The sequence below is a fragment of the Acidithiobacillus sp. HP-2 genome (genome assembly GCF_015100155.1).
Lineage (GTDB): Bacteria > Pseudomonadota > Gammaproteobacteria > Acidithiobacillales > Acidithiobacillaceae > Acidithiobacillus.
The window spans coordinates 115,053-172,723 of sequence record NZ_JACKZA010000004.1 but is presented as its reverse complement, the minus strand read 5'-3'; the positions used below and the strand labels follow the sequence as shown (position 1 = coordinate 172,723).

The 57,671-nt window shown below is 53.8% G+C and carries 49 protein-coding genes, 2 tRNA genes and 2 pseudogenes (2 of these 53 cut by a window edge); 34 read left to right on the top strand and 19 right to left on the bottom strand.

Annotated elements, in window-relative coordinates:
- A protein-coding gene (locus tag H7F11_RS04650; RefSeq protein WP_193650772.1) for a tetratricopeptide repeat protein crosses the window boundary here: on the bottom strand, positions 1 to 197 show its start. 610 nt of this gene lie to the left of the window's left edge; only the first 197 of its 807 coding nucleotides appear in the window; it begins with the start codon at positions 195 to 197; its stop codon lies beyond the left edge, outside the window.
- Between the two features lie 244 nt (positions 198 to 441).
- On the opposite strand from H7F11_RS04650, the gene H7F11_RS04645 reads away from it, so the two are divergent.
- The 7 genes from H7F11_RS04645 to H7F11_RS04615 all read left to right on the top strand — a co-directional run bounded on the left by H7F11_RS04645 (position 442) and on the right by H7F11_RS04615 (position 11,440).
- Positions 442 to 1,941: an efflux transporter outer membrane subunit gene (locus tag H7F11_RS04645; RefSeq protein ID WP_193650771.1), complete on the top strand. Its 1,500-nt coding sequence runs from the start codon at positions 442 to 444 to the stop codon at positions 1,939 to 1,941.
- 42 nt (positions 1,942 to 1,983) lie between these two features.
- Entirely contained in the window at positions 1,984 to 3,069 is a 1,086-nt protein-coding gene (locus tag H7F11_RS04640) for an efflux RND transporter periplasmic adaptor subunit (RefSeq protein ID WP_193650770.1), read from the top strand.
- Between the two features lie 9 nt (positions 3,070 to 3,078).
- Positions 3,079 to 6,165 (top strand): efflux RND transporter permease subunit, encoded by a 3,087-nt coding sequence (locus H7F11_RS04635; protein ID WP_193650769.1) that lies wholly within the window; start codon positions 3,079 to 3,081, stop codon positions 6,163 to 6,165.
- Between the two features lie 203 nt (positions 6,166 to 6,368).
- Positions 6,369 to 7,235, top strand: coding sequence for a bifunctional methylenetetrahydrofolate dehydrogenase/methenyltetrahydrofolate cyclohydrolase FolD (folD, locus tag H7F11_RS04630; protein WP_193650768.1), 867 nt, complete (start codon positions 6,369 to 6,371; stop codon positions 7,233 to 7,235).
- Positions 7,228 to 9,333 (top strand): polyphosphate kinase 1, encoded by a 2,106-nt coding sequence (gene ppk1, locus H7F11_RS04625; RefSeq protein ID WP_193650767.1) that lies wholly within the window; start codon positions 7,228 to 7,230, stop codon positions 9,331 to 9,333. The genes folD and ppk1 overlap by 8 nt, the downstream gene beginning before the upstream one ends.
- A 15-nt stretch (positions 9,334 to 9,348) precedes the next feature.
- Positions 9,349 to 9,987 carry a ParA family protein gene (locus H7F11_RS04620; RefSeq protein WP_193650766.1) on the top strand — a complete coding sequence of 213 codons (639 nt, stop codon included), beginning with the start codon at positions 9,349 to 9,351 and terminating at the stop codon, positions 9,985 to 9,987.
- Positions 9,965 to 11,440: a CYTH and CHAD domain-containing protein gene (locus H7F11_RS04615; protein ID WP_193650765.1), complete on the top strand. Its 1,476-nt coding sequence runs from the start codon at positions 9,965 to 9,967 to the stop codon at positions 11,438 to 11,440. Before H7F11_RS04620 ends, H7F11_RS04615 begins: the two co-directional genes overlap by 23 nt.
- Here H7F11_RS04615 and pepN read toward each other — a convergent pair.
- The 9 genes from pepN to rpsU all read right to left on the bottom strand — a co-directional run bounded on the left by pepN (position 11,437) and on the right by rpsU (position 22,846).
- Complete coding sequence (gene pepN / locus H7F11_RS04610) at positions 11,437 to 14,064, bottom strand: aminopeptidase N (protein WP_193650764.1); 2,628 nt, start codon at positions 14,062 to 14,064, stop codon at positions 11,437 to 11,439. The genes H7F11_RS04615 and pepN overlap by 4 nt on opposite strands.
- Positions 14,064 to 14,921 (bottom strand): thiol:disulfide interchange protein DsbG, encoded by an 858-nt coding sequence (dsbG, locus tag H7F11_RS04605; RefSeq protein ID WP_193650763.1) that lies wholly within the window; start codon positions 14,919 to 14,921, stop codon positions 14,064 to 14,066. The genes pepN and dsbG overlap by 1 nt, the downstream gene beginning before the upstream one ends.
- 171 nt (positions 14,922 to 15,092) lie before the next feature.
- The gene (lexA, locus tag H7F11_RS04600; RefSeq protein WP_193650762.1) at positions 15,093 to 15,713 is read right to left on the bottom strand and encodes a transcriptional repressor LexA; all 621 of its coding nucleotides are present in this window, start codon (positions 15,711 to 15,713) and stop codon (positions 15,093 to 15,095) included.
- A 244-nt stretch (positions 15,714 to 15,957) separates the two neighbouring features.
- Positions 15,958 to 16,034 (bottom strand) — tRNA-Ile (locus H7F11_RS04595).
- A 54-nt stretch (positions 16,035 to 16,088) separates the two neighbouring features.
- A complete protein-coding gene (gene rpoD, locus H7F11_RS04590; protein WP_193650761.1) occupies positions 16,089 to 17,981 on the bottom strand; it encodes an RNA polymerase sigma factor RpoD in 1,893 nt (630 codons plus the stop codon).
- A 105-nt stretch (positions 17,982 to 18,086) separates the two neighbouring features.
- Positions 18,087 to 19,847, bottom strand: coding sequence for a DNA primase (dnaG, locus tag H7F11_RS04585; RefSeq protein ID WP_193650760.1), 1,761 nt, complete (start codon positions 19,845 to 19,847; stop codon positions 18,087 to 18,089).
- A gap of 3 nt (positions 19,848 to 19,850) precedes the next feature.
- Entirely contained in the window at positions 19,851 to 22,181 is a 2,331-nt protein-coding gene (locus H7F11_RS04580; RefSeq protein ID WP_193650759.1) for an endonuclease MutS2, read from the bottom strand.
- Positions 22,178 to 22,627 carry a GatB/YqeY domain-containing protein gene (locus H7F11_RS04575; RefSeq protein WP_193650758.1) on the bottom strand — a complete coding sequence of 150 codons (450 nt, stop codon included), beginning with the start codon at positions 22,625 to 22,627 and terminating at the stop codon, positions 22,178 to 22,180. The genes H7F11_RS04580 and H7F11_RS04575 overlap by 4 nt, the downstream gene beginning before the upstream one ends.
- Before the next feature lie 3 nt (positions 22,628 to 22,630).
- Positions 22,631 to 22,846 (bottom strand): 30S ribosomal protein S21, encoded by a 216-nt coding sequence (gene rpsU, locus H7F11_RS04570; protein WP_010636820.1) that lies wholly within the window; start codon positions 22,844 to 22,846, stop codon positions 22,631 to 22,633.
- Positions 22,847 to 23,096: 250 nt separating this feature from the next.
- On the opposite strand from rpsU, the gene H7F11_RS04565 reads away from it, so the two are divergent.
- Positions 23,097 to 23,954, top strand: a complete 858-nt coding sequence (locus tag H7F11_RS04565) for an RNA polymerase sigma factor RpoD/SigA (RefSeq protein WP_193650757.1) — start codon at positions 23,097 to 23,099, stop codon at positions 23,952 to 23,954.
- Here H7F11_RS04565 and rdgB read toward each other — a convergent pair.
- Both rdgB and rph read right to left on the bottom strand, forming a co-directional pair.
- Positions 23,921 to 24,544 (bottom strand): RdgB/HAM1 family non-canonical purine NTP pyrophosphatase, encoded by a 624-nt coding sequence (gene rdgB / locus H7F11_RS04560; RefSeq protein ID WP_193650756.1) that lies wholly within the window; start codon positions 24,542 to 24,544, stop codon positions 23,921 to 23,923. The genes H7F11_RS04565 and rdgB overlap by 34 nt on opposite strands.
- Entirely contained in the window at positions 24,541 to 25,269 is a 729-nt protein-coding gene (rph, locus tag H7F11_RS04555; protein WP_142089783.1) for a ribonuclease PH, read from the bottom strand. Before rph ends, rdgB begins: the two co-directional genes overlap by 4 nt.
- 105 nt (positions 25,270 to 25,374) lie before the next feature.
- Between rph and H7F11_RS04550 the strand changes: the two genes are divergently transcribed.
- The gene (locus tag H7F11_RS04550) at positions 25,375 to 25,869 is read left to right on the top strand and encodes a Crp/Fnr family transcriptional regulator (protein WP_193650755.1); all 495 of its coding nucleotides are present in this window, start codon (positions 25,375 to 25,377) and stop codon (positions 25,867 to 25,869) included.
- Here the strand turns inward: H7F11_RS04550 and H7F11_RS04545 are convergent.
- The gene (locus H7F11_RS04545) at positions 25,866 to 26,423 is read right to left on the bottom strand and encodes an LON peptidase substrate-binding domain-containing protein (RefSeq protein WP_193650754.1); all 558 of its coding nucleotides are present in this window, start codon (positions 26,421 to 26,423) and stop codon (positions 25,866 to 25,868) included. The two genes, H7F11_RS04550 and H7F11_RS04545, sit on opposite strands and share 4 nt — an antisense overlap.
- A 25-nt stretch (positions 26,424 to 26,448) precedes the next feature.
- On the opposite strand from H7F11_RS04545, the gene hemW reads away from it, so the two are divergent.
- Positions 26,449 to 27,606: a radical SAM family heme chaperone HemW gene (gene hemW / locus H7F11_RS04540; protein WP_193650753.1), complete on the top strand. Its 1,158-nt coding sequence runs from the start codon at positions 26,449 to 26,451 to the stop codon at positions 27,604 to 27,606.
- 10 nt (positions 27,607 to 27,616) lie between these two features.
- Here hemW and H7F11_RS04535 read toward each other — a convergent pair whose 3' ends face one another.
- The gene (locus H7F11_RS04535) at positions 27,617 to 27,928 is read right to left on the bottom strand and encodes an encapsulin-associated ferritin-like protein (protein WP_010642997.1); all 312 of its coding nucleotides are present in this window, start codon (positions 27,926 to 27,928) and stop codon (positions 27,617 to 27,619) included.
- An 83-nt stretch (positions 27,929 to 28,011) separates the two neighbouring features.
- Between H7F11_RS04535 and H7F11_RS04530 the strand changes: the two genes are divergently transcribed.
- The 3 genes from H7F11_RS04530 (at position 28,012) to H7F11_RS04520 (ending at position 30,689) form a co-directional block, all read left to right on the top strand.
- Positions 28,012 to 28,716, top strand: a complete 705-nt coding sequence (locus tag H7F11_RS04530; protein ID WP_227485243.1) for a pseudouridine synthase — start codon at positions 28,012 to 28,014, stop codon at positions 28,714 to 28,716.
- Positions 28,717 to 28,803: 87 nt separating this feature from the next.
- Complete coding sequence (locus H7F11_RS04525; RefSeq protein WP_193650751.1) at positions 28,804 to 28,956, top strand: hypothetical protein; 153 nt, start codon at positions 28,804 to 28,806, stop codon at positions 28,954 to 28,956.
- A 200-nt stretch (positions 28,957 to 29,156) separates the two neighbouring features.
- Positions 29,157 to 30,689 (top strand): DHA2 family efflux MFS transporter permease subunit, encoded by a 1,533-nt coding sequence (locus H7F11_RS04520; protein ID WP_193650750.1) that lies wholly within the window; start codon positions 29,157 to 29,159, stop codon positions 30,687 to 30,689.
- A 192-nt stretch (positions 30,690 to 30,881) separates the two neighbouring features.
- Here the strand turns inward: H7F11_RS04520 and H7F11_RS04515 are convergent, their stop codons facing one another.
- On the bottom strand, positions 30,882 to 31,829 hold the full coding sequence (locus tag H7F11_RS04515; protein WP_193650749.1) for a D-alanyl-D-alanine carboxypeptidase family protein: 948 nt from the start codon (positions 31,827 to 31,829) through the stop codon (positions 30,882 to 30,884).
- A 163-nt stretch (positions 31,830 to 31,992) separates the two neighbouring features.
- Here H7F11_RS04515 and H7F11_RS04510 point away from each other — a divergent pair, with 163 nt between their 5' ends.
- The 12 genes from H7F11_RS04510 to H7F11_RS04455 all read left to right on the top strand — a co-directional run bounded on the left by H7F11_RS04510 (position 31,993) and on the right by H7F11_RS04455 (position 45,429).
- Positions 31,993 to 32,754 carry a sulfite exporter TauE/SafE family protein gene (locus H7F11_RS04510; RefSeq protein WP_193650748.1) on the top strand — a complete coding sequence of 254 codons (762 nt, stop codon included), beginning with the start codon at positions 31,993 to 31,995 and terminating at the stop codon, positions 32,752 to 32,754.
- 24 nt (positions 32,755 to 32,778) lie between these two features.
- The gene (locus H7F11_RS04505) at positions 32,779 to 33,786 is read left to right on the top strand and encodes a class I SAM-dependent methyltransferase (RefSeq protein ID WP_193650747.1); all 1,008 of its coding nucleotides are present in this window, start codon (positions 32,779 to 32,781) and stop codon (positions 33,784 to 33,786) included.
- Positions 33,787 to 33,868: 82 nt separating this feature from the next.
- A tRNA-Ala gene (locus H7F11_RS04500) sits at positions 33,869 to 33,944 on the top strand.
- A 153-nt stretch (positions 33,945 to 34,097) separates the two neighbouring features.
- A complete protein-coding gene (locus H7F11_RS04495) occupies positions 34,098 to 34,334 on the top strand; it encodes an AbrB/MazE/SpoVT family DNA-binding domain-containing protein (protein ID WP_010636975.1) in 237 nt (78 codons plus the stop codon).
- Between the two features lie 3 nt (positions 34,335 to 34,337).
- Positions 34,338 to 34,757 carry a type II toxin-antitoxin system VapC family toxin gene (locus H7F11_RS04490; RefSeq protein ID WP_193650746.1) on the top strand — a complete coding sequence of 140 codons (420 nt, stop codon included), beginning with the start codon at positions 34,338 to 34,340 and terminating at the stop codon, positions 34,755 to 34,757.
- Positions 34,758 to 34,821: 64 nt separating this feature from the next.
- Entirely contained in the window at positions 34,822 to 36,279 is a 1,458-nt protein-coding gene (locus H7F11_RS04485; protein ID WP_193650745.1) for a DUF3375 domain-containing protein, read from the top strand.
- A gap of 19 nt (positions 36,280 to 36,298) precedes the next feature.
- Positions 36,299 to 36,970, top strand: coding sequence for a DUF4194 domain-containing protein (locus tag H7F11_RS04480; protein WP_193650744.1), 672 nt, complete (start codon positions 36,299 to 36,301; stop codon positions 36,968 to 36,970).
- A complete protein-coding gene (locus H7F11_RS04475; protein WP_193650743.1) occupies positions 36,963 to 40,355 on the top strand; it encodes an ATP-binding protein in 3,393 nt (1,130 codons plus the stop codon). Before H7F11_RS04480 ends, H7F11_RS04475 begins: the two co-directional genes overlap by 8 nt.
- Positions 40,352 to 41,563, top strand: coding sequence for a DUF3322 domain-containing protein (locus H7F11_RS04470; protein ID WP_193650742.1), 1,212 nt, complete (start codon positions 40,352 to 40,354; stop codon positions 41,561 to 41,563). The genes H7F11_RS04475 and H7F11_RS04470 overlap by 4 nt, the downstream gene beginning before the upstream one ends.
- Positions 41,564 to 41,634: 71 nt before the next feature.
- Positions 41,635 to 42,204 carry a phosphoribosyltransferase family protein gene (locus H7F11_RS04465; RefSeq protein ID WP_193650741.1) on the top strand — a complete coding sequence of 190 codons (570 nt, stop codon included), beginning with the start codon at positions 41,635 to 41,637 and terminating at the stop codon, positions 42,202 to 42,204.
- Positions 42,205 to 42,214: 10 nt separating this feature from the next.
- On the top strand, positions 42,215 to 43,870 hold the full coding sequence (gene sat / locus H7F11_RS04460) for a sulfate adenylyltransferase (RefSeq protein WP_193650740.1): 1,656 nt from the start codon (positions 42,215 to 42,217) through the stop codon (positions 43,868 to 43,870).
- Entirely contained in the window at positions 43,810 to 45,429 is a 1,620-nt protein-coding gene (locus H7F11_RS04455; RefSeq protein WP_227485242.1) for an NFACT RNA binding domain-containing protein, read from the top strand. Before sat ends, H7F11_RS04455 begins: the two co-directional genes overlap by 61 nt.
- Before the next feature lie 231 nt (positions 45,430 to 45,660).
- On the opposite strand, the gene H7F11_RS04450 is transcribed toward H7F11_RS04455, so the two are convergent.
- The 4 genes from H7F11_RS04450 to soxA all read right to left on the bottom strand — a co-directional run bounded on the left by H7F11_RS04450 (position 45,661) and on the right by soxA (position 48,873).
- A complete protein-coding gene (locus tag H7F11_RS04450; RefSeq protein WP_193650739.1) occupies positions 45,661 to 46,086 on the bottom strand; it encodes an RrF2 family transcriptional regulator in 426 nt (141 codons plus the stop codon).
- Between the two features lie 118 nt (positions 46,087 to 46,204).
- A complete protein-coding gene (locus H7F11_RS04445; protein WP_193650738.1) occupies positions 46,205 to 46,822 on the bottom strand; it encodes a hypothetical protein in 618 nt (205 codons plus the stop codon).
- Between the two features lie 294 nt (positions 46,823 to 47,116).
- A complete protein-coding gene (gene ccsB / locus H7F11_RS04440; protein WP_193650737.1) occupies positions 47,117 to 48,298 on the bottom strand; it encodes a c-type cytochrome biogenesis protein CcsB in 1,182 nt (393 codons plus the stop codon).
- Positions 48,299 to 48,366: 68 nt separating this feature from the next.
- A complete protein-coding gene (gene soxA / locus H7F11_RS04435) occupies positions 48,367 to 48,873 on the bottom strand; it encodes a sulfur oxidation c-type cytochrome SoxA (protein WP_227485241.1) in 507 nt (168 codons plus the stop codon).
- A 112-nt stretch (positions 48,874 to 48,985) separates the two neighbouring features.
- Between soxA and tnpA the strand changes: the two are divergent.
- From tnpA to H7F11_RS04390, 9 genes and pseudogenes are all read left to right on the top strand, one after another.
- Positions 48,986 to 49,417 (top strand): annotated as a pseudogene (gene tnpA / locus H7F11_RS04430) (IS200/IS605 family transposase).
- Between the two features lie 109 nt (positions 49,418 to 49,526).
- Positions 49,527 to 50,432 (top strand): annotated as a pseudogene (locus tag H7F11_RS04425) (cytochrome ubiquinol oxidase subunit I); the annotation flags it as partial.
- 11 nt (positions 50,433 to 50,443) lie between these two features.
- Positions 50,444 to 51,523, top strand: coding sequence for a cytochrome d ubiquinol oxidase subunit II (locus H7F11_RS04420; RefSeq protein ID WP_193649979.1), 1,080 nt, complete (start codon positions 50,444 to 50,446; stop codon positions 51,521 to 51,523).
- 148 nt (positions 51,524 to 51,671) lie between these two features.
- Complete coding sequence (gene ppk2 / locus H7F11_RS04415; RefSeq protein WP_193649978.1) at positions 51,672 to 52,499, top strand: polyphosphate kinase 2; 828 nt, start codon at positions 51,672 to 51,674, stop codon at positions 52,497 to 52,499.
- 52 nt (positions 52,500 to 52,551) lie between these two features.
- Positions 52,552 to 52,896 carry a hypothetical protein gene (locus H7F11_RS04410; protein ID WP_193649977.1) on the top strand — a complete coding sequence of 115 codons (345 nt, stop codon included), beginning with the start codon at positions 52,552 to 52,554 and terminating at the stop codon, positions 52,894 to 52,896.
- Between the two features lie 96 nt (positions 52,897 to 52,992).
- Positions 52,993 to 53,913, top strand: coding sequence for an aldolase (locus H7F11_RS04405; protein ID WP_193649976.1), 921 nt, complete (start codon positions 52,993 to 52,995; stop codon positions 53,911 to 53,913).
- Between the two features lie 89 nt (positions 53,914 to 54,002).
- On the top strand, positions 54,003 to 56,528 hold the full coding sequence (glgP, locus tag H7F11_RS04400) for an alpha-glucan family phosphorylase (protein WP_193649975.1): 2,526 nt from the start codon (positions 54,003 to 54,005) through the stop codon (positions 56,526 to 56,528).
- A gap of 12 nt (positions 56,529 to 56,540) precedes the next feature.
- Positions 56,541 to 57,089, top strand: a complete 549-nt coding sequence (locus H7F11_RS04395; RefSeq protein ID WP_193649974.1) for an HdeD family acid-resistance protein — start codon at positions 56,541 to 56,543, stop codon at positions 57,087 to 57,089.
- A 344-nt stretch (positions 57,090 to 57,433) separates the two neighbouring features.
- A protein-coding gene (locus tag H7F11_RS04390) for a GlsB/YeaQ/YmgE family stress response membrane protein (protein WP_010638842.1) crosses the window boundary here: on the top strand, positions 57,434 to 57,671 show its 5' portion. 14 nt of this gene lie beyond the right edge of the window; 238 of the gene's 252 nt are visible here — the first part of the coding sequence; its start codon is at positions 57,434 to 57,436; its stop codon lies beyond the right edge, outside the window.

Here is a 57,671-nt window from a genome sequence, read left to right as displayed (position 1 = left end):
ATTCTCGCCTCCAGGTATTGCGCCTCCGCAGAATTTGGATGTGTACCAAGCACCTCCTGCATCATGCTTTGTGCCTGATCCAGATGACCACTTTGAATGGCTTGAGTCACCTGTGTGACAGAAGGTTCGGCCCACGCTAATGGTGCCGTGACTATACTGACAAGCAGGATGCTTGTTCCCAAAAATTTTTTATTCATTCGCTCCCCCAATAAAAATGTTGCCGAGTTAATATGGGGTGAAATTCTGCAAGAATCAAGCGTTCTGTAGCATTTTGTAACCTTCTATATTCATGCCACAATTTAGCTTGAATGACTGGACAGGGGTGACCGTAGAGGATGCCCGTCATGGTTCTATAGCTTGAACAGGCCTGAGTTTGACAGAATTGCCAATAATAGCCATTATACTGACCGGTCGGTTCAGACCTCTGAGAGGTAATTTTTAGTGCACAAACCACTACCCAAACCCGTTGCGGCCCTCTTGGCCCTAGGTGTTGCCAGCAGCCTGGCAGCCTGTAGCTTTGAACCCAAGCTACGGGTGCCGCCCGCGCCTTCCGACAAAATGGCTTATACGGCGGGCAAAAGTCCGGTAAAAACCGTTACGCCCGGCGGTATGGCCGGAGTAGCACAGGAAATCCAGTATGGCACCGAGCTGCATGAACAATGGTGGAAACTGTTCCACTCCAAAGCTCTGGATACCCTCATCAGCGTGGGTCTGAAAAACAGTCCGACCATTGCGGCAGCCCAGGCACAAATGCGGGAAGCCCAGGCCACCGCGCGCGCCAACGCCAGCATTTTTTATCCGCAGGTTACCGGTACCCTGCAGGCCAATCGCAGCAAAAGCACCGCCGCCACTTTTGGTGGCAGTGGGGGTATCCATTACGCATTGATCAACGGGTCACTGGGGGTGTCTTATTACCCGGACATTTTTGGCGTCAATAAACTGGTGTATCGCAACAGCGAAGAGCTGGTGAAATACCAGCAGTGGCAGTTGGAAGCCGCGAAACTGACTCTTACCGGCAACATTGTCACCACCGCCATTGATGAAGCGGCTACCGCAGAACAAATCCAGGCTACCAGGGCCATCATCGCCCACGAAAAAAAGCTGCTGGAACTGACCGAAAATCAGTATCGTGCCGGTGCCATCGACTACAGCACGGTCATGACCCAAAAAAGTCAGATGGCCAGTGAAGCCGCCACCCTGCCGCCGCTGGAACAGCAATTGGCCGTCTATCGCCATGAACTCGCCATTCTCGTTGGGGCATTTCCTGCGAATGCCAAACGCCAGAATTTTACACTGACCGATCTGAAACTGCCGGGAAAACTGCCCGTCAGCTTACCGTCGCAGCTCCTCCAGCAAAGACCGGATATCCGCGCCGTAATGGCGCAGATGAAAGCGGCAAATGCGCAGATAGGGGAAGCGCGTGCGCAGTTTTATCCGACCGTCAAACTGACCGCCGCATTCGGCAATGCCGCCAGCAATCCCAACATATTTTTTGACCCCGTCAGCAGCATCTGGAGCCTGGTCGGGTCCATGTCCCAGCCTTTGTTTGAAGGTGGCAAACTGGAAGCTCAGAAAGCCGAGGCACATGCTGCCTATGACGCACTCTACGCCAACTACCGCAGCACCGTGCTCAATGCTTTTGATCAGGTGGCCAACGGGTTGCGGGCGGTGGAGCATGATGCCCAGGCCCTCGCCGCCCAGCGTGAGGCGCTGTCCGCTTCCCGGGAAGCACTCAAACTGGCGCAGGCCAGTTACCGCGCCGGTGCCAGTGATTATCTGACCCTGCTGACGGCTGAAGTCCAGTACAACACCGCCAAAATTGCCGAGATCAAGACACAATCCCTGCGTTATCAGGATAGTGCCGCATTACTCGTGGCTTTGGGGGGTGGCTGGTGGAACAAGCCGGATCAGAAGTCAACGACTACGCCTACCCATTCTTAAACCTTTTTATTGATCGCAGCCATCCTCTGCGGAGACTGAAATATGAAAAAAGCATTTGTGATTGTCATTATTGGCCTGCTGATTGTTTTTGGCGGAATTTTTGGGTTTAAAGCCTTCGTCAACAGCAAAATTGCCGAAGCGATGGCGCACATGCCCAAGCCGGTAGTCACCGTGAGTGCCGCAACAGCAGAAATTGCCCACTGGCACCCGCAACTGCGCGCCGTCGCCTCGCTGGCGGCCGTTCAGGGTGTAGATGTTACGCCCCAGATTGCTGGCAATGTGACCGCCATTCATTTTCGCTCCGGCCAGTATGTACAGGCAGGGACGCCGCTGGTGCAGATTGACAACTCTACGCAATTGGCCCAACTGGCCAGTGATCAGGCGCAACTGCGACTGGCTTCCAGCAATTTGCAGCGTACCAAAGAGTTGATCGCCACCAGGGCCGCCAGCCAGGCCCAGCTGGATTCAGCCCAGGCGACCTATCAGACGGATCAGGCTGCCATCAAGGATATTCAGGCGACGCTGAACAAACTGACCATTAGCGCGCCCTTCAGTGGTTATCTCGGCATCCGCCAGGTGAATGTGGGTCAGTATCTGACTCCCGGCACCAAAATAGTGGACCTGCAGTCCTGGAGCCCGCTCTACGCCAACTTCACGTTGCCGCAAAGCGATCTCCAGAATATTCAGGCCGGGACTCCAGTGCAGATCCAAACCGACGCCCTGCCCGGTCAAACCTTTTCCGGAAAAGTGACGGCTCTGGGTTCTGCCGTCAACAGCACTACCCGGCAGATAGAAGTACAAGCCACCATCGATAATCCCAAAAATCAGCTCCGGCCAGGACTGTTCGGGGAGTTGACGGTGGTGCGCGATACCACTGAAAAAGTCCTGGTCATTCCAGTATCTGCCATTTCCTATAACACCTTTGGCGATTATGTTTACGTCATTCATAAAGAGAAAAAGGATGGCAAAACCCAGGAAACCGCCGTGCAACAGGTCATCAAACCCGGCAAGCAGCGCGACGGCATGGTGGAAATACTCTCCGGATTGAAGCAAGGCGACAGAATCGTTACCGCCGGTCAGGTCAAGCTGGTCAATGGCAGCCTTGTTACCATCAGTCACGACGCGTAAGGCTAGCTCATGAAATTTACGGATATTTTTGTTCGTCGCCCGGTACTCGCCACGGCGTTGAGTCTGGTGATTTTCCTGCTGGGTCTCCATGCCTACACCATGATGACCGTCCGGGAATATCCGGCCCTGGTCAACACCGTCGTCACCGTCACCACGGCTTACCCCGGTGCCAGTCCCAGCACCGTGCAGGGCTTTATTACTGCACGTCTTGAAAAGGTCATTGCCAGCGCTCCGGACATCAACTACATGACCTCCAACAGTGCGGAGGGGTCCTCCACCATTACGGTGTACATGAAGCTGAATTACAGCCCCAGTGCCGCAGTGGCCAACATTCAGTCCAAAGTCCAGCAGGTGACTGATCAGTTGCCCACGGGTAGCCAGTTGCCCGTGATCAACGTCACAGTGGGCGACACAACGGATTTGATGTATATCGCTTTTTACGGAGATCAGCTCAGTCAGCAACAAATTACTGATTATTTGCTGCGCGTGGCGCAACCGCGTCTGGCCTCGGTACATGGTGTTGGTGAGGCACAGATTTTGCCCCCTGGTGCTGGCAATGGGAATACCTATGCCATGCGCGTCTGGCTGAACCCGCAGAAAATGGCCGCACTCAATGTGACCGCTGCCCAGGTTTCTCAAGCGTTGACAGCCAATGATTTCATCTCGGCCGTCGGGCGGACCCGGGGTAAAACCGTACAAGACACCATTGTTGCCACTACCAGCCTGCACAATGTCAGTGAATTCCGTGACCTGGTCATCAAACAGTCGGGCAACACTCTGATTCGCCTGAAAGATGTCGCCCATGTTGAACTCGGTGCACAAAATTATGATTCCCAGGCATTTTATGATGGTAAACCGGCAGCGTTCATCGGCATTCAGGAATCCCCCTCTGCCAATTCTCTGGATGTAGCCGCCGGTGTCAAAAGCTCTCTGGCAAAACTCAAAAAAAGTCTGCCACCGGGTATGCACGAAGAAATTCCTTATGACGCCAGTGCATTTATCAAGGCTTCCATCGATGAAGTATTGATGACCATTGGTATCACCCTGGCGGTGGTCGTGCTGGTTATTTTCCTCTTCCTCGGCTCATTCCGGGCAGTGGTTATTCCGGCGGTGGCCATTCCCCTGTCCATTGTTGGCGCGGGCCTGATCATGTGGTCGATGGGCTTCACCATCAATCTGCTGACCCTGCTGGCAGTGGTTCTGGCCATTGGGCTGGTGGTGGATGACGCCATTATCGTTGTAGAAAACGTGCATCGGCATATTGATGAAGGCAAAAGCCCTTTTGATGCCGCCTTGCTGACCGGACGCGAACTGGGTGGTCCGATTATCGTCATGTCCACCACCTTGATTGCGGTGTTTGCGCCGATTGGCTTTATGGGTGGACTGACCGGCAGTCTGTTTGGAGAATTTGCCTTTACCCTGGTAGCAGCGGTGTTGATCTCCATGATTGTGGCTTTGACGCTGTCGCCCATGCTCTCCAGCAAGGTCTTGAAGCCCACCAAGGAACACGGTTTTGAACACTTCATCGATCAGCGCTTTGTAGGTTTAAGACGTTTTTATGATCGTATTCTGCATGGTGTCCTGAATTTTGTGCCCGTAGTCATGCTCTTTGCCATTGTCGTATTCGGCAGCATTTACTTCCTGTTCTCCACTTCCAAATCGGAACTGGCACCACAGGAAGATCAGGGCATTATTTTCAATGCCGGCACTGGTGGTCCGACTATCACCCCGGACCGACTGGCTCATTACGGCAAGCAGATTTTGAAGGTGTTCAATAACTATCCGGAAAAAAAGGCGACCTTCATGGTCACCGGAATTTCCGTCGGCAGTGGTGGTGGAACCAATAGCCTTTTTGCAGGCATGCGTTTGACCAACTGGTCTGATCGTTCGGTTACGGCCATGCAGATTCAGCCCAAATTGCAGCAGCAATTGCAAAGCGTACCTGGGCTGCAGGTGGCTTCTTTCTTACCGCCACCTTTACCAGGATCTGCGGGCGGCCTGCCGGTACAATTTGTTCTGCAGAGCCCCGGCAGCTACGACAAAATGGATCAGGTGGCCGATCAGGTCATAGCCAAGGCTTACCAGAGTGGCATGTTCTTCTATGTGACCAAGGACCTGCGCATTGACAATCCGGAACTGGTGCTGAAAATCCATCGCAATATTGCCGCCAATCTGGGTTTGACCATGGCGGAAATTGCCCAGGATCTGCAACCTTTGCTGGGCGGCAACTATGTCAACCGCTTTGACATGCAGGGACGCAGCTACAAGGTTATTCCCCAGGTGCCGGACAAGTTCCGCACAGACCCGGAGGCCCTCAAGGACTATTATATTGCCACGGCAACGGGTCAAATGGTGCCCCTGTCAACAGTCGTATCCATCGAAACCAAGGTTGAACCCCAGTTTCTGCCGCAGTTTCAACAGCTCAACTCAGTCACCATTCAGGCGGTTCCCAAGCCGGGAGTAACCATGGGGCAGTCCCTGGACTTCTTCCGGAGCACGGCTGAAAAAATCATGCCCAAGGACTTTTCGGTCAATTACGCCAGCCAGTCGCGCGAGTACATGCAGGAAAGTGGTGGATTGCTGACCACTTTTGCACTGGCTATCATACTGATTTACCTATTGTTGGCGGCTCAGTTTGAAAGTTTCCGGGACCCCTTGATTGTGCTGATCACTGTTCCCATGTCCATCAGTGGTGCACTGATATTTGTCAGCCTGGGGCTGGCCTCCATCAATATTTATACGGAGGTGGGGCTGATTACCCTGATCGGTCTGATTGCCAAGCAGGGTATTCTGATTGTGCAGTTTGCCAATGAAATCCAGCGTCACGAGGGCTTGGGCAAACGCGAAGCGGTGGAAAAGGCGTCGAGTATCCGTCTGCGTCCGATTCTGATGACCACCGGAGCCATGGTACTCGGGGTTCTCCCCCTGCTCCTCATGAATGGACCCGGCGCCGTGAGTCGTTTCCAGATGGGCCTGGTCATTTTCACCGGCTTGGGCATTGGCGCGCTATTCTCGCTGTTCGTGGTACCCGCCATGTATATGGTGCTGGCCAAGAATTTGCGGGGGAGCGAAACCCCGGCTGAGCCTGCTTCCTGAAGCGGGTCTTCGGAGGGAGCAGACCGGATACTGGCCCCCTGAACACGGCGGTGGGCCGGGAAGCTTTTTGCTTGACAAAAAATCGAGGGAACAGAAGAATGTTGGGATATTAGAGTATTTAAAACGACGCAGATCATTCATAAGGTTAATTTCATGATAAAGAAGGTTTCCCCAGGCCATTCAGCTTCAGCGCAGGGGAAGCAATGACTGCGCAACGCATTGATGGAAAAGCCATTGCCAAGAAACTGCAGGCAGAAATCGCCGAAAAAAGTCGTGCTTTTCTCAAAAACCATGGTCGGGCTCCTGGCCTGGCAGTGGTTCTGGTAGGCAACAATCCGGCCTCCGAAGTTTATGTCCAGAAAAAACGCGACACCTGCAAAAGCGTGGGGATCCATTCTCTGGCGGTAAATCTCCCGGCTGCAAGCAGTCCTGAACAATTGCTCCAGAAAATAGCCGGGTTAAATGCTGATGACAGCATTGATGGTATTCTCGTGCAATTACCCCTCCCCCCCCAGTTTGATCCTGAAGTCATCATTGAAGCCATAGCCGTCGAAAAAGATGTGGATGGCTTTCATCCCTATAACGTCGGGCGTCTCGCCCTCCGCGCGCCCCTGCTGCGTTCCTGCACACCTGCCGGTATCATGACCCTGCTTGATGAAATTGACCTGGATGTTCGCGGCAAAGAGGCGGTGATTGTTGGTGCGTCCAACATTGTCGGACGACCCATGGCTATGGAGTTATTGCTGGCAGGGGCCACTGTCACGGTCTGTCATCGCTTTACCCGCAACCTTCAGGCCCATGTGGAGCGGGCAGAACTCCTGATTGCTGCCGCTGGCAAGCCGGGTTTGATTCCTGGTCAGTGGATTCGTGAAGGCGCGGTGGTCATTGATGTTGGTATCAATCGTTTGCCTGATGGTCGCCTGACCGGCGATGTAGACTTTGCCGAAGCCGAAAAGCGGGCAGCCTGGATTACACCGGTTCCCGGCGGAGTCGGACCCATGACCGTGGCTACACTCCTGCAAAACACGTTAATAGCCGCCGAGCAGAGGATGCGCCAACGTCATGACTGAAAGCGATCAGTCAGAATCCGCAGAAAACCCGGTATCTCTGGATAATGCAGAGCTCTATTTCAATCGTGATCTGAGTATTCTCGCCTTTAATCAGCGGGTGCTGGCACTGGCTGATGATCCACGCGTACCCTTGCTGGAGCGCTTGCGCTTTCTGACCATTGTTTCCAGCAATCTTGATGAATTTTTTGAAGTACGCATGGCTGGATTACTGCAAAGGCGCAAATTTGGTGCCGGACCCTTGGGGCCTGACATGCTGGGACCAGATCGGGAAATTGCAGCCGTGGCGCAAATGGCCCATGAAATCATCCAGGAACAATATCTCTGCCTGAACCAGCGTCTGCTCCCGGCTCTGGCCAAAGAAGGCATTAGGCTGCTGCGGCGCAAGGAATGGCGAGCTGCACAGAAGCGCTGGATCAGCAATTATTTTCAGACCGAAGTCATGCCCTTGCTGACGCCTCTCAGCCTGGACCCGGCGCACCCCTTTCCTAAAGTGCAAAACAAGGGTCTGAATTTTGCCATTGTGCTGGAAGGACAGGATGCTTACGGACGACGCAGCCCCATTGCCATCGTCCAGGCCCCCAGGATTCTTCCCCGAATCATCCAGATTCCTCCCCACCTGGCGGGTCCCAGTGATTTTGTTTTTCTTTCCTCCATCATTCACGAACACGTCACCGCACTGTTTCCCGGCCTGAAAATTCTCGGTTTTTATCAGTTCAGGGTCACCCGTAACAGCGAACTGTTTGTGGATGAGGAAGAAGTGGATAACCTTCTGGACGCATTGGTGGACGAATTGCCCATGCGTCCTTTCGGGGAAGCTGTACGCCTGGAAGTCGCCAATAACTGCCCCCGCGAAGTCGTCGATTATCTGCTCAAACACTTTGAACTGGTGGATGACAATCTCTATTCACTGGCCGGACCGGTGAACCTGTCCAGGCTGGCGGCCATTATTGACATGGTGCCGCGCCAGGACCTGCTCTTTCCCTCTTTCGTACCGGGGCTTCCCAGCGTCTGTTCCCGGCCGGAAAATATTTTTGCGCGCCTGCGTGAAGCACCCATTTTGCTGCATCACCCCTACCAGAGCTTTAATCCGGTGCTTGATTTTCTGCGTCAGGCGGCTAGTGATCCCCAGGTTATTGCCATCAAGCAGACCCTCTATCGCACCACCCCTGACTCGCCCCTGATTGAGGCGCTGATTGAGGCGGCTCTGGCGGGCAAGCAGGTCACTGCCGTGGTTGAACTCAAAGCCCGCTTTGATGAAGCCAACAACATCCACATGGCCGAGCGTCTGGAAGAAGTAGGCGTACAGGTCGTGTACGGGGTCGTCAACCACAAAGTCCATGCCAAAATGATTCTGGTATTACGCCGTGAGGAAGGAGGTATCCGCCTTTACGGCCATCTCGGCACGGGCAACTACCACCCCCGCAACGCCAGGATTTATACCGACTTGAGCCTGTTGACCGCCGATACGGACATTACCGCCGACATGAATGACCTGTTCATGCACATCACCGGCATGGGCAAGGTGCCTCAGTTGCGGCGCCTGCTGCAAAGCCCTTTTACGCTGTTCAACGCGCTTATTCAGGCCATTGAAGCAGAAACCCGCAGGGGTAGCGAAGGACGTATTCTGGCACGGGTCAACGCACTGGTAGACCCGGAGTTGATTCGTGCCCTGTATCGGGCCTCTCAGGCGGGCGTCGAAATTGATCTGGTAGTGCGCGGTGCCTGCGCCCTGCGTCCCGGCATCCCCGGCGTTTCCGAGCATATTCGGGTGCGCTCCATTGTCGGTCGCTTTCTGGAACACAGCCGGGTTTATTATTTCGGCAATGGACGGCATCCCAAGCTGTGGATTTCCAGCGCAGACTGGATGGGACGCAACCTGTTTAGACGCCTGGAGGTTGCCGTTCCAATACAGGACCCGGACCTCCGCGCCCGGGTTCTCGAGGAAACCCTGCAGCTTTATCTGCAGGATGACTGCAACGCCTGGCTCATGAAGGCGGACGGCAGCTATGAACATTTGCGCCGAAGCCCGGAAGATGACTGTCAATCCGCCCAGGAAACCCTGCTGCGGCATTATGATCGCAGCAGTCATCATGGCTAAAAAGGAGCCATAGCGATGATCAGAATCCTGGTCCTCAACAGCAAGGGGGGTGCAGGCAAAACCACTGTGGCCACCAATCTGGCCAGCCTTCTGGCGCTGCGTGGGACGGTTCTCCTTGCCGATCTGGATACCCAGCAGTCTTCTTCCCACTGGGTCAAACGCCGCTCTCCCCTGCTCCCCAGGCTGAATGTGGTGGAAGATGCCGAACGAGACTTCCGTGATTATCCCGCCAGTGACTATGTGGTCATGGATGCCCCTGCAGGACTCAAAAAGAAACGCCTTGAAGATATGCTGGGTGAGGTAGAGGTTCTGCTGGTACCCATCGGCCCCTCCCTTTTTGATCTGGATGCCAGCCAGCTCTTTTTGCAAAAACTGGAAGAAATCAAGCGTTACCGTAAAGGTAGAGTGCGGATGGGGGTGATTGCCAATCGGGTAAATGCGCGTACCCGGGGTGCCCAGCATCTGCAAAGTGTCCTGAGTGAATGGAACCTGCCCGTGGTGGCGACCTTGCGGGATAGTCAGATTTACGTCCGTGCCGCCCAATGTGGTGCCGGAATTGCCGACATGCGTGCCACAGAAAACCGCAATGAATTGCCGCAATGGGTACGCATACTGAATTTTGTGATGGGAGATGGTGGTGGAAGAGGAACTTAAATTACAGATTATGGACGATACGGCTCCAGTCTGGAAACGTATTGCCGAACATCCTCTACTGGCCATCAGCAAAGAACCTCCACTTCAGTTGCATGCGTTTTATTTTGATAGTCGGGACAGCGCCCTGCAGCGCGCGCGTCTGGCCTACCGTGTGCGCCGCGAAGGAGAGGCCTGGATAGCCACCCTCAAGGCCAGCGGCCAGTCCGCCGGCGGACTGCACCAACGTCCGGAGTGGAATGTACCGGTCGCCAGTAACCAGCCCGACCTGAGCGTCTTCACCGATAGTGAAGCCGCCGCCATGCTTGCACCCTTCACGGAACTGGACTTGCAGGTCATTCTGGAAACCCGTTTCGAACGCCACGAAAGCCGGGTTACCCACACCGATGGCAGTGAAATCATTGTAGCGCTTGATCGCGGAGAAATTCTGGCCAGAGGCCAGAGCGAACCCATCCGCGAGGTGGAGCTGGAACTTGCTCAGGGGAATGCAGCGGCAGTGCTCGAAATGGGCGCAGCCCTCTGTCAGGATCTTCCCCTGATTCCCGACCAGGAAAGCAAATTGTTTCGCGGGTTGCGCCTGGCCGGTCTGATTGCCGATGAAAAACCGCGCGACACGGCATGGCCTCTGCACCGCCGGGAAAATGCTGGCAGTGCTTTCAGCCAGATACTGACCTGGCAACTCCAGCAAATTATTCACGATACACGCAAACACTGGGCCAAAACTTCTGCGGATAGTTTTCATGACCTGCGTAAAAGCGTGCGCAGCCTCAGATCAACCTTGCGCTTTTGCCGCGTGCTCGACCCGGACAATCTATTGCAACCCTACCGCCTCGCGCTTCAGGAATGGTTTCACCAGCAAAACCACAAACGTGATTATGAAGCCCTGCTGGGATACTGGACCGACATTGCCGCGATCATGACCCTGGACCCCGCCCCCTTGCAGGATATTTTATCGGCGCAAGCACCCCAGCAGGCCGAACAATTACCGCAACTGGTCGCCATCCTGCTGAAACTCTGGGCCAGTTTAATGCGACATCCATTGACCCACGCCAAAAATCTGCAGGATTTCAGCGAATCCCAATTACATCGCGAAGACCGCAAACTGATGGCTGCCGGCAAAATGCTGCTGGATCATCCCGAAGCCTTACACAGCCTGCGCATCCGTATCAAAAACATGCGATATGTGATGATCACCCTGGCGCCGTTATGGCCGGGAAAAGATAGCAAGGCCTTACTGAAATTACTGGCGACGTTGCAGGGTATTGCCGGAGAAATCCACGATGCGGACATGGCAGGCCAATATCTGCATCCCCTGGCCAACAATCGCAAAGCCGGCGTGGCTTTTCAGGCGGGTGCGTTATTGGGGTTCCTGCAGGGCCGTGAGGCCCGGCAGCGTAAAAAATTCCAGAAATTCTGGCTGCGACTGGAATCCACGGCCCGCCCCTGGGATAGCTAAGCGGCAGGATATGACCGCTGAATGACCTCGGTCAGGTCGCGGGACAGGTTCGGTTTTGCTGCCAACAGTTGCAGGGCATTCATCATGCCTCGCTGGCGGACCTTGTCATAGCGCTGCCAACGACTGAGAGGTGTGGCCAGACGGGCAGCAGTTTGCGGGTTGATATCATCCAGCCGACGGATTTGCTCGGCAAAAAAAGCATAACCTGAACCATCAGCCGCATGAAATAAGGTCGGATTCATGGAAAAAGCCCCCAACACCGCCCGCACCCGATTGGGCACTTTCCAGTCAAAGGCCGGATGCACCAAAAGATGCTGCATCTGGCGCAAGGTATCGGGGCGCGGTGCCATGGCCTGAATGGCGAACCATTTGTCGATCACCAGCGGATAATCCTGCCATTTCTGGTAAAAATCCAGAAGGATGTCTTCGGCATCATGTTTGGGATGCTGCACCAGCAACTGAAAAGCCGCCAGACGGTCTGTCATGTTATCGGCCTGCACATATTGCTGACGCGCATGCAGGGTCATGTCCTCATGACGACTGTGATCACTATGAATCAGATAACTCAAGGCCATATTCCGAAGACGGCGACGACCAATGGAAGCCCCATCCCGCTCATAAGCGCCCGCAAGATCCTGATACAATCCTAACCATTCATCATGAAAATGTGCGCCAATTTTATCGAGCAGGGTCTCCCGCGCTTGATGAATGGCATCCACCGCAATGACCGCCATCTGTTCACCGATATAATCCTCGCTGGGCAAAGTCAACAACTCCGCGCGAAAAGCCGGGTCCATCTGGCTTTGTTTCAGTGTGGCAGACAGCGCCTGCGCCAAGGCCGCAGGCAACGCCTCGAGTTTCTTATGATTTTCCATCCCTTCCAGCAAAGATTTCAGGGCCAACTCCTGGGTGCTTTCCCAGCGATTGAAAGGATCATCATCCACACCGGCCAAAAAACTGCGAGCCTGATCATCGAGAGCAATATCCAGGCGCACCGGGGCAGAAAAACCCCGCAACAGGGACGGGATCACCGGATCGGGCAAGTCCTCAAAAGTCCAGCTTTGACTGGCCTGCTCCAGTAAAATCACCTTTTCGGTTGCGCCTGTTTTATCCAGAACCGCTTTTTCTCCCTGGGTGTTGAGCAAAGCCATGCGCACCGGAACAGGTACCGGCTCCTTGTTTGACTGTCCGGGCGTGGCGGGGGTGGACTGCTGTAGGGTCAGCGTGTAGGAACAACTCGCGGGATCATAATTTCCTTCTGCCTTTACTTGTGGGGTTCCGGCTTGAGAATACCAGCGCCGAAAACTGGAAAGATCATAGTGGTTGGCATCTTCCATGGCCTCCACAAAATCTTCGATGGTGACCGCATGACCATCATGTCGTTCAAAATACAGATCTGTCCCCCGCCGAAAACCTTCCTTGCCGAGCAGGGTATGGATCATGCGCACCAGTTCCGCACCCTTTTCATACACCGTCGCCGTGTAAAAATTGTTGATTTCCGAATAGGCATCGGGACGCACCGGATGCGCCAGCGGGCCAGCATCTTCAGGAAACTGGGCCGCACGCAGACGTCGCACATCGCCAATCCGTTGCACCCCGCGCGAATTCATAACTGCACTGAATTCCTGATCACGAAATACCGTCAAACCTTCTTTGAGGCTCAGTTGAAACCAGTCCCGCAAGGTCACCCGATTACCCGTCCAGTTATGAAAGTATTCATGAGCAATGACCGATTCAACGCCCTGATAATCCGTATCGGTGGCGGTTTCAGGGCTGGCCAGCACATATTTGGAGTTGAAAATATTGAGGCCCTTGTTTTCCATGGCCCCCATATTGAAGCTGTCGGTCGCCACAATCATGTAACGATCCAGATCATATTCCCGCCCGTAAACCTCTTCATCCCAGCGCATGGCCCGCTTCAGGCTTTCCATGGCCTGGTCGCAGGCTCCCAGGTCCCGTTCAGCCACATAAATTTCCAGCGTCACCGACCGTCCGGATTGTGTAACAAAAACATCGCGCTGTACGGCCAGATCACCGGCCACCATCGCAAATAAGTAAGCGGGCTTGGGATAAGGATCTTCCCAACGCGCCCAATGCCAATCGTTGCCTTCATCCCCCTGGGCAATGCAGTTCCCATTGGCCAGCAACACCGGACAGGTTTTTCGGGAAGCGTGTAAAGTCACCGTAAATTTGGCCAGACAATCCGGACGATCCAGATAATAGGTAATACGCCGGAAACCCTCTGCCTCACATTGCGTCAAAAACTGCCCACCGGCAAAGTACAAACCGGAAAGGGTCGAATTGGCAGCAGGATGAATCCGAACCCGGGTTTCCAATACAAAATCCGGCTCCGGGTTCAACAAGGTCAAACCCGTCGCATCAGCACGAAACAAATTTTCCGCCAAGGGCTGACCATCTCGCAAAACACTCAGCAGTTCCAGGAATTCGCCGTCCAGGTGCAACGCAGATACCGGCTCGGAACCCAGCCGCTGAAAATGCAGACGGGCCTCCACCTCGGTGTTTTCTGGGTCCAGATGAACATTCAGCGCAACATCGGTAATCCGATAAAGGGGCGGCTGATAATCTTCGCGATGAATAACCGCGTTATTATCTTGGGCAATCATCAATGGCAAGCTCCATTTTCCAGGCTGCTGATATGATCAACAAAATCGGCCAGACTTGAACGATCCAACCCATGGGCCAGAACGGCCTGATTACGTGTATTACAATAAATCAGGGTCGGGGTCGCCACTTCTCCGCTTTCACTCAGCAGCTTGGTATTGTCTTCTACTGCAGCCAGTGTCGCCGGATCAGGGGTTTTAGCGGGAGAAATGCCGCCCTCTTCCGTCGCCTCATCAAAGCCTTTTTCATTTTCTGCCATGGCGGCAGCAGGATCACTGGCCCCCAAAATAGCCGCCGCTTTTCCGGCGCTGCTGGGCTTCAGGAAAGCCACGACCACATAGCGGACGCGCAATTTACCTGCAGCAATGAGCGGTTTGGCTTCTTCATAAAACTTGTGACAGTAAATGCAGTTAGGGTCCACAAAAGCCGTGAGCTCCGGTCCTTTGGTTCCCAGCACAAAACTGTCGGCATGCGCGGCTTTTTCAGCCAAAACCGCAGCCGATGCCGGTTTGGGAATGAGCCCCAGCTTGATCATGTCGGCATGGGCGGCATCCTGACCTTGCTGATTGAGCACCGGCCCGGCCACCAGATATTGTCCATCTGACGTCGCATAGGCAATGGTTGGATGACCTTCCATACTGACTTCAATCCCCGTCAAACCTCCAGGGCCAGGAAAAACCTTTTCAGCACTGGCCTGGCCGTGGGTAACATCATTCAGCAGCTTCTTGGCGCCATTCAGACTCAACGGACTGCTGCTCATAGCGGAGTCAGGATTGATGGCAAAGCGTTCGATAACTGCCCCGGTTAAGCCGCCAATAATTAAAAGACCCACTGCCAGAGCGATAGATGATTTGTCCATATATGAAAGTTAATCCTGTAAATTCTGAAAAAAGTGACAAAGGAAGATTGTAAACCGCTGAGAGCATCAAGACCAGAAATGACAAGATCCGTAAAAACCAGAGTTGCGTACACGCGGCAAACTCTTGAGAGAAGACCTTCAACGCCGGTGATGGTTCCCGAAATGGACGTTTTAGAGGCGGTTACCAATGCGCAGCAGACCAACCACCTGCCCTTCAATCTGCAAATCATCACGCGACAAATCTACATCAATAGGAGAAAAATCCGGATTTTCGGGTAACAGGCTGACTTTGCTCTGCTTCCGTTGCCAACGCTTGACCGTAACCTCTCCGTTGACTCGGGCCACTACAATCTGGCCATTTTGCGGCGCAAAACCGGCTTCATGGCGCACCGCCAGAATATCGCCATCGAGAATACCCGCATCGCGCATACTCATACCCTGCACCCGCAACAAATAATCAGCCCCTGGCGAAAATAATTTAGGGTCTACCGGCAACTGCCCTTCGCGAAACTCCTCAGCCAGCATCGGCTGTCCGGCGGCCACCCGACCCACCAAAGGCAAGCCCATGGTCTCGCTCAAATCTTCGTGCAGGCGAATACCCCGTGCGGTACCATTTTGCAACTCCAGATAACCCTTGCGCGCCAACATGCGCAAATGGGTTTCCGCCGCATTGGGTGAACGAAAGTCAAAGGCTTTCATCAATTCCGCACGAGTGGGCGGCAAATTGTCTTCCAGCATCCGGGTGCGAATCCAGGCCAGAATCTCGGCCTGACGCGGCGTCAGTTTATCCATGTCATGCCTCCAGAAATCGGTACGTATGATTCTGTATTTTTATACAGCATGAAGAAAAGCGCAAGACCGCTGCAAACTCGACAAAATGCTGACAGCATCCGAACCACACCCCTCCAAGTTACTGCCGGTTTTTTGACGACCGTAGTCGTAAGACAAGACTTCCCTCCATATTCGGCCCTGTACCAAATTTGCGCCTGAGTAGCAGATGACTGTCAATAAACAATTTATAACTTATTGTTTTATTTGGTGGGCCCGCACGGACTCGAACCGTGGACCAAGGGATTATGAGTCCCCTGCTCTAACCAACTGAGCTACAGGCCCTGAAGAGAGGGCACGAAATTGTTTCCGCGCCCGCATTTTTACCACATTTACCCTTCAGGAAGGAATGGTGACTTCTCCGTCCACAAAACTCTTTAAACGCTCAGAGCGGGAAGGATGGCGCAGCTTCCGCAGCGCCTTGGCTTCAATCTGACGAATACGCTCACGGGTCACATCAAACTGTTTACCCACTTCTTCAAGGGTGTGATCCGTGTTCATGCCGATTCCAAAGCGCATACGCAACACTTTGGCCTCTCGGGCTGTCAGACCATTGTCCAGAAGTTCTTCAACAACTTCGCGAATAGCCGCATTGACTGCTGATTCGGCTGGCGCGGTGACATTACGATCTTCAATAAAGTCACCCAGATGGGAGTCTTCATCGTCGCCAATGGGAGTTTCCATGGAAATCGGTTCCTTGGCAATTTTCAGCACTTTGCGAATCTTGTCTTCGGGCATTTCCATGCGCTCCGCCAGCTCTTCCGGAGTTGGCTCCCGACCCATTTCCTGCAGCATTTGCCGACTGATCCGGTTCAGCTTGTTGATGGTTTCAATCATGTGCACCGGAATACGAATGGTGCGCGCCTGATCGGCAATACTGCGGGTAATGGCCTGTCTAATCCACCAGGTAGCGTAGGTAGAAAACTTGTAGCCACGCCGGTATTCAAACTTGTCCACCGCTTTCATCAAGCCGATATTGCCTTCCTGAATCAAATCCAGAAATTGCAGACCACGATTGGTGTACTTCTTGGCAATGGAAATGACCAGACGCAGATTGGCTTCAACCATTTCCTTTTTGGCCCGCCGGGCTTTTGCTTCACCGATAGACATCAAACGGCTGGCTTCCTTGATTTCCGCGACCGGCAAGCCCGCCCGTTTTTCAATGTCTGCCAAACGCTTCATGATGGCGAGAATATCATCCCGATATTCCACTAACCGTGCGCTATAAGTAAAGCCACCATTAATCTGATGGTCTATCCAGTCCAGATCACTTTCATGACCGGGGTAGCTGCGCACAAATTCCTTCCGGGGGAAACGCGCCCGCTCAATACAAATCTCCATGAGCTCACGTTCACAATGACGTACGCCGTCAGTTAAAGCCCGCAAGGCATCGGCCATCACATCAATCTGGCGACCATTCAGCTTGATTTCCAGAAAGCGTTCTGCCAGCTCGCGTCTTTTTTCCTGATAGCTTTCGTCATGCATTTCACCTTCAGCATGACTGGCAAGCAGATTCAGATAGGCTTCGCGAATGACTGCAAAACGCTCCAGGGCTTCTTCCAGCTGCGGGCCCTTATCCGCTTCAAGAGTGCCTTCTTCGCTTTCTTCATCCGCATCATCCGTGTCTTCAGGCTCTTCGCCCTCCAGCAAAACAGACTCTTCGTCTTCACTGACGGCCTCTGCATCCAAGGCGTTGGGATCAATAAATGCATCCACCACTTCATCCAGGCGCGTTTCTCCGCGCTCAACCCGATCAGCAGCATCCAGCAACAGCGAGATAGTGGTCGGGCAGGTGGAAACCGCACGCAAAACCTGCATCAGACCATCTTCAATGCGGCGGGCTATTTCAATTTCGCCTTCCCGGGTTAAAAGCTCAACCGTGCCCATCTCACGCATGTACATACGCACCGGATCACTGGTACGGCCAATATCCGCTTCGACGACAGCCAGGGCTTCCTCGGCAGCTTCTTCGGCTTCCTGGGCGGCCACGCCGACATTACCTTCACCGTCCAGAAGAGTATCGCCATCCGGTGCTTCTTCAAACACTTCGATGCCCATGTCATTAATCATGGAAATGACATTTTCCATCTGCTCAGGATCAAAAACTTCTTCGGGCAGATGATCATTAATCTCCCCGTAGGTCAGGTATCCCTGCTCTTTCCCGCGCGCGATCAGGCGCTTCAGCTCAGACCGCTGAGACTCATTGTCCACTACACTCTCACCGTCTCTCATAACCATCCTGCACTCGCGGAAAGCCGCATATTATATAAGAAAAACCACCTAGATGAAAAGCTAAATTCATTGACCGCATTCATCCATCCTTTTTGTCTGGACACTTCAGGATTCGGAACGCTTGTGGCGACCACGTCGCGTTGACAACACGATTTCGGTCCGCTCCTGCTCCGTCAGCGCGCCCAATCCCGAACGATCCGCCGCATGGCCCATATATTCCAACCTAGCGGCGCTCAGGCGCCGATTTACCCTGTGCACACATTCTGGTATTTCATTGCGCAACAATGCGCTCTCCTGGCGCTCTTCAGCCTCGGACATGACCAAGGCATAACAAAACTCTGCCAAGTCAGTGCCAGCCAGTCTCGCCAAGAGCTCGTGGGAACTTAAATGGGTCATGTTTACCAAAATATCAAGGGTAGCATCGAGTTTTTTTGCAATGGGGTCAGACGCAAAAGGCAGCAGATCCTTTTCCAGTTGCTGCCAGACAGGGTCATCGGGATGATTCAAGAGCAGGCGCATCGCGTTTTTGAAGAGGGAGGGTCCCTCTTTGCTCCGCGACAGTTGCACTGACGCTGCAACTTGAGCATCCCGACGACGCGTTTTGGAAGGTGTGGCAAAGGCCAGACCACATAACTCCTGGAGTTTATGGAGGTAAACTTCTCGCAAAGTGGTATCCTTTATCCGCTGCAAGAATTCCCGGGCTTCCCGCAGAAACTGGGCTTTTTCGTCTTCTGCGGCAATATTATAGCGGCGCTGCAGTTCATCGAGAAAAAAATCGATGGCCGGCCGGGCCGTCGGGAATAAAGCTTCCAGTGCTGCTGCGCCCTGCTCGCGCACCAGCGAATCCGGGTCCTGCCCATCCGGCAAAAACAGTACCCGCAGCAGACGCCCCTCGCGCAACAACTCAGGCGCCATTTGCACCGCCCGCCAGGCCGCCTTACGGCCGGCAGCATCCCCATCAAAGCACAGCAAAATCTCTGCAGCCGCACGAAACAGCATCTGTAGCTGACTTTCCCCGAGTGCCGTACCACTGGCAGCAACGGCATAATCCAGTCCGGCCTGATGCAGGGTGACGACATCCAGATAGCCTTCCACCAGCACGGCACGATTCACCCGGCGCAGGCCATCCCGCGCCTGATGCAGGCCGTAAAGCACCTGCCCCTTATGGTACAGCGGACCTTCGGGAGAGTTCAGATATTTGGGCTCCCGACCATCGAGACTGCGTCCCCCCAATCCGACCAGATGGCCGCGACCATCCCGAATCGGAAAAATGACCCTGTCCCGAAAACGGTCATAAACCGAATGATCTTCGCGGCTACTCACCAAACCTGCACCAATCAGTGCGCGTCGGGTATTTTCATCCTTACCCAGTTGCTGACTGAGAAAATTCGCGACAGGAGGGGCATAACCCAATTCAAAGCGCGCAATGATTTCCGGATGGAGACCCCGGCTCTGCCAGTACTGCTGGGCCGCCGGATTTTTTACCAGTGCATCACGGTACAGGCTGACCGCCTTATCCAGAATCTGCCGAAAAGGGCGGAGATCTTCCTGGACAGACTGACCAACAGCCTCTTCAGGTAAGGCCACCCCGGCATCTTCCGCCAGCAAGGCTACCGCCTCAGGGAAGGAAAGACGATCATGGGCCATCAGAAACCCAATGGCGTTACCATGGGCATGGCATCCAAAACAATAGTAAATCTGTTTTTCCGGACTCACTGAAAACGAAGGACTTTTTTCCTGATGAAAAGGACAGCAGGCCCAAAAATCCTTGCCTTTTTTCTTCAGGGGAACACGACCCTCCACCAGACGGATCAAATCGGTCCGTTCGAGGAGAGCATCTATGAATGCGGGGGAAAATTTGACCATGTTTCAGCGTAGCTCCAACTCACTGACACCGCCACCCCCCTGCTCGGGACGGGCCATACGCCACTGGATGATGCGCGGATCCTGATGGGCAAATTCCCTGACCATTTCAGCCAGGACGCCATTGCCTTTACCATGCAGCACCTCAATGTGCTGGCGACCGGAAGCCATGGCGCCATCCACATGGCGGCACAAAGCCTGCCAGGCATCTTCGCGCAGCTGACCACGCAGATCGAGACGCCACGGATGGTTTTCTGGTGAAGCATACTGAGCACTCCCCTTTTCCTTGGGTATTTCCAGTGCGGAATCCGCGCGGAACTGCTCCAGGGGAATCCACACCTGCTTGCCGCGCAACTGAATTTGCAGACGTTGCCGGGCAGCATCCACACGGACAATCTGGGTGACCTGGCGGAGGGGCAGAAACAAGCCCTTGCTGCCGACTGCGGGCAAATCCACTGACACGGCTTCGACCATCTGAAAAGGCGTATCCAACTGCTCCAGTGCCGCACTGGCCGCCTGGGTATCCCGTCCAGACTTGAGCGCGGCGATGGTTTTCCGCACTTCACTGCGGGCATTCTGCAGCAATTGCGTCCACTCATTGCGAGCCTGTTCAGCGGCCCGCTCCCGATCCTGACGTGCCGCATCCAGTTCACGCTGCAAACGTTTCGCCGACTTGTCAGCTTCCATCCGCGCCTGCGCCGCTTCATCCATGGCCTGTTGTGCCGCGCGCAACAGGCCTTCCCGTTGTGCTTCCCAGCGTTCCCAGTCCTCACGATCATCCGCGTACAGGGCTTCGGCCCGCAGCACCAGCGCTTCGGGCATGCCAACCCGACGCGCAATGGCCAAACCCTGACTGGCACCACCTACTCCCCATTGCAGACGATAGGTCGGGGCAAGACGTTCTGCGTCAAAGCCCATACCTGCCAAAGCTACGGCAGCGCGGCTGAGCGCATAACGTTTCATGATTTCCTGATGACTGGTGAGCACCGTACAGGCTTGCGCCGACAGAAGCGCCTCAGCCACGGCCTGGGCCAGGGCACCCCCTTCGCGGGGATCCGTTCCATTACCCAGCTCATCCAACAGCACCAGGCTGTGTTGATCAGCCTGCTCCAGCACCCTGCGCAAGCGACTCACCTGTGCCGAAAAAGTAGACAGGTCAGTACGAATATCCTGAGTGTCACCGATAACCGCAAAGCCTTGCCGAAAATATCCCAGACGACCTTCAGCCGCCACCGGCATACCTAAATAGGCCATCAGATGGTTTAACCCCAGAGCCTTGAGCAGTGCCGTTTTGCCACCCGTATTGGGTCCGGTAATCACCAGTTGATGATGGCTTTCGCCCAAAGCCAGAGGATTACCAACCACCTGACCCGGATGCTGCATACACAGCAGGGGATGACGTAAATTGTGCAGATCAAAGGCCGGGCGATTATCCACCTGAACCAGCGTACCCTGATAATCCTTGCCCAGTTCCAGGGCGGCGCGGACTCCATCCAGCCGTCCGATATACTTTAAGGCGCGACGCATGGACGGCACCTGCTGGCATACGGCCGCACTCAAGGCCCGTAGCACCTTTTCCTGCTCCAGACGTTCGGCCTGGCGGTCCTGCACCAACTGGTTATTCAGGTCTACCGCCGTTAGGGGCTCCACAAAAAGGGTTTCACCACTCGCCGAACGATCATGCACAATAACCTTGATACGGCCTTTGTGGCTGGTTTTCAGGGGCAACACATAGCGGTCATTACGCTGGACAATCAGCTGATCCTGCCAGTAATCCTGCCAGTCGGGATTACGTAAAAATCCCTGCAAAAAGCGTTGTATTTCAGCGCGCCCCTGGCGTAACTGCCGGCGAATGGCGCTTAATTCTGCACTGGCAGCATCCAGAAGTTCACCCTCATCATCCAGGGCCTGCTGCAGATGCCGCAGCAGCGGCAGTGAAGGCTCCAGGTCTGTTGCCCATTCCGTCAGCGTATCGTTGACTTCCCGCAAGGCCGAGGCATAGTGCTTCTGGCCATGCAAAACCCCGGTTATCTGCTGCAACTCGCGGCCGCTCAGGATAGCGCCGGGGCGCTCAAGCAGATCCAGCAGGGAACGAATGTCCGGGAGAATGTGGATGGGCAACGAAAAGCCGGCGGCAGATCGTTCCGCCAGCGCAAGCGCCAGATTCTGGCGCTGCTGAATTTCAGCAAGGCTTACCCAGGGGGTGAGGTTTTCTACATAATGCTGCCCATAGTCATGGGCACATCTGACCAGCCAGGCGGCACAAATAGCTTCCAGATCTAGGGCTCTGGAAAAGCTGTCCTGCCGGGGAGCCGCCCCTGCCACAGCGCTTTTCATCCGTTATTCAGGCGCGCCTTTACTTTTTCCGCAACCAGTGCCATGTCAGCCCGGCCCAGCAATTGCGGTTTCAGGCTGTTCAACACCTTACCCATATCTTTGGGACCGCTGGCGGCGGTGTTTGAAACCGCTTCGGCAATCAGGGCATCAATGGCTTCCATACTCAGAGGCTCGGGGAGATAAGCGGAAAGAATGACAATTTCTGCTTCTTCCTTATCGGCAAGATCTGGGCGATTTCCCGCTCTGAACTGACTGGCAGAATCTTTTCTTTGCTTGATCAGTTTTTCGACGATACCCAGAACCTCGGTATCGTCCAACTCGCGGCGATCGTCCACCTCACGTTGCTTGATCGCTGCCTGAAGCATGCGAATAGTGGTAAGACGATCAGACTCACGAGCGCGCATCGCCGCCTTCATGTCCTCCTGAAGACGTTCGCGTAAAGACATGCTTCAGTACATCCGAACCAGACGCATGGACTGACGGCGCATCCGCTTCAAAGCCCGCTTGCGCGCAGCAGCAGCCTTGCGCTTACGCTCTTCGGTGGGCTTTTCATAAAACTCGCGACGACGGACTTCCGTCAGGACTCCGGCCTTTTCACAGGAGCGTTTGAAGCGCCGCAACGCCACTTCGAAAGGTTCATTTTCTTTAACACGAACAGTTGGCATAGAAGGTTTCTGACCTCATCAAAAATAAAAGCTTAGCGAGAAAGGGGCAGAGTATAGGCAGATCAACGGCGCGAGTCAAAAAGAAACCACGCTCAGCAGTCGTTGTAAAAAACACGAAACTATAGTTGCATCTGCTTGACACGGCGATCAAAAAGAATGCTAATATGGGAAATCATAAAAACTCTTTTAGATATAGAATATTAGATTACAATGTTGGAGTGATTGTGGTCTTTGATTTCAGGGGATACCCATGCGAACGGAAGTGAGAGAATTAAACGAAGCATTACCCGATGTCTCGCTGGCTATTGATCCGCCCCCCCTGGCTGATTTTATGGAAGGCGATCAGAGCAGTCCCTTTCTCACTCAGGATCAGGAACTACAACTCATCCGCCGCCTGCGTCAGGGAGACGACTGCGCCAGAGCCACCCTGATTTCTGCGCACATGCCTCTGGTCAGAGCGGTTGCCCGGGCTTACCGAAACAAGGGTCTCAGTCAGGAAGACCTGCTTCAGGAAGGCTACATGGGTTTATTGCGTGCCGCAGACCGCTTCCGGGAAGGTCTTGGTACCCGTTTTTCCAGCTATGCCACCTGGTGGATTCGGGAAGCCATGCAACGTGCTCTCATCCGCTCCCGCTTCATCCGGCTGCCGGACTATCTGGCAAAATCGCTGCACGCCTACCTGCAGCGAGGTGAAGATGAAACCGAATCGACAGAAGACGTCCGGCGCGAGCAACGCCGGGAAGCCCTGGGGGTGCGTGAAAGTACCATGCGCGCTCTGGATTTTGCCGATATTCGTGTCTGCTCGCTGGATGAAGAATTTACCGATGGCCCCAGTCGGGTTGAACAGGTGCCTGGCGATACCGCCAGCCCCGACATGGACTACGACCGTGAGTCCATCTGCAAGGCACTCCGGGAGCATCTGGCGGAACTGAATGAAAAACAACGGGAAGTGATGATCTTCCGCTACGGCATCCATGGAGATGCGCCCATGACGCTGGAAGCCGTGGCTGAACGTATGGGCGTCAGCCGTGAGGCAGTCCGCCAGTTACAGGTCAGAGCCCTGACCCGACTGCGTCAATCACTTTCTGATAGCGGCTGGGGTGCCTGACGTTCCTGCAGCATAGCCAACAGACGCCGCAGAGCATGGGCGCGATGACTCACCTGATTTTTTTCTGCCAATGTCCATTCAGCCGCACTTCGCGCACCGCCTAGTGGCCAGAATAACGGATCGTAACCAAAACCCCCTTCCCCCTGAAGGGTTTTACCAATAGTTCCCATCCAGAATCCCTGAGCCACAATGGGGGCAGGGTCGTCGGCTGACTCCATAAAGACCAGGCAGGCAACATAATAGGCTGCACGCGATGCTCCGTCTAAAGCACGCATCTGTTCAAGTAAGCGCTGATTATTTTCGGCATCCGTCGCGTCGGAACCGGCGTAACGGGCTGAAAACAATCCCGGTGCACCTTGCAAGGCTGGCACACAAAGGCCTGAATCTTCCGCAAGCGCGGCCATCCCTGAGATAGCCGCGGCATGACGGGCCTTCAGCAAGGCATTTTCCACAAATGTGCTACCGTTTTCTTCAGCACCTATAATGCCCTGCTCGTCCTGCCCATGGACGATGTAGCCGTGCGCGTTGAGCAGTGTCCGCATTTCCCGGATTTTGCCGGCATTGCTGCTGGCCAGCAGGATGGGCTTCAAGGCAAAGCCTCAGGAATTTCCTCACGTTGACGAGCAATCAGATCACGAATCCCTTGCCGCGCCAGCGCCAGCATGGCGGCCATTTCCTGATCACTGAAAACCGCGCCTTCAGCAGTACCCTGCACTTCTACAAAAGCGCCGGCACCCGTCATGACCACATTCATGTCCACTTCAGCGTGACTATCTTCAGCATAATCCAAATCCAGTACGGCCTGCCCCTGATACATCCCGACGGAGATGGCGGCTACCCAGTCGCGCAACGGATTACCCTGCACTTTTCCGTTTTGGCGCAGGGTCTGCAGCGCATCGGCCACCGCCAGACAGGCACCCGTGATGCTGGCTGTACGCGTGCCGCCATCCGCCTGCAAAACATCACAATCCACCCAGATGGTGCGCTCACCCAAGGCCTGCAAGTCGACGGCTGCACGCAGGCTGCGCCCGATCAGCCGCTGAATTTCATGCGTCCGACCCGAGATTTTTCCCTTGGCCGATTCACGCTGCATCCGATCCTGAGTCGCTCTGGGCAACATACTGTACTCTGCCGTCACCCACCCCTTCCCCGCCCCACGCAAAAAAGGCGGAACCTTTTCTTCAATACTGGCGGTACACAACACCTTGGTATCCCCGCAGGCCATCAGTACAGAGCCTTCGGCGTGTTTGGTAAAATTGCGGGTAATTTCTATCGGGCGCAGAGCGTCTGCCATTCTTCCACTGGGTCGATTCATTTGCGGATACTCATCATGACGGAGGATGAGCGCATTGTAGACCTGTCCTTCTTTCACCATAACCCCCTATAATGCAGTCGTACCCCCAGGAACGAGGAGCGCCTCATGTCTGCCATCGCGCATGTCGAAATCACCCAATTTCTGAAGCAGCACCATCTGGCTCAGTCACTCACCATTGCTGAAATTCAGACTCTGGCGGAATACGTGACTCATGCCCAGTTTCGCGCCGATCAGGTCATTGCCGAATGGGGCACGTTGGGTGAAGCCCTATTTTTCTGCGTCAAAGGAGAAATGGCCATTATTCACCATACCGCCGACGGCGATGAAATGGAGGTCGTGCGGGTCAAGGAAGGAGAAATGGCAGGAGAAATGTCTTTTTTTGACCGGCAACCACGCAGCGCGCGCATCCTTGCCAAAAGCGAAGACACCCAGGTTCTGGTCCTGACTCGCGCCCGTTATCAGCGACTGAAAGTAGAGAAACCTTACATCACGGTCAACATTCTGGAACAGGCTATCATCAGCCTGGACCACCTGTTTCGGAATCTTTCCCAGAATTATACGGATTTTTCAACTTACATTTACGGCAAGGGCAAGCACTAGGCTCCGCTACGCCGCTGCAACAGGTGATGAATGCGCCGCAAACGTTCGAGGGGGTCCTGCAGCAGAAGCAGATCCTGTTTTTCTTCTGGAGAAGCAGGCAATGCCTGAGCGAGCACCATACCTGCAGTACTGGCATCCAGGTCCCGGGCCGCTTCTTCACCCAGCAATTCCTTCAAAATGGCGCGCAGGGTATCGTCTTCCCGGCGCATGGGCACTACCGGCTCCTCCGGCCAGTAGTGCACCGAGGCCATAGCCAGAGCCCCCGCATAATGCCAGTCCTGAATACTGAAGCGTCGCTGCCCCTCCACCTGAATTTCCAGAACCCCTGGCTCACCACCCCAATCCACTATTCGCGCCAGTGTTCCTACCCGTTCCGGCTCCGCATGACCATCTCCCCGAGAGTGCGTCAAACAGATTCCAAAACCATGATCATTGCGCAGGGAGCTGCTGACCATGTCCAGATAACGGGGTTCAAACACTCTCAATCCGACTAAGGCCTTGGGAAAAAGTACGGTTCGGAGTAAAAATAGGGGTATTGTATGCGTATCCGTCACTATGCTGTTCCTCTCACGAGTATTCATGAATCCCAGCCTGAAACCATCCTCCACGTTCTCACTATATGTACATTTGCCTTGGTGTAAAGCCAAGTGTCCTTATTGTGACTTCAATTCACATGCAGCAGACCATATTCCTGCAGCGCGTTATGCTCGCGCCCTGATTGCTGATCTGGATCGGGAACTGCCACGCATCTGGGGGCGACGTCTGCACAGTATTTTTATCGGCGGGGGCACTCCCAGCCTGTTTCCACCGGAAATCATCAACCAGCTGCTTTCCGACATCCGGGCCCGCCTGCAACCCCTGTCTGCCATGGAGGTGACCCTGGAGGCTAATCCCGGCGCCATTGAAGCCGCAGCATTTGCTGATTTTCGTGCGGCCGGGGTTACCCGTCTGTCTCTGGGGATCCAGTCTTTCAATGATGTGCACCTGCAACGCCTGGGACGCATTCATGATGCTACTGCAGCCCATCGGGCCGTAGAAAAAGCCATTGCTGCGCAATTTGCCAGCTTTAATCTGGATCTCATGTTTGCCCTGCCCGGCCAGAGCACTGCTGAAGCCCTGGCAGACCTGAACGCGGCTTTAAAATATAAGCCTCCCCATTTATCCCTTTACCAGCTTACTCTGGAAGTCGGCACCCCCTTTGCCAGCCATCCTCCGGCCCATCTCCCTGACGAGGATACTGCTGCGGATATGGAAAATATTTTACGCAGTGAACTGGACCATCACGGTTTGGGTCGCTACGAAATCTCCGCGCATGCCCGCCCTGGACAGAAATGTCAGCATAACCGCAATTACTGGCTATATGGAGACTATCTGGGAATTGGCGCCGGGGCTCATGGCAAAATCACCCAGGTGGAAGGCATCTGGCGCAGCCGCAAACCCAGCCGACCCGAGAGTTACATGACCGACGCGCTCAGTGATATGGAAACCCTGGGAGAATACACCCCGGTTCCACCAGCAGAACGCCCCTTTGAATTCATGCTGAATGCCCTGCGGCTGACCGAAGGTTTTTCAAGCCGTCTGTTTACTGAATGCACCGGCCTGGACAGCCTGCTGATTGAGCCACAGATTCGCCGTGCCCGCCGCGAGGGTTTACTGTATGCCGATACCGAAATAATCCGGCCCACCGCCCGGGGAATGAATTTTTACAATGAATTGTGTGCCCGCTTCATTCCCTGAATGGGCAATACTATTCCCGGCCCATCGCCTCAGCTTCATGACCGGTAATGGAACCATCCTTGAACAAATATTCACGCAACTCTTTATCCAAACGCGGCATTTTACGGCGCAACCACTCCAGTACCATGGCCGCGTGCTCAATTTCTTCATCCCGATTGTGTTCCAGCACTTTTTTGAGCTGGAGATCATTGCAGGCATCCGCGCGCTGCTGGTACCAGTCTACCGCCTCAAATTCTTCCATCAGCGAGGATATCGCCCGATGAATATCCAGCGTATCACTGGACAGAGACTCCAAAGGCTCGTGCATTGTTTCATGTGCCATCTTGAGATCCTTTAACGATGAAATATCCTTCCAAGCATAGCCCAAAGCGTTCACTAAACCCAAGTGACACCAGACCGGGAGAAATGCGCCATGAATTGGCAAGACTCCTGTCCAAAGCAGGACTGTGCTCGCGGAGCATGGCCGCCGATTGGATTCGGGCCGGCAAGGTAACCGTCAACGGGCAGATCATTTACGAGCCGGAAGCCCGTTTTTCACTTCGCGATGCCCGGATTTCCGTGGCGGGACAACGCCTGACCGGACAGGCTCGCAAGGTGCTGATGCTGCATAAACCCCGGGGCGTTGTCAGTACCCGCGCCGATGAAAGAGGACGGCCCACCGTTTATGATTTACTGCCCTCCGACCATTGGCTGGCACCCATAGGACGTCTGGATCAGGCCAGCTCCGGGTTATTGTTATTCAGTAACGATCCAGAATGGGCCCAGATTCTGCTGAATCCTGATCAGCACGTCAGCAAAACCTACCACGTGCAAATCCGCCCTCCTCTTCCTGCCGAAGTTTTTCGGCACATTGCCCAGCACTCCAGCCTGGACGGCAAGCCATGCCTACCCATGCAAATTCGTGAGCTGCGCTGCGGAGGAAAAACCCAATGGCTGGAAATTGTCCTTCAGGAAGGGCGTAACCGGCAGATTCGTCGCCTGCTGCAAGGCGCCGATGCGGAAGTGTTACGCCTGATTCGAGTAGCTGTAGGAGATCTGCTTTTGGGCAGTCTGTCCAGTGGACAGTGGCGCTGGCTGAGCCCGGACGAAGAAAGACTTTTGGTACCCTGAGCAGAGTATATTAGATATTTATTATATTGACATAGTCATAATATCCATGTATGTTAGTTATACCTTATTTACTGATGGAGAACGATCATGGAAATGGAACAGGAATTTGAAATGATTGCCTTGGTTTACCAGCTGGAAGAAGCCGGTTACTGCTTTGCAGACGTTTCTGATGAAGATCTATACCAGGCATTTATGAACAATCAGGATCTGCGGGATCTGGCGGTTCCCCGTGCCGCCTGATCATTTTTATCCTCCACAACCGGCCCTTTATGGCCGGTTTTTTTTGGTCTGAACAACGGCGTGCCCGGCGCCGGTTTTGAGGCCTTCCCTGCTGCTTAACCGCTCTATCAGCTGCTCTTGCGAGCAAGCATATTCCTCTCTATACTGACCGAACGGTCGGTATCTGACAGATTATCATTCCCCATCAAGGAGCCCAACTGGTGGCGCAAGAGCAGTCTACATCCCGTCTGGTCATCACCGTGGCGGTCATGCTTGCAGTAGTGATGCAGGTTCTGGATCTCACCATTGTCAATGTGGCACTGACCTATATGCGTGGCTCCCTGCAGGCCAATAGCGATCAGATCACCTGGGTGCTCACCGCTTATATGGTGGCCAACGTCATTGTACTCCCCCTTACCGGCCTTCTGGTGGAACGTTACGGACAACGCAACATCATGCTTTGGAGTGTAGTGGGATTCGTGATTTCTTCGGCTCTATGCGGACAATCCCACAGTCTTACCGAGATTGTCCTCTGGCGCTTTCTTCAGGGCATTTTCGGGGCGTCCCTGGCACCTGTCGGGCAAACCATCATGCTCGGAGCCTATCCGGCCAATAAACGCGGTCAGGCCATGGCGATTCTCGGTATGGGCATCATGCTGGGACCGATTCTGGGACCGACTCTGGGTGGTTATCTGACGGACACGCTCAGTTGGCGCTGGGTGTTTTACGTCAACATTCCCTTTGGGATTCTCGCCTTTTTACTGATGCAAAGCGTGCCGGACGGCGGCAAAAGCGCAAACCCCCGGCCCGTGGACTGGACTGGATTTGCGCTGATGGCCCTGGGTTTGGGGTCTCTGCAAGGCATTCTCAGCCTCGGGGATCAGGATGACTGGTTCAGTTCACAAACCATCATCATCCTGACTTTGATTACCATCCTTGGGCTGCTCTTTTTTGTGTGGCGTTCCCTGAGTGTCAAGCATCCGGTTGTCGACTTGCGGCTCCTCAAAGACCGCAATCTGGCTATTGGCAGCATGGGAATCGGCATATTCGGTCTCGCCCTGTTTGGCACCATGGTGATTTTGCCCATCATGCTGGAGACTTTGATGCACTATGAGGCCTTTACGGCCGGACTGGCTATGGCGCCTCAAGGAATCGGCGCAATGCTGGCGATGATGCTGGCTGGCCGCCTGCTCGGCAAGGGGATCAATCCCCGCGATATTGTGCTGGTCGGTATTGTAATCGGCGCTTTTGGAACCTACCTCACCACCCTTTACAACCTCAATATCAATATACAGTGGGTGATCTGGCCCAGCTTTATTCGCGGCATAGGCTTTGGCCTGGTGACTATTCCCCTGTTTACCCTGGCTTTTACAACCCTCAAGAAATCACAGCAGGCAGAGGGGTCGGGAATTTTCAATTTGATGAGAACCCTCGGTGGCAGTGTCGGCATCGCTATTGTGTCTACCGTCATGAGTCAGGAAACACAAGTGGGCTGGAACCAGATGAGTAAGTTCATCAACCCCTTCAATCCGGCGTTTCACCAATATCTGGCAGCGGCTGGGATGACCCAGAATCCGACTACCTGGCAGATTCTGGGTAATGTTGTTCTGTATAATCAGGCCAACATGCGCGGCACCCTCGATGCATTTGTGCTGGTATTTTACGGTTTTCTGGTGATGATTCCGCTGATTTTATTTCTCAAGAAGCCAGCTCCAGAAAAGGGAGAAAATACTCCGCCACCCGTACAGGAGTAACCCTGAAACGGTGGTGGGCCGGGAAGCTTTTTGCGCCAACGTCCCTTGCCTGCTGTTCCAAGGCTCATCCTGCTGTCAGGAGAGAACTCGCCCTGTGGGCTCAGACAGCTCTCCTGACGGGCGCAGGATTTCACCAAGAACAACAACGGCGCGGGCCAAAGTCGCGGCAAAGCTTCCCGGCCCACCGCCGTTTCAGGGTGCCGAGGTTTTTTCCAGATGGGGTACGGCAGGCAGCCAGAGCGTTCTGGCAAAACCCCAGTCGAGCAATTTGAGACTTTGCCAGGAGGCCTTCCAGAAACCACGGTTTTCATCGGTAAATGAAGGAACCCCCAGAATCACGGCAATGAGTTGCACTCCATTTTGGGTGCCCGTAGCCACCAGGCAATGACCAGCAGCGTCGGTATAACCGCTTTTCATGCCGGTGATGAAAGGCACACGACCTACCAGCAAGTTAGGATTGGGACTGGTAATGCCTGCGTAAGTGAAATTCTCATGATTGAAAAAATGCATATATTGCGGAAAGTCCGTCATGATTCGCCTGGTGAGAATAGCGATATCATAGGGACTGGCGGTGTTATTGGGATGGGGAAGGCCGTCCGGATCAAAATAGGTTGTCGATAACATACCGATTTTACGCGCCGTCTGGTTCATTTCATGCACAAAGGCCGGGACACTGCCAGCCACCAGATGCGCAGCTTCAACGGCAGCGTCGTTTCCTGAAGGAACTGTCATTCCCAAAATCATCTGGGCTACTGAAAAGCGCAATCCGGGATGCATGAACATGCTGGAACCACCGGTTTCCAGTGCTGCCTGACAGGGTACAAACTCCTGGTGCAACTGCAACCCACCAGCGTGAATGTCCTTAAACAGCAGATACAAGGTCATGAGCTTGGTAATGCTGGCAATTGCATAGGGTTGGTAAGCATTTTTAGCGGCGATGATGGCACCGGTTTGGGCATTCATCAAAATATAAGCGCGGGCATCAATGGGCGGCAAACCACTGCTGTTGGTATTGGCGCGGGCAGCAGGAATACCCAAAATGAACGTCCATCCCAATATAAACAGGCCCAGGAACCATAAATGAAGCCGGTAGGAACGATATGTGATCGGTGCAGTATTTGCAGATGGATGCGGCAGCATGGGTTAGCCCTCCCCCTTAACGGGATGCAAGGTTAAAGCAATTTCTCAGGATAGTTTCATATTAGGCTATTTTTTCTGAAATGCCTATATGTGCGCAGTTGCTTGGAAGCGGGGCATTCCCAGCATCTGGAAGACACTCCTCAAAACTTATAGACTGGTCGGTATGAACTTACACGCGTCCCTTTCTTATGCCACCCTCATCCATTCCCCCCTCCTCTGGGCCATCGCCGGATTCATTATTCTCCTGGCTTTTTACGTCCGGGCAGTGATCGGATTTGGTTCCGGGCTAATTTCCGTGGCCTTGCTCACGCTTATATTTCCCATCAAGGAAGTCGTGCCAGTCGTATTGCTTCTGGATCTGCTCGGTTCAGTATTACTGGGTGCCTATGATTTTCGGGAAATGCGCTGGCCGGAGTTACGCTGGCTGATCCCCGGCAGCATCATTGGTCTGGCAATCGGTTCTTTCATACTGGCTGATACCAATGCCCAAAATCTGACCCGATTCCTCGGTGTATTCATTCTCGCCTACGTGGTGTACGCCCTTGCCATGAAGCCCGATCGTCTGCCGCGCATCAGTCTGCCCTGGGGCACACCGCTCGGTATATTTGGGGGAGTCGTGGGCAGCCTCTACGGTGGGGGTGGACCACCTATCGTCGCCTACCTGCAAATGCGGCATCTGGACAAACGCGCTTTTCGCGCCACTTTTCAGGGGATTGCGCTCACAGACAATGTGTTGCGCGGGTTCATGTATGTAGCCCTGGCGCTGTTGACCTGGCAGCTGGCCATAGGTTTTTTAATGTTGATTCCGCCAGTTTTGCTGGGTCTCTGGGCGGGTAATCGTTTACACCTACGTATCAACCAACGCGCTTTTTTATTAGGCACATTGGGATTACTGACCGTAGTCGGCCTGAAATACCTTATTTAACGCATCGAGCGACAAGGAGACCACATGACTTTACGCAGCATGGAAGAACTCAGGCAGCAGGCTCAGGGCGCACAATCCCTGAATATTGCTTTCATAGGTGTCGTCAATGGACTGTTCAGTGCCCTGCACCAACTGCAGAAGGCTGATTCCCGACGTCTCGCTCAGCAAGCGGGCATGGACGAAGGATACGTCACCCGCTGGTGCGATGCTGCTTATGCTTTTGGCTGGCTGGAACTGAATTCCGACGATCAGTGGCAACTCAGCGCAGATGGCGACAGCATGCGCCCCGAGGCTCCGGGTAGCCGCATGGCAACAGCTATTGGTTCGGTCCTGTCGGCACATATGGCTGAACGCGCCGCAGGACTGATGCGCACGGGCGAACGTCCGGGTGAAAAAGTACTGGCGGAACGGGAAACCATTCTGCCCTGGTTTGGGCTGATGCTGGAAAACAATTTCCGCAAGACTTTTGAAGAAAAAATCTGCCCGCAGGTTCCCATATTTGCCGAAGTAGATGCCCGGGGTGGTCTTGCTGTGGATCTCGGTTGCGGAAATGGCTGGTATTTACGGGCACTGGCACAGCGCTGCAACCATTTGCGGGGCCTAGGTTTGGATGGTTTTGCGGAAAATGTGCGACAGGCCCAGGAAACAGCCCAACAGGAGGGTCTGGGTGACCGTCTGCACTTTTCGGAGGGCGACATCCACGCGTTTTCTCTGCCAGAACCGGCAGATCTGATTGCCATGAATCGTGCCCTTCACCATGTCTGGGAAAAACGTGGGGCCATTTTTGACAAACTGCGCAGCAATCTCAAAGCAGAAGGCGCCGTAGTCATTTGGGAACCCGCATGGCCAGATGATCATCGTCGCCTGCGCGAAGCACCCTTGCGGGGCATGGCTTACCAGAATCTCACCGAGCATGTCCAAGGGAATCATTTCCTGCATCCTGAGGAAATCGCCAGCGCCTTAAAAGAAGCCGGACTAAGGCCAGAAATTTTCCCGTTTGGCAGCGATGTAATGGTGGTGGGGCGCTGCTGAGCAGCAAAAACTGACACCTAGCCCTGCCAGCAGTTTACAAGCATTGCATTCCGCGAGGCTTCTCTTTATCCTTTGCGCTCATGGGGCGGTAGCTCAGCTGGGAGAGCGTCGCGTTCGCAATGCGAAGGTCGGGAGTTCGATCCTCCTCCGCTCCACCAACATTCCAAAGCCCGGACATGCTCCGGGTTTTTTTACGCCCGCGAAGGGCCAGCAGTGGCAGGGCTTCACGGGCGCTGCGAATTTTCGGAAATTGCCGTCGTGTCTTGGTAGTATTACAATCGCGGATACCGTAATACGTCAGGAGTCATCAAATGGCAACCACACTCACCAGCAAGGGACAGGTCACCATCCCCAAGCAGATTCGCGACGCACTGAATCTCGCGCCGGGCTGCTCTGTTGATTTCGCGGTCAATCGCGAAGGCGATGTCGTTATTCACAAGGTCGGTGCCCGGCCCAGCCGCAAGCCGGATCGCTTCGAGATAGCCCGTGGCAGGGCCGACGTAAAGTGGCGCACCGATGAATTGATGGCCCTGCTGCGCGGTGAATAACTGATGCTGCTGGTCGATACCAATGTGCTGGTCGACGTTCTGGAGGACGATCCGGAATGGGCGGACTGGTCCATCGGCCAGCTACGGGCGCAGTCCAAAATTCATCGCCTGGTCATCAATCCGATCATCTATGCCGAACTGTCGTTGACGTTCTCGACGGTCGAAGCCCTGGATCGCACTGTCGCTGAACTGGGTCTGACGATGCTCGAGATTCCCCGGCCCGCGCTGTTCCTGGCTGGCAAGGCCTTCGTGCGCTACCGCCGGCAGGGAGGAAAGAAAAACAACGTGCTTGCCGACTTCTTCATCGGCGCCCATGCTGCCGTGGCTGGCTGCCCCGTGCTGACCCGTGACAGGCAGCGATACTCCACATATTTCTCCGGGGTCAGTCTGGTAAGCCCGGCATCCGGAACGGGCAAGCAATGAATTCAAAAAATCATGCTGGAAACTTGCCGACATTGTTTAAGTACGAAAATGAGGTTTGTAATACTTGGTAACTCTCGACTACGCCACCCTTGACGGTCTGCGTAACCATCACCCCGCATGGCGCCTGTTGCGTTCAGATCATGCACCGCTGATAGCAAGCTTTTTGCATCGGGTATTCGTAGTGCCCAATGAGCGGGTGATGGCAGCGGCGGATTTGGCCGAAGCACTGGAAGATGAGTTGTATGCCCTACGCCTGCATATGGGCGAGGCTGCATTCCCCAAACCTGCACTGGAATACCTGAACGACTGGGCAGAACCCGATAAGGGCTGGCTGCGCAAGTTCTACCGCACGGGCACGGACGAGGCGCAGTTTGATCTGACCCCGGCTACCGAAAAGGCTATTGCCTGGTTGACGCAACTCAGTGAACGGCAATTTGTCGGAACCGAATCGCGCTTGCTTACCCTCTTTGACCTGCTCAAGCAGATGAGCGAGGGCAGCGAAGCCGACCCTGCCAAACGCATTGCCGAGTTGCACAAAAAGCGTGACGGCATTGATGCCGAAATTGCAAGGGTGCTGGCGGGCGAGGTATCACTGCTGGATGACACGGCAGTGAAGGACCGTTTTCAGCAATTCATGCAGGGCGCACGCGAGTTACTCACCGATTTTCGTGAGGTGGAGCACAACTTCCGCCAGCTGGACCGCCGCGTGCGTGAACGCATTGCGCTATGGGAGGGCAGCAAAGGGGATTTGCTGGAAGACATCATGGGTGAGCGCGATGCTATTGGTGATTCCGACCAGGGCAAGAGTTTCCGTGCCCTTTGGGATTTTCTGTTATCCAGCCGTCGGCAGGAAGAATTGACCAATCTGCTGGATCAGGTACTGGCACTACCCGCTGTGGCGGAACTGAACCCGGACACCCGGACTCGCCGGGTACACTACGACTGGATGGAAGCTGGTGAACAGACCCAGCGTACCGTCGCCGCCTTGTCCCAGCAATTACGCCGCTTTCTGGATGACCAGGCCTGGCTGGAAAACCGCCGCATCATGGATATTTTGCATGGTATTGAAAGCAAGGCACTGGCGCTCCGCAGCATCGCTCCGACCGGCACGGTGATGGAAATGGCTGCGGCCAGCGCGGATGTTGTGCTGGCGATGGAACGGCCACTGTTCACTCCGGCCAGCAAACCAATGATTACCGAAATCATCCTCCAGGCTGGCGATGAAAACATTGATCCCTCCAGGCTTTTTGAACAGGTCGTCGTTGATAAGGCCCGGCTAACCCGTCATATTCGCAACACTTTGCAAAACCACACCCAGATCAGCTTGCGCGAACTGGTCACTAATCAGCCCTTGCAACAAGGGCTAGCTGAATTAATTGCCTACCTGCAGTTGGGCAGTGAAGTATTCAGCAGCGTAGTGGATGAAGACACGACTGAATCCATCCACTGGCAGACAACAGATATGGAAGGGCAAACACTTATTCGCAGCGCGCGACTACCCCGCGTGATTTTCATGCGCTGAACAAGCATCGAGGCAAGAAATGGAAGTGGAATATTTGAACATAACCCAGGCTACACCGGCTGCTCCGCCTGCTGACTTGTCGGTGCTGTTGATTGGCCTGCTCAAAGGTGTGCTCTATCGTGAAAATGACGAACGCCAATGGGCCGCACTGTTGCAACTGCAAGCGCGGGTGCGTGATTATGTGGGCGTGCTCAATCTCGACCTGGTACTGGATGAGGCTGAAGGCTATGCCTTCCTGAAAAGCCGCCCCGAACCGACTGCGGATGACCCCTCCCCGCGCTTACCCCGTCTGGTGGCCCGTCGGCCATTATCTTTTGCCGTCAGTTTACTGCTTGCCTTGCTGCGCAAAAAACTGGCCGAGTTTGACGCTGGTGGGGGCGACACGCGACTGGTCCTGTCCCGCGATAACATCGTGGATCTGGTGCGGGTATTTCTGCCCGATGGCCCGAATGAAGCCAGGCTGATTGACCAGATTGAAACCACCATCAACAAAGTCGTCGAACTGGGCTTTCTACAAAAACTCAAAACGGCCAGTGGTGCTACCGCTGGACCAGCCAATTATGAAGTGCGACGTATTCTGAAGGCCTTTGTAGACGCTCAATGGCTAGCCGAACTGGATGAACGTCTGGCCAGTTACCAGGAGCAACTGGCTGGCACGACCGGCAGCAGGGAAGAAACTGATCATGAATGAGCCACAATTATTGGACCTCGACTTCTGTGCTGATGACACCCTGTCAGGATTCCGGCTGACCAGGCTGGAAGTGTTTAACTGGGGCACCTTTGACAGCCGGGTCTGGACGCTGCAACTGGATGGCAAAAACGGGCTGCTGACCGGCGATATCGGTTCGGGTAAATCCACCTTGGTGGATGCCATCACTACCCTGCTGGTACCTGCCAACCGGGTTGCCTACAACAAGGCAGCCGGAGCAGACAACAAGGAGCGCACCCTGCGCTCTTATGTGCTTGGGCATTACAAATCCGAGCGCAATGAGATTACCGGAGCAGCCAAACCAGTGAGCCTGCGGGACCAAAATAGCTACTCCGTCATTCTCGGCGTATTCCAGAATGCCGGCTATGCCCAGACGGTGACACTGGCTCAGGTGTTCTGGATGAAAGACTCCCAGGGGCAGCCCGCACGGTTTTTTCTGGGCGCGGAAGGGGCGCTGTCCATTACCGCCGACTTCGCCCAATTCGGATCGGACATCGCTCAATTGCGCAGAAATCTGCGCGCCAAGGGCGCAGAATTACAGGACAGCTTTCCTCCCTATGCGGCATGGTTTCGTCGACGTTTCGGTATTGAAAACGATCAAGCGCTGGAATTGTTCCACCAGACCGTATCGATGAAATCGGTAGGTAACCTGACGGACTTCGTCCGTAGCCATATGCTGGAACCCTTTGCAGTTGACCAGCGCCTGCAAGACTTGATCAGTCACTTTGATGATCTCAACCAGGCCCATCAGGCTGTACTGAAAACCCGCCAACAGGTGGAGCTACTCACGCCGCTGATCGCAGACTGCGTTCGCCACAAGGCCATGCAGGCTGAGGCCGACAGCTTGCGGGCCTGCCGGGAAGGTCTGCGCTCCCATTTTGCTGGCCTGAAACTCGGACTGATCGACAAACGCCTGAGTTCGCTGACAGAAGACTGGGATCGGGTGGATGCCCAGATACAAAAACTGAGCGCGTTACATGAAGCGCACGGTCAGCAAGTGGATGAACTGAAGCAGGCCATCAATGCCAACGGTGGAGATCGACTGGAATGGCTGTCCAGCGAAATCCACAAGAAAGAGAAGTCGCGGGATGTACGCAAAGCCAAGGCTGCCCGTTATGCGGAACTGACCGCCGTACTGGGCGAAGCACCCGCCAACGAGGCCGCCGACTTCGCCGTACAACGGGGCAAGTATCAAAGCTGGCGGGAGGAAACCCGCAACAGCGCTGCCGACCTGCAAAACACCCTCACTGAATATGGCGTAACCATGCGCCAGGGCAAGCAGGAACATGCCCAACAAAGCCTGGAAATCGACAGCCTCAAACGGCGGCGCAGCAACATCGATGATCAACAGATCCAGATTCGTGATGCCCTATGTGCGGCTTTGAATCTGAATGTGGATGACATGCCTTTCATCGGTGAGTTGATCCAGGTGCGTGACGATGAACGCGATTGGGAAGGCGCAGCCGAACGCTTGTTACGCGGCTTCGGTCTGGCGCTGCTGGTGCCGGATGTACATTACAAGGCAGTGGCAGAGTGGGTGGATGCGGCCCATCTGCGTGGCCGCCTGGTGTACTTTCAGGTGCGCGCACGCAAGACCTCTGAACTGCCGGACCTGCACCGGGATTCCCTGGTCCGCAAACTGACCATCAAGCCCGACTCGCCCTATTATGACTGGCTGGAGCGCGAACTGGCCCATCGCTTTGATGTGGCCTGCTGCAGTACGCAAGAGCAGTTTCGCCGTGAAACACGTGCCATCACTCGCGCGGGGCAGATCAAAGACCCAAGTGGCCGGCATGAAAAGGACGACCGTCACCGCATTGATGATCGCAGCCGCTATGTGCTGGGCTGGAGCAATACTGCGAAGATCGCCGCACTGGAAGCCAGACGTCGCCAGCTTGAGGCGCAACTGGCTGAAATTGGCAGTCAGATTGCGTCCATCCAGAAAGAACGTGATGTGCTCAATGATCGTCTTGATGCCCTGACCCGTCTTGAGGAATTCACTGCCTTTGATGAACTGGATTGGGCCAGCGTCGCCACCGAGATCGCCCAGCTGGTGGATGAGCGCCAGCGGCTTGAATCCGCGTCGGATGTGCTCAAACAGCTCAACGACAACCTGCATACCCTGCTGAAAACGCAAAAAGAGACGGGGGAAGCGCTGCAGGCAGCCCGCGAAAAACGTGCCAAAGTAGAGCAGCGGCGCGCCGATGCGCAAGCGTTGCGTCAGCAAACCGAAGCACTGCTGCAGGATATGAGCATCGACGACAGCTTGCAGGCAAAGCTCGAAACCATGCGCTCCGCAGCACTGGGTGAGCACCAACTCAGCATTGAGTCTTGTGATAATCGTGAGCAGGATCTACGCAAATGGCTGCAGGACCGACTCGATGCCGAGCAAAGGCGACTGGCAAATCTTGCTGAGAAAATCATCAAGGCCATGGTTTCCTTCAAAGAGCAGTTCAAACTCGAAACCGCCGAGATCGATGCGAGTCTTGATGCGGCTTTTGAATATGAAAACCTGCTGACCCAGTTGAATCGTGACGACCTGCCGCGTTTTGTGACGCGCTTCAAAGAACTGCTCAATGTCAACACCATCAACGAAATTGCCAATTTCAATGCCCAATTGGCCCGCGAGCGTGAAACCATCAAGGAACGTATTGCCCATATCAACCAATCGCTGGGCGAGATCGACTACAATCCCGGCCGTTACATCGTGCTTGAATCACAGCCCAGTCCCGATGCAGAAATCCGCGATTTCCAGCAGGAATTACGCGCTTGCACCGAGGGTACCGTCACCGGTTCGGACGACAACCAGTATTCCGAGGCCAAGTTCCTGCAGGTCAAAACCATCATCGACCGCTTCCGGGGCCGAGAGGGTTTGTCGGAGCAGGATCGACGCTGGACCAGCAAGGTTACCGATGTACGTAACTGGTTCCTCTTCGCTGCCAGTGAGCGCTGGCGGGAAGATAACAGCGAGCACGAGCATTACTCGGACTCCGGCGGTAAGTCGGGCGGACAAAAGGAGAAACTGGCCTATACCATCCTGGCAGCCAGTTTGGCCTATCAGTTTGGCCTGGAATGGGGCGCAGTGCGTTCCCGTTCTTTCCGTTTTGTGGTCATTGATGAGGCCTTCGGGCGTGGTTCAGATGAATCTGCCCAATATGGCCTGAAATTATTCCAGCAACTCAACCTGCAACTATTGATCGTGACTCCGCTGCAGAAAATCCACATTATCGAACCCTTTGTTTCCAGTGTGGGATTCGTTCATAACGAGGGCGGGCGATCCTCGCAGCTCCGCAATCTCTCCATTGCAGAATATCGGGCGCAGAAAGCCGCCATGACCGCCCAATCTGTGCAGGTGTCAGTGCCGTGACCTGGACTGACCCGCAGCAATTGAAAAAGCAGTTGATGCGGCTCTGGGAACGCGGAGAACTGTTGCGGGACGCAGTGACCGGCAGGGAGCGTTTTCCTTTACGCCTGGCTCTCAAGACCCCCAACTCGGCGGACATCACCAATCATTTTGAGGCAGTGCGCGCCTGGGCCACCGAATTGGCATCGACCAAATTCGTGCGGGTGGAGTGGCAGGCGCTTCGCCATCACGTTCAGGGCACGCAGAACCTGCCAGCTAGCGTGTGGGTCGAGACATTGGAAGATGCCCTGAATTGCCTGGGCAAGCGCAAAGATTGGGACCGCTTTATGGAGCAGGTTTCCGTCACCCGGCAAACCCATCCCGCCTTGCTGCCCTGGCTGGAAAGACGTCCTCTCCAGGCGCTGGCGCTGTCCAGCGATTGGCCCCGACTGTTGGCAGTGCTGACCTGGCTGGTCGAACATCCCCGCCCGGGCATCTACTTGCGGCAGGTGGATTTACCAGGCGTACACAGCAAATTCATCGAAAATCATCGCGGAGTGCTCACCGAGTTACTCGACCTGGCCTTACCGACAAATGTGGTGGACGCCAGCAAAACCGGAATCAGCCAGTTCGCCGCCCGCTATGGCTTCCTGGAAAAACCGACGCGCATTCGCTTTCGCGTGCTGGACCCCAATATTTGTCTTTTGCCCGGTTCGTCATCACCCGATGTGACGCTGGATGCGGACAGCTTCAGTCGCCTGGATCTCGCTGTGCAGCGGGTATTCATTACGGAAAATGAGACCAACTTCCTGGTCTTCCCACCAATGCATCATGCCATCGTGATTTTTGGTGCAGGTTATGGTTGGGATGCACTGGCTCGTAGTCATTGGCTTAACAAATGCAAAATCCATTATTGGGGAGATATTGACACCCATGGTTTTGGCATTCTGGATCAGCTTCGCGGCCACTTTGACCATGTGGATTCTTTCCTGATGGACAGGGCCACGCTGGATGCCCACGCTGCCTTGTGGGGCTGTGAGGACAAGCCCTTGCGGATTGACCTGCACCGACTCACAAGCGCAGAGCAATCCCTCTACGATGACCTGCGCGACGCGCACATTCGCCCTGGACTCAGATTGGAACAGGAACACATCGGTTTCCAGTGGCTGACTGACCACCTTCAACAGCTGGATGACATGACCACGCCCAATCCTGACACTTCCCCCAGTTAATCTTAGCCTGATCATCCTACCAACTACCCACCCCCCTCCCCCTGTGGCAAAATGTCGCAAAAGGAGCATTCATGAACCCCACAGATTCCCATTCCAACAGCCATCTTCTCAATATTAATGGGGTACAGCGTCACCTTCCCCTGTTCAAGGTACAGCCGGATTTAGCCATTGCTGTCCTCAATATTCTTGGTGATACCGAGCTCACCGAAGCTGCGGCTGCCGCCCTTCAACAGCGCATGGCGGATATTGATTTTGATGTGATTGTCACCGCAGAAGCCAAGAGCATTCCACTGGCTTATGCACTGTCCGTGCATAGCGGTCGCCCCTATGTGGTGCTTCGCAAAAATTACAAATCCTACATGGGTGAGGCGTTATCGACCGAGACACTGTCCATTACCACCGGCAAAACCCAGACCCTGTATCTGGATGCCAAGGACCGCGCGGCGATTCAGGGCAGGCAGGTAGCCCTGGTGGATGATGTGGTGAGTACCGGCTCTACTTTGGCGGCCATGCGCACGCTAATGGCTCAGGCTGAAGCCGAAGTCGCTGTCGTCGCCGCCATTTGCACCGAGGGCAATGCAGAGCAATGGGCAGAAGTCATCGCTCTGGCCCACCTGCCCGTTTTTCCACTAAGCGCCTGAACACATTCCCATGAAAAATGATGCCGTACACGTACTGACGCTGCGCCAGCGTTGTGATCTTGAGTTGCTCCTGACGGGAGCTTTTGCACCACTGAAAGGCTTTTTGGATCAGGCCAACTGGCAATCGGTGGTGGAAAATATGCGCCTTCAGGATGGGACACTCTGGCCCATTCCCGTCGTGCTGGATGTAGAGGATGCGCTGGGCACTACTTTGCGCGCGGGTGACCGTTTGCGCCTGGAACGCAGCGACGGCACACCACTCGCCGCCTTGACGGTCTCGGAGTGTTATCAACCAGACAAAAAACTGGAGGCCGAGGCGGTTTACGGCAGCGCGGACAGAAACCATCCCGGGGTAGCAGAACTGTTTGGCCGGGGTTCCTGGTATGTGGGAGGTGCTGTCACACCTTGGGATGCCCAGACGCTCAGCCGTGCTGCAGCGGTAGAATTTCCGCCAGAATATCAGACTCCCGCGCAGTTGCGCGCACAGTGGACGGAACAGCATCCGGTGGTTGCCTTCCAGACCCGCAATCCTCTGCACCATGCCCACATTGCCGTCACCCGGGCCGGTCTTGAACAGGCCGGAACCGGTGCCAAACTCTTGCTGCACCCCGCCATCGGGCCCACCAAACCCGGAGACATAGAGGCCGCCTATCGCATGCGGGTGTATCGCGCCGTTCTGGATCATTATCCGCAGGGGCGGGCACTGCTTTCCCCCCTGCCCTTGGCCATGCGGATGGCTGGGCCTCGGGAAGCTCTGTGGCACGCTCTGATCCGGCGCAATTTTGGTGCGACCCACTTCATTATCGGGCGGGGCCATGCAGACCCTGGCGCGCCGGTTGGTGGCCTGTTTTATCCCACTTTTGCTGCCCAGGAACTGTTTGCCCGGCACGCACAGGAAATGGGTATTTCCGGCATATTCCTTCCGGAATTCGCCTATTCCCCTACCCGGCAGCAATATGTCCCGGTCAGCGAAGCCAATGGCGAAGCCCTGGCAGGCATCTCGGGTACCGAATTACGCCGCAAGCTCGCCAACCGTGAAGAGATTCCCGAATGGTTTTCCCCCCCGGAGGTGATCAGAATTTTGCGTCAGGCTTATCGTGGCGCGGATCGACGCGGGCTGGTCATCTGGTTTACGGGCCTTTCCGCCAGTGGCAAAAGTACGCTGGCGGGGATGTTGGTGCGACAGCTCGAAGCGGAGGATGAACGTGCGGTAACCATGCTCGACGGCGATATTATCCGCCGTTTTCTGTCCAAGGGCTTAAGCTTCAGTCGCGACGATCGCGATGAAAATATCCGCCGTATTGGTTTTGTGGCCAGTCTGGTCGCACGTCACGGCGGCATTGCGGTGGTAGCAGCCATTTCTCCTTATCGACAGGCACGTGCCGAAGCCCGACGCCTGGTGGAAGAAGCGGGCGGACTTTTTCTGGAGGTACATGTAGCGACACCCTTGGCGCTCTGTGCCGAACGCGACCCTAAAGGGCTTTACGCCAAAGCTTTGCGCGGAGAAATCAAAGGATTTACGGGCGTAGATGATCCCTACGAAGAACCCGAACACCCGGATTGCGTAGTGAATCACGCCCAGCAGGAGCCTGCAGCAGCCCTGGCATGCCTGATGGATTTGCTGCACCGCTCGGGAGCCGTAAGCGACCCCGCAGCCGACCGCTGAATTCGCTCTCCATGGATACACTGCAACTGGCCGCCGCTGCGCAATTTTTCCAGCAACAGCTGGCAGGACAAAGCATTCATAAAATCAGTGCGGCAGCAGGTGGCCTCCACTTGCACACGGGCAAGCAGACCTTGGCCTGCATGGTTCAGCGTACACCGCTGGGGCTCTGGCTGGCACCGGAAAGTGCAGCACCAGAGGAACAACAGGGCCATTGGAGCAACCTTCTTCAGCAGCGGCTCAAAAGCTTTCGGATAGAACGGATTGCCGTTCCCTGGGCTGACCGGATTGTGCGCCTGGACTTCAGCCGAATACATATCAGCAAGCGGGTAGATCAGCTCAGTCTCATTGCCGAGTGTTTCGGAGGGCGCGGCAATCTGGCCCTGCTGGATGCCCAGGAACAAATTCGCTGGGCCTGGCGTTGGGATAGTCTTGATGGACCTGCTGTGCCCCGCTTTCTACCGGGAATTGTTTACCATCCACCAGAATCTGCCCGTCCTTTTGAAGAATCCCGGTCTGATCCGACCATCTGGTTACAGTGTATGGCACCGCGCTATCGCCCCGGCAGCCCTGCAACACAAGCATTCATTCAGGAACAATGGGCTGCGCGTTCAGCTACCAGCTCCTGGTGGCAGGCAAAAACCGAAGCGGGGCAAAATCTGCTTTATCCCCTGCGCTTGCCGGACGGGCCGCCCATGCAGGCCTTATCCCCGGATGTTGCCCTGCAACTCCCTGCCTCCCCCCTTACCCAGGCCCCATCGCCAGCGGAACATGCACTCGCCATAGAAAAAAACCGCCTGCACCAACGCATCCAGAAAATGCGTCACGATCTGCAACAATGGGAAGCCCCAGAATACTATCGGACATTGGCCTTTGCCCTGTTTGCGGTACCGGACGCCATCGCCCGAGTCGCCAGCATTCAGGCTACTGATCATACCCATGGGGATGGCAGGATACTGGAAATCGCTGTCACACCAGGCAAGTCGCTGCACCAGCAAGCCCAGAAATACATGCAGAAAGCCTTGCGCAGCCAACGTGCCGTTCAGAAAATTCAGCAGCGCCTGCAGGACAGTGAAAAGCTGCTCGACGAATTGCTGTCCAGGGGACAGGAGGCACTCCTCCTGACGCAGAGACTTCCGCAAACGCAAAATGCACCCGTTCGACATAAGGACCAGGAGCGAAGCGCGCGCGGGTTGGCAGAGCCCTTTCACCACACGATGATTGCGGGATTCGATATTTTTTGGGGAAATAATGCACGGGAAAATGATCGCCTCACCTTTCGTTTCGCCAAAGACTGGGATATCTGGTTTCATGTGCAGGACCTGGGCGGAAGTCATGTGATTCTTCGCCGGGAAAACACCAGTACCCTGGTCCCGGAACAGGTTATTGCAGCGGCTGCCCGCCTGGCCTTGCAACACAGTCAGTCACGGGCATTCAGTGCCGAAGTGGACTGGACAGAAGTCCGGCATGTGCAACGTAAGCCCGGCGCTGGACCGGGTCAGGTTATTTACCGCCATTTTCAGACTATTCGGGTACGCCGCGACGCGCACGATGAGGGGTGATCTTAAAAACGGCAGTTGCCGTGGGTGCTTTTTGCTCCGTTGTTCCTCGCCTGTTGTTCTAAGGCTCATCCTGCTGTCAGGAGAGAACTCGCCCTACGGGCTCAAACAGCTCTCCTGACGGGCGCAGGATTTCGCCAAGAACAACAACGGCTCGAAACAAAAGTCGCTGCAAAGCACCCACGGCAACTGCCATTTTTAGGATCATTTGCTCAAGCCGTTTCCGCTTTGGCATTAAGCCACCTGCATCTTGGAAAAGGTCATTTTTGCCAACTCACAAATGGTCTGGGTACGTAACCAGTCCATTTCCTGACGACGCAAGTCCGTCCACTGGCGGTGCAAAGGGCAGGCCGTTTCATCCGCACACACCTTCAAACCCAAAACACAATGTGGCGATAAAGGATGCCCCTCAACAGCCTCAACCACATCCATAATATTCAGGGACTCAGCTGCTGGAAGCAGCAAAAACCCTCCTCCCCGGCCTTTTACCGATCCCAGAAATCCGCGCTTGGCGAGGCTCCGCATGATTTTGGTAATACACTGAACGGGAACCCCGAGATAATCAGCGATTTCACGACTCAGTACCGGCTCTCCGCGCTGTTGTGCGGCAATATATATCAGGCCGCGCAGGGCCTGTTCGGTGGCTTTGCTCAATACCATGGGTCTTCCCCTATTTTTTTACATATAACAAGAGCCACACTTGTTACAGTGCAGCTCTTGATGACGTTCATCAAACTACTGCAGAAATGACGGATTGTTTTCTGCAGTGCTGGTTAATTCAGGCAGAATGAGCCTGTGCAGAAGAGGATGATGTACCACCACCCATCTTCAGAAGGTTACGACGCATGGCCCAGGCCATACCAAACATGGCTGCAGCAAATGCGGCTGAGAACCCGATAATGATCCAGTTGTACACGGAAGGACCGGCATCCGGCGCCAGCGCAAAGATGAATTGCAGGGCAACGGCCAGGGCCAGATAAGCCGTAGAACCAATAATCATCACCGCTTCTTTATTGCGCACGTTACGCAGTACCCAGATGCCTTCAATCACCCCGACGATCGCCACCCAGGCAAAAATGGTCAGTAATGTAGGTAACAAACTGGCACCCTGTGAAAGAACTATGACCGCGATACCAGCCGCAATCCCAATGACGGCCTTAATGGCAATCAGCACTTTTGGACAGGCGCCACTCCCTTTCTGGGCAAGACGAATGGCAGAGTAACCCCCATCAAAAAACACATAAATGGCAAAAAACCAAACCAGCAAATTCATGGTATCACCAAAATCAATCAGTGATGCAATTACAAATAATAAGGCGGCAGCACCCCGTGCGGCGAGTAATGGCCAGGAGAACAGGGTCAGGCGGGCTGGCTGCGTTAATGCTTGTGAATTCATATCGACACCTCTTTTTATCAGAGCTATTACGCAGTATCATCGCTTTTGGAATGAAATATTATTCATCCACATGAGATACTGTTATCTAGTTTATAGCTTATGCATTCCCTGATAACAACAATAAATTTTTTAATAGGATTGTGAATATATGAATGTAGAATAAGCAGTATATATTATTATAATAATATAGTTATTTTTTAGAACCCCTATACTGAAGCATTTAGTCTTTTAAAATCATTAACAAACCATTAGGCAACGCCGACCGGAGCGATGTCCAACATAAACCACAATACCTTACAGCTTGGCGTAAGAATGAAGCCCGCCCAGGAAAAGATCCACACCAATAAAGCAGAACGTGACCGTGACCAGACTGATAGCCGCCCACCAAGCCAGTTTGCGTCCCTTGTTATGTTGCCCAAAAGACTTGTTACTGCGCATATGCAAATAAGCCGCGTAATTCAACCAGACAATCAAGGCCCAGGTTTCCTTGGGATCCCAGGACCAAAAACCGCCCCAGGCTTTGGCGGCCCACACGGCGCCGAGAATGGTGCCTGCCGTGAAAAAGAGAAACCCGAACATCACCATGGAACCCATAATGCGTTCCAGCCGGTTCAAGTCCGGAAGACGCCGCACCAAAGCATTTCCGGTACGTTCCGCCCGATCTCTCAACAAATAAGCAACACCCACCATGGCGGCCAGATAAAAATTGGCATAGGCAACAAATTCACAGGGAACATGCAGTTTTATCCAGAAGCTCTGCAACGCCGGAATCACGGGCTGAATCTGATTCTGATGATAGGCGACACCCACCCAGACCAGAAAAATATCGGCAACAAGAATCATCGGCATGGCAAAAGCACCCAGCCCCCGATTTTTACTCTGGCCTTCGTAATACAGGTAAAAAAGGGTCGTAGTCGTACACAAGAGAACCATCGCATCGTACATGTTGGTTACCGGAATATGTCCCCAGGAGGGATGACCGACGTAAGTCTGCTGCCAACGAATGGCGAGGCCCGCAAAACCCAGAGCTACAGTAATCCAGGCAAAACGATGCCCCCAGTCCCCAGCCGATTGATTACCGCTGAATAAATAACGATAATATCCTATGGCGCTGATCAGTATCGCCCCACTCATCCAGTAAAACATGGCGTTACTTTGGAGCACATAATACAGCAGCGCATTATTTGCGGCTGTGTATCCTGACTGATAAAGCGCCACACCAATCGCCGCAATCCCTATAACGGTCAAAAACAGGATTCTGAAGGCCGGCCAGCGGATTCCAAACCACATCAGGCCCACATACCACAGACCCAAAACAATAAACTGCCACATCCAAAAATCGGCCCGAAACAAATACCAGACCAAAAAAGCACCGATGGTCAGAAAAGCTGCCCATAACTGAGCGGCAAGACGTCCTTCAGCACGCATACCACCAAAGGTCAGTAGGTGTCGGATTTCAGAGCTTTCGGTAGACATATATATACTCCTGCAGATGCTGACAGATTAACCTGATCGTTCAGCATCCATTCACATTAAATGAGTTATCAAGGGCGGTAACCAGGCACATTGATTTTGATGCCATTACTGATGTAGGACATAAAATATTCCAGATTGCGATAATTGACGCTTTCCAGTTTTTGCGGCATCGCACCCACTTTTTTGTCACAGCCCTGGAAACGTTTTTCAAAGGTATTGACTGCTCCCCAAGCGGCCCGATAAGTCGGATAATGCGCACTTTGGCCCAACAATGGAGAAATAATCTGGGCTCGCAGATACTTACCAGCATAAGCCACATGACAGGTCGCGCAACTGAAGTTGAGTTGTCCGCGTTTCATGAAGTAATTGGCCTTCCCTTCTTCAAAGGCTTTAACGGCGCCTGGCCCCTGTACTTTGATATCCACCGGCATACCGTTGGACAGCGAAGTAAAGTAGGTATCCAGAGCAATCATGGAGCCGCTCCCATACTTGAGAGGTTGAAGATGATTTTCAACCCGACAACTATTCAAACGCATCTGAGTCGTGACCACCTGACCGGTTTTGTTGTTAACCAAAAATAGGAAATCCCCCGGCTCTGCCGGGGTGACAGTAGATGTTTGACATATAGGGGAGTCCATCGGAGAACCGACGTTGTGAGCCGCCAAGCACACGATGAAGGAGAAACCGATGGACGAAGGATTGAGCCTAAGGCACAGCAAGTGAGAGTGCAAATATCACATAGTATTTATTCCGAAGTGCCGACGTAGGGTGTTGTACGGTCAGTTACGGAATGATCTTGGGGAGGTATTTCGGGCTTTGGCCCGGCATAAGGAAAGCCGGATAGAAGAAGGGCATCTGATGGTAGACCATGTTCATATGCTGATTTCGATACCGCCGAAGTACGCAGTATCCAGTGTGGTGGGTTACATCAAGGGCAAGAGCGCGATCCATATAGCGCGGACTTACGGTGAACGGAAGCGTAATTTCGTGGGCCAGCATTTTTGGGCGCGTGGGTATTTTGTATCGACGGTGGGTAGAGATGAGGCGATGATTCGAGATTATATTCGCCATCAGGAAAAAGAGGATGAACGAGTAGATCAGTTGAACATATGGAGTTGATCCGGGCCACCCAGTGGTGGCGCCAAAACTGAGGGGCCGCGTTAGCGTCCCCGTTTTAAGCCGCTTTGAGCGGCTCACGAACTAAAGCTCCCGGCTTTGCCGGGAGATATTTACTATCGGCTTTCCGCATATGTGGGTAGCTACCGTAGAATTAGCGCTGTTTTTCTTTGCGGCAGTCAGCGCCTGGTTCATCCTCAAAAATCGTCATGCAGATCTGTTTACCAAGCTCCTGAAGCCCACTTTACTGGCGCTGATCATTATCACGCCACTGCAGATTTTTATTGGTGACGAACTGGGTCGGGAAGTGGCACACGACCAGCCCACCTCGCTCGCAGCCATGGAAGGCCATTTCCACACCTATCTACCGAACGGCAAACCCAATACGTCCTGGAATCTGATTGCCATTCCCGATGTTTCAGCAGGAAAAAATCTGTTCTCCATCCAGATTCCCCATGTTCTCAGCTTGCTCGAAACCCATACCTGGGACGGAGTAGTCACCGGTATGGATCATTTTGCTCCGAATGATCGACCCAATGTCTGGGTGCCCTTTTATGCCTTCCGGGTGATGGTCACCATCGGCTTCTTCCTGTTTTTCATGGCACTCTGGGGTAACTGGTTGCGCTTGCGGGGGAAATTGACTGCAGAACATCTGCGTAAGAACCCGTTGTTCCTGCGTCTGCTGGTGTTCAGTGGATTCCTGCCTTATCTCGCCGTCTGGACCGGCTGGTGGACACGTGAAATCGGCCGCCAGCCCTGGGTTGTTTATAACCTGATGCGGACCTGGCAGGGTGTCAGCCACATGGGGGTGACTGCTGAATCCTTCTGGCTGATTGGCTACATCATTTTCGAACTGATGGTTTGGGGGGGTGCCTGGTACTTCTTTACCCGGGTTATCCAAAAAGGACCCGATATGACCAGCCCGGTCATTGGTGCTTCGGATCATGATGCACATCCATCCGGTGGCGGAATTGCCAAGCCGACTTTCGCCAAACCGACCATGAACAAGCTGGACTGAGGATCGATACCATGCATGAAATATTTCGTATACATAGCACCTTAAGTACATTCTGGTGGATACTGCTGGGGGTTTTCTTCGTCATTTACATTGTTCTCGACGGTGCGGATCTGGGGGCCGGCGTATTTTCCCTGCTCCTCAATAATGAGAATGATCGGGCGGCCGTCATGTCTTCCATGGCAGGCACCTGGGATGCCAACGAAACCTGGCTGGTGGTGGCCGGTGGTGTGATTTTCGGGGCCTTTCCTCTGGTTTATGGGTCCACATTCAATTATCTGATGATCCCGTTGATGTTTGCGCTCTGGGGCATCATTTCCCGGGCGGTGGCCTTTGAATTTCATGTCCACGCCAAAAGCAGCCGCAAATTCTGGGGCTTCATGTTTGGCCTTGGCAGTCTGGTCGCGGCCCTTTTTGCGGGGATTGCACTTGGAGCTACCTTGCTGGGCTTTCAGATGAATACCGGCAACGCGCAAGGCATTCAGGTGGCCAATGACCCGTTTGTGAATACGGTTCCCCACTTTTCCGGCAACGCCCTGAGCTTTCTTTCTGCTTTCAGCATCTGGACAGGGATTGGGGCGTTGATCGCCGGCGGTCTGGCAGGCACCTTGTACCTTTGTGCCCGTTTTGAGCAGGATGATCCCATCTACCAGAAGGCTCACAAGTCTGCCACTCTGTTTTCTTTCCTGGCGCTGGCGGCGGTAGTCATCACCTTGATCTGGTCCTACGCGATCATGCCCGATGCCGCCAAGTGGACGGGGAGCGGCTGGTTTGGCTGGCTGATCCTGCTCATTGCCATCCTGATTTCTGCCTACAAAATGATGAGCAATCACGCAGCCCACCGCGATTTCGCGGCACTGCTCTGGTGTGGCGCCATTGTCTTGTTCATGTGGGGCGGGATGTGGGCCACCAATTTCCCCTACATCATTCCGCAGACCTGGACCATCAGTCAGGGCGGTAACCCGGCCAATGACCTGGCTATCCTTACCCTGTTCATGACGGGATTCGTGCCGGTGATGATTACTTATAACGTTTATCAAATCTGGGTGTTCCGCAAGCGCATCACCCATCTGGCCGGTTATGAAAGCCATTAAACCATTTCCCTGGTGATGTTCTGTTTGGGGCCGTATGGCCCCTTTTTTTACCGATGTTGACTTCACATAATCATATGGAAATGTTCTATAGTTGTCGGGTATGCTTTGGCAGTTACTTGAGTAGCAGAAATAATGCAGGAGTCCCGAAATGTCCAAAACCAGAAAAAATAGTACAACGCAGTCGCACCAGACTGAATTCCACGAAGAACGGCAGGAAGAGGAAAAAGCCCGTTACAAGGCAGAACTGCGTGCCCTTCAAATTGAATTGGTCAAGTTGCAAAGAGATATTATTCGCAATAATGAAAAAATACTGGTGATCCTTGAAGGACGGGACTCGGCAGGCAAGGATGGATCCATCAAGCGTATTATTGAGCACCTCAGCCCGCGCGAAACCCGGGTAGTTGCGTTAAGCAAGCCCTCGGACAAGGAACAAAGTCAGTGGTATTTTCAGCGCTATGTTGAACACTTGCCTTCTGCCGCAGAAATGGTCTTTTTTAATCGCAGTTGGTACAACCGTGCCGGCGTTGAAAAAGTGATGGGCTTTTGTTCAGATCAACAATACGAAGAATTTTTCGCCGAAGTCAATAATTTTGAAGGCATGCTGATTCGGTCCGGCATTCATGTGTTCAAGTTCTATCTGGACATTTCCCGCGAGGAACAGAAAAAACGCCTTGAGTCTCGCAAGGATGATCCACTCAAGCAATGGAAAACCAGTCCCATTGATGAAAAAGCTTTGAAACATTGGAAGGATTATAGCGAAGCACGCAATGTCATGTTTGCCCGCAGCCATTCTCCTTTCGCACCCTGGATTATTGTCAATGCCAACGACAAGAAAACGGCCCGCCTGCAACTCATCAAAGGGTTTTTAAGCCGGCTGTCCTACACCGGCAAGGATGAAATGCAGGTGCTTCCTGACCAATCCATCATTTTTGAATATGAATCTTTGTACCTGGATAATGGCATGATCCAGGAATAATGACGCATCCATCTTCATTACTTTTCCCAATTGATTTTGACCAGGAGGAAATATGTCCATTATTGATTTACAGTCAGCTTTAACTCGTGCCCTCTCTCTCAGAAACCAGGACGCCCTGGATGCAGCAACCATTGCCGCAGCGGAACAACTCAGCAAAAAGGAAGGACTGTCACTGAATGCTGCCGTGGGCGTTCTCGGCAACGATCAGCTTGTTGAACTGATCGGTTTCCTGAATGACAGCATGAACTGTGAACAACTTTCTGCCCTCTGTGATCCGGAAAGCTACGATGCGGAACAGGCTCGGGAATGGGAGGTCACCAAGGATCAATATCTGCTCGCCCATGAAATAGCCGTACTGAGTCATCGCATCGCCAAGCAAAGGGATGCAGGTCAATAAAATGCTGCATGGACGCAATCACACGTGGTTCGCGTCCATCTCCTATACTTGTGGCAGCAATATCGCACACTAACCACGACGCAGGAGTTAGCAACCATGTCTCCATTCAAACGCCCTCCTTTAGGGATTCCCGCTGACAGTGCCCGGCGCTGGACTGAAAATTATCAACTCGCCACCCAGGAAAGCGGGCGTCTTTTTTTGATGGCGGGCGATCAGAAGGTCGAGCATTTGAATGATGACTTTGTTGGCGAACGCGTCGCTGCAGACGACGCTGATCCTGAACATCTGTTTCGTATTGCCAGCGCGGCTCCTGTGGGTTGTTTCGCCGCCCAGATGGGGCTGATCAGCCATTACGCCATGGATTATCCCGAAGTGCCCTATCTACTTAAACTCAACAGCAAAACCCACCTGGTGAAAACCGCCCAGCGTGACCCTGCCAGTTTGCAATGGCAGAGCATGGTCCAGGTGCGCGATTTCGTCCGGCACTCCGGCCTGAAAGTTGTGGGCGTCGGTTATACCATCTATCCCGGTTCACTGTATGAGCCCGAAATGCTTTCCGAGGCCGCGCGTATCATCCAGGATGCCCACGCCATGGGTCTTTTGGCGGTCATCTGGGCTTACCCCCGGGGACAGGCGGTAGGCAACAAAGAGCAGGATTCGCACCTGATAGCCGGTGCCAGTGGTCTGGTTGCCTGTCTCGGGGCTGATTTCGCCAAAGTCAATCCGCCCTTGAATGAACAAGGAGATATGGATGCCCGCCTGCTGGGTGAAGCCGTTGCGGCAGCCGGACGCACGCAAGTCATTTGTGCTGGTGGCTCGGAAACCGACTCGAAAACCTTTTTGCAACGTCTGGATGCGCAATTACATATAGGTGGAACCCAAGGCTGTGCCACAGGCCGAAATGTCCATCAACGCAGCCAGCCGGATGCTATCCGCTTCTGTCGGGCGATCCATGCCCTGGTCGTCAAAAATCAGAGCGTGGAAGAAGCCGCAAAACTTATGGGAGAAGCGTCTTAATCAACCCGATGGGCCATACCCGCTGGCGTTTGTAAATGCCCATCGGTACCGCCGGCAAGTTCACACCCTGACACAACGGAGAAAAGTGAGTGACTATCGCACCATGCTATCTGCTTCCGCAAATGCCGGAATCGCTCAGTGGTCTGACGGAGCTGGCGCTGGATTTACGCTGGGCGTGGAGTCATGCCGCCGACTCCCTCTGGGCCGAAATAGCGCCAGAACTATGGGAGCAAACGCGCAATCCCTGGTTAATTTTACAAAATATCAGTAGTCAAACCCTGCAAGAATTGGCGCAAAATACAGCATTCATTGAAAAACTTAAGGCTTTTAATGCGCTGCATCAGGAGCAATTAGCCCAAAGCAGCTGGTTTGAACAGAATCACGCCCAGGCTTCCTTCCAACAGATTGCTTATTTCAGCATGGAATTCGGCCTCTCCGAAGCCCTGCCCATATACTCTGGAGGGCTGGGAATCCTGGCTGGCGATTGCCTGAAAACTGCCAGTGACCTGGGCATCCCGTTGCTGGGTATCGGCCTGCTCTGGCAACAAGGCTATTTTCGCCAAACGCTCGATGAAAACAGTCGGCAACAGGAATTTTATCCCTATAACGATCCAACCCAAATGCCGGTTACACCGGTGCGTGACAGCGAAGGAGAATGGTTGCGCCTGCAACTCCCCTTCCCTGGCCGAAAAGTCATTTTACGCGCCTGGCAAGCCCAGGTAGGCCGGGTGACTTTGTATTTGCTGGATAGTAACGACCCCCTGAATACCCCGGCGGATCGGGGTATAACCGCTGAGTTATATGGCGGAGGCCCGGAAACCCGCTTGCAGCAGGAAATCTGTCTGGGCATCGGCGGCTGGTTATTATTGCGCCGCCTGGGTGTCCAACCTGAAATTTGTCACCTTAATGAAGGGCATGCCGCATTTGCCATTCTGGCCCGCGCATACAGCCATATGCGCGATCATGGTTCGGCGTTTGAATGTGCTCTCAATGCTACTCGGGTCGGGAACATTTTTACCACGCATACCCCCGTATCTGCTGGTTTTGACCGTTTCCCGACAGAATTAATGACGCGTTACATTGCCGGAGCGCCAGAAGCATTTGGTGTCGATGTGGAAAGCATCCTGGCACTGGGACAGGAAAATCCCGATGATCCGCAAGAACCATTTAATATGGCCTGGCTGGCGATTCGCGGCAGCATTATTGTCAACGCCGTGAGCCGCCTTCATGGAGAAGTCAGCAGACGCCTGTTTCAACCGCTCTTTCCACGCTGGCCTGCAGACGAGGTCCCGGTAACCCATGTCACCAATGGTGTGCATATGCCCTCCTGGGATTCAGCTGAAGCAGATGCCTTGTGGACATCCTCTTGTGGTAAACAACGCTGGCTGGGCGATTTGCAAAAACTCGAAGCAGAATTCCGCGAAACTCCCGACGGATTAATTTGGGAATTACGCAGCAAAGGCCGTCAGCAGGTCATTCATTTCGCGCGGCAACGGCTTCAGCAACAACTGGCGGAGGCGCACGCGCCGCTGGAGGACCAAGAGCGTGCAGCGTTGGCATTGGACCCTAATGCCCTGACGATCGGGTTTGCACGGCGCTTTACTGCCTATAAACGCCCCAATCTGCTCTTGACTAATCCCGACAGACTGAGGCAATTGCTGACCAATCCACATCACCCGGTACAACTTCTCATTGCCGGAAAGGCCCATCCTCGGGACGAAGTGGGCAAAAACATGATTCAGCAGTGGACCTTGTTTATTCATCAACATCCCGAGCTGGCCAATCACATTGTCTTTATTGCCGATTACGACATGCTGGTGGCCGAACATCTGGTCCAGGGCGTCGATTTGTGGATTAATACGCCGCGCCGCCCCTGGGAAGCCAGCGGGACCAGTGGCATGAAAGTGTTGGTCAACGGCGGGCTGAATTTATCCGAGCTCGATGGCTGGTGGGCGGAAGCCTACTGTCCGGAAACGGGCTGGGCTATCGGTGATCGCGCCGAACATGATGATGATCCACAATGGGATATTCAGGAAGCAGAAGCTCTCTATCATTTGTTGGAAAACGAGATTGTGCCTCTTTTTTATCAGGATCGCGATGCCAGCGGCTGTCCACAAGCCTGGATTCAGAAAATTCGCGAAAGCATGAGTCGGCTTACCCCCTTATTCAGCAGTAATCGAATGCTCCGCGATTATGTATCGACACTATACGAACCCGCTGGACGTCTTCTTGCAGCGCGTAGCGAAAAAAGTCGAATTGAGGAAATTTGTACCTGGCAGAAAAATATTCGCCAACACTGGCCCCTTCTGCATTTTGGCGATCTGCATGTACGTACCGAAAATAATCGCCATTATTTTGAAGTGCATGTTTATCTGGACGATCTGGATGCTGAATCTATCAGCGTGGAACTATTTGCCAACCGAAGTGACCAATATCCTTTAGAAGTGGTTCCCATGCAGCGTGGTGAAGCACTGAGTGGAGCAGTCAACAGTTACAATTACACGTTGGACATCCCTGCTGATCGTCACTTGGCAGACTATACTCCGCGCATCATTCCTTGCCATCAAAATTGCCTGGTGCCCATGGAGAGTGCGGAAATACTCTGGTACCGTTAAAAGGAACAAAAATTGAATCCCAACATTCCTGACCTGCAAAATATTATAGAAACCGAAAAGAAAATGTTCGGTAAATATTTGGTTCCTGTAGCTATCTTATTAATCATTATTGGGATATTTGGAATTTTAAGCCCAATTATTCTTTCTGCAGTCACCGATGGCATTATTGCCGCCATGCTGATTATTGCCGGATTCACCTGGATTGCCCACAGCATCCAGATGCATCAGCATCAAATGGCTGACTGGCTGAAACCCTTACTGCTTTTTATCACCGGTGGCATCATGATTGCCTTACCGAAAGCAGGAATTGCGGCAATTGGTTTGATGTTCGTTCTGTATTTCATCATTGATGCCTACCGAAATTTCACGCAAATGAAAATCTATCCGGGACATGGTCGGGGCTGGTCCATTTTCAGTGGTATTATTGACATTTTCATTGCCCTTCTCTTCGTGGTCACCTGGCCTCGGGGTTCATTGATCCTGGTCGGCATATTTGTGGGCGTCAACCTGATATTTGATGGGATCATTCTGCTGATGTTGCGCAATATAAAACCCGGGTAGACAGTTTATTACGCAAATTTTTCAGTGGGTTTCTTCAATAATAAATGTAACGTCTATTGCATTCTGTAATGTTGTACCCAAAAAGTTCCACAAACACTTGATCCACCTGAAAACAGGATAAAATCCCAGTTTTCAGCGCTCAGTGTAAGGTCTCAAGGCCTCTCCAGATAAGACATGGCCGTAATAAAAATTGTTAAGAAATATGAAAATCCATTTTTATAGAACAAACGAAGTTTGGTTTATAAAATATAAAAGAATTCTTATGTGTTTATAATGACCTGGAAACGCGTTATGTGTTAGTTTGACAAGACGATATTACAAATAGAGAGGATTGAACCATGTTAATGAACATTATTGTTTTTCTCATCGTCGGTGGAATCGCTGGCTGGCTGGCCGGATTGCTCATCAAAGGCCGGGGGTTTGGCATTATCGGAGACATCATTGTCGGCATCATCGGTGCTTTCATCGGTGGATTCGTCCTGACGACGATTGGCTTGATTGGTCTTTTTGGGGCGGGCATTATCGGTGCCATTATTGTTGCCTTTATTGGTGCCATTATTCTTTTGTTTATCGTCAAGCTCA

What these genes read in the sequence shown, in the direction of transcription:
- H7F11_RS04640 (WP_193650770.1), top strand. Translation starts at nt 1,984, where the DNA reads ATGAAAAAAGCATTTGTGATTGTCATTATTGGCCTGCTGATTGTTTTT.
- H7F11_RS04635 (WP_193650769.1), top strand. Translation starts at nt 3,079, where the DNA reads ATGAAATTTACGGATATTTTTGTTCGTCGCCCGGTACTCGCCACGGCG.
- folD (WP_193650768.1), top strand. Translation starts at nt 6,369, where the DNA reads ATGACTGCGCAACGCATTGATGGAAAAGCCATTGCCAAGAAACTGCAG.
- ppk1 (WP_193650767.1), top strand. Translation starts at nt 7,228, where the DNA reads ATGACTGAAAGCGATCAGTCAGAATCCGCAGAAAACCCGGTATCTCTG.
- H7F11_RS04620 (WP_193650766.1), top strand. Translation starts at nt 9,349, where the DNA reads ATGATCAGAATCCTGGTCCTCAACAGCAAGGGGGGTGCAGGCAAAACC.
- H7F11_RS04615 (WP_193650765.1), top strand. Translation starts at nt 9,965, where the DNA reads ATGGTGGTGGAAGAGGAACTTAAATTACAGATTATGGACGATACGGCT.
- pepN (WP_193650764.1), bottom strand. Translation starts at nt 14,064, where the DNA reads ATGATTGCCCAAGATAATAACGCGGTTATTCATCGCGAAGATTATCAG.
- dsbG (WP_193650763.1), bottom strand. Translation starts at nt 14,921, where the DNA reads ATGGACAAATCATCTATCGCTCTGGCAGTGGGTCTTTTAATTATTGGC.
- lexA (WP_193650762.1), bottom strand. Translation starts at nt 15,713, where the DNA reads ATGGATAAACTGACGCCGCGTCAGGCCGAGATTCTGGCCTGGATTCGC.
- rpoD (WP_193650761.1), bottom strand. Translation starts at nt 17,981, where the DNA reads ATGAGAGACGGTGAGAGTGTAGTGGACAATGAGTCTCAGCGGTCTGAG.
- dnaG (WP_193650760.1), bottom strand. Translation starts at nt 19,847, where the DNA reads ATGGTCAAATTTTCCCCCGCATTCATAGATGCTCTCCTCGAACGGACC.
- H7F11_RS04580 (WP_193650759.1), bottom strand. Translation starts at nt 22,181, where the DNA reads ATGAAAAGCGCTGTGGCAGGGGCGGCTCCCCGGCAGGACAGCTTTTCC.
- H7F11_RS04575 (WP_193650758.1), bottom strand. Translation starts at nt 22,627, where the DNA reads ATGTCTTTACGCGAACGTCTTCAGGAGGACATGAAGGCGGCGATGCGC.
- rpsU (WP_010636820.1), bottom strand. Translation starts at nt 22,846, where the DNA reads ATGCCAACTGTTCGTGTTAAAGAAAATGAACCTTTCGAAGTGGCGTTG.
- H7F11_RS04565 (WP_193650757.1), top strand. Translation starts at nt 23,097, where the DNA reads ATGCGAACGGAAGTGAGAGAATTAAACGAAGCATTACCCGATGTCTCG.
- rph (WP_142089783.1), bottom strand. Translation starts at nt 25,269, where the DNA reads ATGAATCGACCCAGTGGAAGAATGGCAGACGCTCTGCGCCCGATAGAA.
- H7F11_RS04550 (WP_193650755.1), top strand. Translation starts at nt 25,375, where the DNA reads ATGTCTGCCATCGCGCATGTCGAAATCACCCAATTTCTGAAGCAGCAC.
- hemW (WP_193650753.1), top strand. Translation starts at nt 26,449, where the DNA reads ATGAATCCCAGCCTGAAACCATCCTCCACGTTCTCACTATATGTACAT.
- H7F11_RS04535 (WP_010642997.1), bottom strand. Translation starts at nt 27,928, where the DNA reads ATGGCACATGAAACAATGCACGAGCCTTTGGAGTCTCTGTCCAGTGAT.
- H7F11_RS04530 (WP_227485243.1), top strand. Translation starts at nt 28,012, where the DNA reads ATGCGCCATGAATTGGCAAGACTCCTGTCCAAAGCAGGACTGTGCTCG.
- H7F11_RS04525 (WP_193650751.1), top strand. Translation starts at nt 28,804, where the DNA reads ATGGAAATGGAACAGGAATTTGAAATGATTGCCTTGGTTTACCAGCTG.
- H7F11_RS04515 (WP_193650749.1), bottom strand. Translation starts at nt 31,829, where the DNA reads ATGCTGCCGCATCCATCTGCAAATACTGCACCGATCACATATCGTTCC.
- H7F11_RS04510 (WP_193650748.1), top strand. Translation starts at nt 31,993, where the DNA reads ATGAACTTACACGCGTCCCTTTCTTATGCCACCCTCATCCATTCCCCC.
- H7F11_RS04505 (WP_193650747.1), top strand. Translation starts at nt 32,779, where the DNA reads ATGACTTTACGCAGCATGGAAGAACTCAGGCAGCAGGCTCAGGGCGCA.
- H7F11_RS04495 (WP_010636975.1), top strand. Translation starts at nt 34,098, where the DNA reads ATGGCAACCACACTCACCAGCAAGGGACAGGTCACCATCCCCAAGCAG.
- H7F11_RS04490 (WP_193650746.1), top strand. Translation starts at nt 34,338, where the DNA reads ATGCTGCTGGTCGATACCAATGTGCTGGTCGACGTTCTGGAGGACGAT.
- H7F11_RS04480 (WP_193650744.1), top strand. Translation starts at nt 36,299, where the DNA reads ATGGAAGTGGAATATTTGAACATAACCCAGGCTACACCGGCTGCTCCG.
- H7F11_RS04475 (WP_193650743.1), top strand. Translation starts at nt 36,963, where the DNA reads ATGAATGAGCCACAATTATTGGACCTCGACTTCTGTGCTGATGACACC.
- H7F11_RS04465 (WP_193650741.1), top strand. Translation starts at nt 41,635, where the DNA reads ATGAACCCCACAGATTCCCATTCCAACAGCCATCTTCTCAATATTAAT.
- sat (WP_193650740.1), top strand. Translation starts at nt 42,215, where the DNA reads ATGAAAAATGATGCCGTACACGTACTGACGCTGCGCCAGCGTTGTGAT.
- H7F11_RS04455 (WP_227485242.1), top strand. Translation starts at nt 43,810, where the DNA reads ATGCCTGATGGATTTGCTGCACCGCTCGGGAGCCGTAAGCGACCCCGC.
- H7F11_RS04450 (WP_193650739.1), bottom strand. Translation starts at nt 46,086, where the DNA reads ATGGTATTGAGCAAAGCCACCGAACAGGCCCTGCGCGGCCTGATATAT.
- H7F11_RS04445 (WP_193650738.1), bottom strand. Translation starts at nt 46,822, where the DNA reads ATGAATTCACAAGCATTAACGCAGCCAGCCCGCCTGACCCTGTTCTCC.
- ccsB (WP_193650737.1), bottom strand. Translation starts at nt 48,298, where the DNA reads ATGTCTACCGAAAGCTCTGAAATCCGACACCTACTGACCTTTGGTGGT.
- H7F11_RS04420 (WP_193649979.1), top strand. Translation starts at nt 50,444, where the DNA reads ATGCATGAAATATTTCGTATACATAGCACCTTAAGTACATTCTGGTGG.
- ppk2 (WP_193649978.1), top strand. Translation starts at nt 51,672, where the DNA reads ATGTCCAAAACCAGAAAAAATAGTACAACGCAGTCGCACCAGACTGAA.
- H7F11_RS04410 (WP_193649977.1), top strand. Translation starts at nt 52,552, where the DNA reads ATGTCCATTATTGATTTACAGTCAGCTTTAACTCGTGCCCTCTCTCTC.
- H7F11_RS04405 (WP_193649976.1), top strand. Translation starts at nt 52,993, where the DNA reads ATGTCTCCATTCAAACGCCCTCCTTTAGGGATTCCCGCTGACAGTGCC.